The organism is Arthrobacter methylotrophus (assembly GCF_039539965.1).
Classification (GTDB): Bacteria; Actinomycetota; Actinomycetes; order Actinomycetales; family Micrococcaceae; genus Arthrobacter; species Arthrobacter methylotrophus.
Map to the genome: position 1 here is coordinate 1,370,075 of NZ_BAABED010000001.1, position 56,261 is coordinate 1,426,335.

Below are 56,261 nucleotides of genomic sequence, written 5' to 3' on the forward strand. Positions count from 1 at the left end.
TCGACATACGGGCGGGCATCGCTAGTCATCGTCCGATGCTGCCACGGCTGTGTCGATGGCGCCAGCCGGGGCGGTCCGGGCAAGAGCACCCGCTCCAAGCGGTAATGTCAGCAGCAATGGAAGATCTGGGCGGCACCGTACTGACAGCAGCCGGAGCCTTTGCGGCGACAAACCTCGATGACCTCCTGGTCTTGTCCGTTCTTTTCTTGCCAGGCAGGACGCGGACGGTGCCAAGACGCTGGAGAATCCGGGTTGGCCAGTACATCGGGATCGGAATACTGACCGTGTGCTGTTCCAGCGCTGATGCGCGGCATGCAGGCTTCTCCCATTCGGAAGTGATAGGACTACGGATGGGATTCAACCGGCACGCAGGAGGATTGACAGGGTATGTTCCGAAGTTGGTTTGTGGTGGGCGCCCTGGTGCTGCTTTTCGGGGCGGCGGCTGTGCTGGGTGTCGTTGCCATGTTCCGGGCCAAAAGTGTGGCTGCCCGGGCGGACGCTGCCGCCGCCGGTTTATTGGCTGCGGTCATGGCGGCGGTAGGGCTCGGTTGGGCGCCGTACTCAGTGGTCCTGTTTGGGGCAGTGATCGGTGTCGTCTTCCTTTGGTTCGCCGTGAGAATCGTGTACCAAGGGACACGGCTGGGCGAGGCCGGGCGATGGCCGGCGATCTATGGCGCAGCGACGGCGGCCCTTTCGGGATGGGTGCTGCTGTCCGCGGCGAGGGGGACTGGATCGCCGTCGGATCACCCAGCGCACCAACTCGCCGTCATCCTTGCTGACATCTTGGGTGGGCTGCTCATGCTGTTCGCGGCCACGGGGTGGCTGCTGGGCACGTTTGCCATGCCGGCAGAGAGCAAATCGCACGCCGTTCCCCGCTTGAAGGGGGTCCGCGAGGCACTGATGGCTGCCGGACTCGCGATTGCGTTCTATGCGGTCTCCTAGGACGGTCTGAGGATGAAGGCTTGCCTTACTGACCACCGGGAACGGCCCGGCGGGGGCTTTAGAATGGATCCATGATCGATATTTCGGTCGAGAAGGTCGCACTTCTCCTGATCATCGCGGTTTTAGTCCTTGGACCAACGAAGCTTCCCGAGTATGCGCGGAAGCTGGGGCGAATCATCCGCGAATTGCGGCGCATGGCCTCCGGCGCGCAGGAGAAGCTGCGCCAGGAGCTCGGCCCCGAATTCGAAGACATTGATTGGCGCAAGATGGATCCACGCCAATACGATCCGCGCCGGATCATCCGTGAAGCCCTCCTGGACGAGGAGCCCTTCCCGAAGCCTGTCACTCCCGTCCAAACGCCGCCGCCGGCGTCGCCTCCTGCCCGGCCGGCGGTGCGGCTGGCGGCCGGGCAGCAGGCCCCTTTCGACGACGAGTCCACCTGATCAGTCAGTCGAGGCGCGGTGTGCGCGGGGGAGCGGTACGGCGCTCGCCTGTTGCCTCGAACGCCGCGGCCAGGGTCAGGAGCCGGGTGTCGTCATAGGCGCGTCCGGCGAACGTGAGTCCAACGGGCATGCCGATATCGGTCATCGTTCCCATTGGTACCGTGACGGTCGGGATGCCCAAGTGCCGCGGCACGAGGTTGCCGTTGGCCACCCAGACGCCGTTGCGCCAGCCCAGATCGGCCGAGGCTTCGTTGACGTCCATATCGGCCGGTCCGACGTCGGCGACGGCAGGGAAGACGACAGCGTCCAGCCCGAGGCGGTCCATCCATTGTTCGAGGTCCACGCGTCGGGTTTCTTCGAGCCCTCGGATGCCTTCTGCGAGATGCGGAATTTCGGTGACGGACGGGAAACGGTGCGCGCGGATGTGCCCCGGGTAGTCGGCAATATCGTCGTCGAAACCGTCATAGCGATCCCGAAGCGCGCCTTCGGGCTGGGGGAAGATTCTTGAACCGTCGACGTCGGCCAGGCTGCTGAGTGCCGGATCCCCGTTTGCCGCGAGGAAGTCGTCCCATGCCCATGCCGAAAGGTCCACGATTTCCCGTTCGAGATATTCCGGGCTCACCAGTCCGCGGGTGGCTATGTTGGGTGCGCCGGGACGGTCGCCTTCGTAGTTGGCGACGGCGGGGAAGTCCACCAACACCACGACGGCACCTGCCGCTTCGAGGTCCCGCCGCGCGGCCTCCCAGAGTTCGATCACGGAGCCGCGTGTCTGGATTCGCCGACCGGTGGGGCCGCCGATACCCGGGGCCGCGCTGGTCCCCGCATCTGGGTCTGCATTGATGTACATACGCGGCACCCCGAAGCGCTTGTCCTTCAAGGCCAAGCGCGCGCCGTCATTGTCGGTTGGTGCCAGTGCGGAATAAGAAGCCGGACGGACCTCTGAGGCGGGCGGTATTTCAACCCATGGCTGCGTGCGCCAGAAGTCGCCGCGGTTGTCGGCGTCGTCGGCGACGATCACATCCAGCAACTCCAAAAGGTCGGCCATGGACCGGGTATGGGGCACCACGACGTCCATGGTGGGCACGAGCGGCCAGTTGCCCCGCACCGAAATGACCCCACGCGAGGGCGTGTAGGCGCACAAAGCATTGTTCGACGCCGGTGCGCGGCCACTTGACCAGGTTTCCTCGCCGAGCCCGAACGCAGCGAAGCTTGACGCCGTCGCGGTTCCCGAGCCGTTGGAGGAACCGGAACCGAAGGCGGCCGTGAGGAAGTCTTCGTTGTAGGGGCTCTCGGCGCGCCCATAGGCGCCGCGCTGCATGCCGCCGTTGGCCATGGGCGGCATGTTGGTCAAGCCGATGAGCACGGCGCCCGCTGCGCGGAGGCGTTCGATGGTGAAGGCATCGCGTTGCGCGACGAGGTGTTCGAAGGCGGGGGAGCCGGCGGCGGCCGTGAGTCCTTTGGCCAGGTAGCTGTCCTTGGCGGTGTACGGAATGCCGTCAAGGGGTCCGAGGGTGGCGCCGCTTGCCCGGCGTTCGTCCGAGGCCCGGGCATCTGTGAGTGCCTCAGGGTTCATCACTACTACCGAGTTCAGCGTGATGCCGTTGCGGTCGTAGGCTTCGATGCGGTCCAGGTAGGCCTGGGTGAGCTCCTCGCTGCTCGTCTGGCCTGCTTGGAGCGCGACGCGCAGTTGTGCAATCGAGGCCTCGACGACGTCGAAGCGGCTCATCGTGCCACCTGGCCGTTGAGTTTGGGCTGCTGCTGGGTGATGCAGTGGATTCCTCCGCCATGGGCAAGGATCGGCCGGGCGTCCACGGTGACGACGCGCCTGCCCGGGTAGGCCTCCGCCAGGATCTCTGCTGCCAGCGCATCGGCCCGCTCTTCGCCGTAGCCGCAGGCGATCACGCCGCCATTGACCACGAGGTGGTTGACGTAGCTCCAATCGAGGAATCCTTCTTCGTCCCTCAGGGACTCAGGGGCAGGAAGCAGGGTGATTTCGAATGGCTTGCCCGACGCGTCCTCCTGGGTTTCGAAGAATCTTTGCAGGGTGCGGCTGACCTCAAAATCGGGATGCTCCGGGTTGCTCTGCGAGTGCAGCAGGATCCGGCCGGGGGAGGGCAGGGCGGCCACCATGTCGATGTGGCCGCTGGTGCCGAAATCTTCGTAGTCACGGGTGAGCCCGCGCGGTACCCATACGGTGTGGGTGGTGCCCAGAGTGCGGGCCAGTTCCGCTTCGACGCGTGCCTTGTCTGCGAAGGGGTTTCGGCGCGGATCCAGCTGGACGGTTTCGGTGACGAGTACGGTGCCTTCGCCATCGACATGGATGGCTCCGCCTTCGTTGACCAACAGCGAAGCGATCAGTTCGGCACCGGACCTTTCCGCGACAAAGCGGGCCATGACGGCGCTCTTCTCCCATTCGGACCAGGCGGGGGCGCCCCAACCGTTGAAGATCCAGTCCACTGCGCCGAGCACGCCGGGACGTTCGTCGTCGACGACGAAGGTGGGCCCGACGTCGCGCATCCAGAATTCGTCGAGCGGCGCCTCCAGGTGTTCGATTCCGGCGCCGAGCATATGGCGGGCCCGGTCGCGTTCGTTAGGGTCTACCACCATGGTGACGGGTTCGAATTCGGCGACGGCGTGGGCGACGGCGGTCCAGGCTGCGTAGGCTTCTTCCGCCGAGGCGGCGTCGTCCCCAAGGGTCAGGCCCGTGCGGGGGAACGCCATCCAGGTGCGCTCGTGTGGTGCTGTTTCGGCTGGCATTCTCCAAGCCATGGAAGTCTCCTCCGTGTTTTGAGGTGGTAGCCGCAACGGCCCTGGGCGTCCTTGCCCAGGCATGCAGGGAAAGTATCTGTGAGTACTTATTGATCATATGATCAATAAGCTAGAAAGCTACTTTAGACTGGGGTGTGATGTCAAGCACCTTACAGAAGCGCGCTGCGCGGAAGACGCCGTCGGAACGCGCGGCCGAAATCACCGAGGCCGCCAAGGAAATAGCCCTTGAGCAGGGGCTTTCCGCCATCACGCTGCGCAACGTGGCAGCGCGGGTGGGAGTAGCCTCGGGCCTCGTTGCGCATTACCAGCCCAATGTGGAGGCCCTGGTGGCGGGTATCTTCACGAGCATCGTCGCCGCGGAAACCGAGGAGGTCTCGGGCCTGCTGGATCGGCTGCCGACGCCCTTGGAGCGGCTCGGTGCCCTCTTGGAGACCCTCTTGGATGACAGTCGTCTCGACGTCACGGCTATCTGGGTGGAGGCATGGACGCTGGGCCGCCGCAACGAGGCGCTCGCAGCCTGCGTCCGGGAACAGATGGACGCGTGGCAGGCTGTCGTGGAGCGTGTCGTCGAAGCCGGTATCGCGGCAGGCGAGTTTGAGAGCTACGACGCTCCATCCGTCGCGTGGCAGATCCTCGGCATGGTGGATGGACTGAATGCCCACGCCTTGGTGCGCTGGGACGGTGTCAGCGGCCGCGGTACGCACCTGGCCCGCGCAGTGGAAGGCATGGTGGGCGCAGTCCGAGGTTCCCTGGTACCGGGCAGTCGCCCGCAGTCCTGAACCGTGGAGCCGGGAACCAATCGTGCTGGACCGAACGTTATAGGTCTAGAACCCGCCGGCCGTCTACCCCGCTCCGATAACTGAGCGGCCTTCTTGCCGATAAGATTTGGGCACTTCAATAGTGACGAACCCGCAACGGTGGCTGGTCTGGCAGATCCTGGGATGAATGGGGGACCCTATGGACGACGTAGCGCTCTTTGAGGCGTCCGTCAGGCGGGAGCTCGTTCATAAGCGCTCGGTTTCGGAAGTCTTCTTGACCGATTTTGTTCAATCAAGTTCGCGACGATTCGTTGCGGGCGCACAATGGCCCCGGTGGCATGTTTTCTATGGATCGCACGATGGTTCACCGGATTCGGCGCTCATGGCTGAGACGTTGAGGCAGGCGGTCATCTTTCTGTCACATCTGTGCGGAGTGCCTTTGACGCACAAATTCCTCATGCCGCACATGAGCATCTCCCTGGAGGCCGCAACTCTCGATCCCATGGTGCCCACGCATGTTGCGGTCGAGCTTGACGTCAAGGATATGAAACTCAGTGCCGGTCAACTATCTGCCCTGACAGTGGTTGCGCGGTTCCTTGTTGACGGGGGCGCCATAGGAGAGGGGGTCGCGGCCGCCCGCATTGTGAATCCTTCGACATACGAGCGATTTCGTGGCGTGGTCCCCACGGGCGCGACCGCAACCCGCGACGACTTGCTGGCGTGTGCCGACGTCGGACATTCCACCCAGCGGAACGTGATGCTGGGGCAAAGCCGGCGTCCGCTCGTCTGGCCGTTGCGGGTCGATCCAAGCCACCCCATTTTCTTTGACCATCCCCTTGACCACGTCCCGGGAATGCTCCTGGTTGAAGCCGCACGGCAGGCTGTCCGCGCCGCATACTCCCGGCCCGATGCAGATTTTGCCCTGTTTGACGCCGAATTCATGAAGTTGGTCGAGTTCAGCTATCCCGTGGATGTTTCGGTGACCCAGATTGAGCCCAAAATTGCGCCAGGCATGATCAGGGTCCGGTTGGTGCACCAAGAGGAGCCTCTGATGTCCTTGGTGGCCCGGGTCAGGGACCCGCGATAGTTCAGGGAGTTCCTGAATCCTGCGGCCGAACCGGCGCGATGGCCGGCATCATGAAACGCCACATGTCGTCAATCCTTTTGAGGACATCGCGTCGTTCAGTCAGTACGTTGGAAACCATCTGGACTCCCGTGAAGGACGCAACCAGGTACCGTGCGAAGTCCGCGGCCACGACGTCTGGACGCACGTCACCCTCCAGTTGGGCTTGGTGCGTCAGCATCTCCATGGTGGCGACCCAATCGGAGTACGGACCTTTGACGTCCGCATTGAATGCCGAGGCCTCAAACGTCAGCCGGATTCCAGCCCGCACAATCGGTTCATCGAGCAATTGTTGCCCGAAAGTGCGGCACATGGCGATCATGGTCTGCAATGCCGGAAGCCCCGCGGCGGCGATCTTCTCTCCCGCAACGCGCACAATATTGTGCTGTTCGGCGATGACTGCAAGCGCCAGGTTTTCTTTCGACTTGAAATGGAAGTACAGGGCGCCTTTGGTGACCGAGGCGCGCTCTGTGACGTCACTGAGGCTCGCATTCCCGTAGCCGACCTCTTCAAAGATCGAAGCTGCTCCCTCAATCACTGCAGCTCGGGTGGCTTTGGCACGTTGTTGCATGATCAGCCTGGTGACCTCTCCGGTTTCTACGTCCGGGATACTTGGGTACATGAATCTGACGGACTCTGAAGATCGGTGAGGACAATGCCAACGGTTGTTGACCGCCCACCCCGGATTCTCGTCCTGGGTTCGTCAGGCTTTATTGGAAGTCGGGTTGTAGCCTCACTTTCCGGATCCGGAGGGGCGCACGTTGTTGCACTCTCACGAAGCCCGGTGGCAAGGCGACGAAACAATAACGTTATCATTGCGGCCGCCGATATTTCCGTCCCGGGGAGCCTGATCCCCTTCCTGGCCAATATGGATGTTGTTGTCCACGCCGCATCCTATGTAGGTTCCGACCCTGGGCTCGCCCAGGAGGTCAATGAGAGGGGCACCGGAAACCTCATTGAGCAGTGCCAGCAGGCCGGTGTCCGTCGAGTGATCTATGTCAGTACATGCAGTGTTTACGGTACCGGCCCCCACCGTGGTCTCCGCGAATCGGAGGCCGACTATCACCCTGCTTCCGTGACCAGTGCCAGCCGCGCCGTGGCCGAACGCATGATTCTCGGCTACGGCGGTGAAGTTGTTCGTCCAAACCTCGTCTTCGGGGCCGGAGATCGCTGGTTCGTTCCGGGCTTGCTGAGGATCATCAAGGTCGCGGGCGGGTGGCCGGGTGACGGCTCGGCGTTGCTCTCGATCATTAGTGCGGAGGCGTTGGGAAGGCTGGTTTCCGGGCTTGCGCTGGCGCCTCGACAATCCGGACAAGCCTTCCATGCCGCTTATCCGGAGCCCGTTCCGGTGTCCACCCTCCTGCAAAGTGTGGCTGAGGCATCCGGTATGGAATCCCCGAGGCTCCTCGGGGACGACGAACGTGCCAGCGAGGCTTTGCGAACCGCCGGATTCAGCAGGCATCAGCTTGACCTGGTGACGAAGGATCACTGGTATTCCTCTCAAGGTCTTTGGCGGACCGCGGGGGACGAACAAGAGACTTTCGGCGGGGCACTTGCAGATTTTTGTGCTTCCTATCGAGCCTCCCCACGACAGGGTCGATCATAAACCGGTTGAATGGTTTGTTTTAAGGCCGTTAAGCCCCTAGACTCAGTTCAATGGCTCGTTGTGCACTGCAGTTGCTGTGCAGTTGCAGTTGCAGTGCAGTACGAGTTGAAGGGCAGTAATGGGGGGAGGTGCGGCCGAGCAATCGACCGCACCTCAGCTGTCTCCGGAGTCAACGGTGATCGATTTCCTATCTCACATCGTTGTGGTTTAGTATTGACGAGTTGCTCCGACGGGGATGGAAGTTCCCGGCAAGCAAATTTTGGGGCTGTGGCGCAGCTGGTAGCGCACCTGCATGGCATGCAGGGGGTCAGGGGTTCGAGTCCCCTCAGCTCCACTTTGGAGGCCTTGCCTGAAACGTGAATCTGGTTCACGTTTCAGGCAAGGCCTTATTTATTCACCGGGCGGTCGTGTGGCCAGTGGCGGGGTTACGGTCCCTGCGGCCCGAACCAGTCAGGGGCATAAGCCCGCCTCCGGGGTCACTGGCTCCTTGCGCTGATTCGCGCTCTACTAGCTCCATGGAACCGTATGTCGATCCATTCGCGCCCGAAATGTCCTCTTCCCCAGGTGGCACGGGCGAGTTTCGTGGGGCTTCGGACCCGCGGGCAACCGCTCAGAGGTTGCTTCGTGACCTGCGGGCGAGCCGTACGGGGTTGTCGGAGCGGGAAGCGGCACGGCGTCTGGTGGCATACGGGCCGAACGAGCTGACCCGACATGGAGGGCGGCAGTGGCCGCGCCAGATCGTGCGGCAATTGGCACACCCGCTCGCGCTGCTGCTCTGGCTTGCGGCGCTCCTGAGCTATTTCAGCGGATCAGCCGCTTTGGCAGCGGCAATCATCGCCGTCATCCTTCTTAACGCCGGGTTCGCCTTCCTCCAGGAACGCCACGCGGAACGGGTTGTCGAAGCCCTGTCCGCTTACCTTCCCCCGCAGGCCCGTGTCCTGCGGGATGGCGGGGAGAGGCAAATCCCGGCCGGACTGCTTGTCCGCGGCGATGTGCTGGTGGTGCGCGAAGGCGATCGTGTCAGCGCCGATGCCCGGTTCCTCGAGGGTTCGGTGGAAATGGACCTCTCCACCCTGACCGGGGAATCCCTCCCTGTTCCCCGGAGCGCAGAGGACCGGCCGCCGGAGGGTCCGCTGCTTCAGGCCATAGACATGGTTTTCAGCGGCACCAGCTGCACCGGCGGGGAAGCCGTCGCCGTGGTTTTCGCCACTGGAATGCACACCGAACTCGGCCGGATTGCCGCGCTCTCCGAACGCGTCGGCCACGACCAAAGCCCTCTTGAAAAGCAGGTCACCAGGGTGGCGCGGATCATAGCTGTCGTCGCCGTCGGGATGGGCATCGCGTTCATCCCGGTGGGCACCCTTCTCGGCGGTCTTTCGCTGAGCGACACCTTGAACTTCGCGATTGGGCTGCTTGTCGCCAATGTCCCCGAAGGCCTGCTTCCCACCATCACCCTTGCCTTGGCCGTAGGCGTACGCGTCCTGGCGCGTCGGGGAGCCTTGGTGAAACGGATCTCCGCGGTCGAAACCCTGGGCTCTACCAGCGTCATCTGTACGGACAAGACCGGTACCCTGACCATGAACCTGATGCGCGTCACCACCATCTGGACTTCAGGCGGTTACCTCGGCCTGGATACGCCACCACCTCCGATAAAGCCCGGCTCCCCGCCGTGGAAGTTGGCCGCGGCCTCGGCGGCATGCAATAACGCCGGTATCGACGGCGAAGGCAATGAACGCGGCGACCCTACCGAACTGGCCCTGCTGCACGCTGCCAACGCCCTCAGGGTGGGCGCGGACCCGCTCACCGTGGAACGGTTGACCCAGTTCCGTTTCGACCCTGCGCTGCGGCGCATGTCCACTATCGATCGCACCCCTGACGGTATCCGCGTGCATTGCAAGGGCGCCCCCGAGGAGCTGCTGCCCCTGTGCACCGGGATAGCAACAGTCGGGGGCACGCGGCCACTGACCAACGTGGAGCGCGACGCCGCAGCTTCGATCGTGGACAGCTGGGCCGGTCAGGGCCTGAGGATCCTGGCAATCGCAGAACGGGATCTCACCCCTCAAGAGGACGCTGCGCTGCCCCGTGAGAAAGCCGAACAAGGCCTGACTCTCCTGGGACTCGTTGCCATGTTCGACCCGCCGCGCCCCGAAGTCCCTGACGCCGTCGCGCGGTGCCACACCGCAGGAATCCGGCTCATCATCGTCACCGGCGACCACGGACTCACCGCCCGCGGCATCGCCTCCCGGGTCGGTATCGGAGACCGAGGCACACGCATCATCACTGGCGCGGAGCTGGACCTGATGCCCGAAAAGGCCCTCGACGACCTTCTCAACAACGGCGAAGAATTGATCTTCGCCCGCAGTTCGCCCGAAGCCAAACTGCGCATTGCCGATGCCCTGCGCGATCTGGGAAAGGTCGTCGCCATGACCGGTGATGGCGTCAACGACGCCCCTGCCCTCCGACGGGCCGATATAGGCGTGGCCATGGGAAGATCCGGAACCGACGTCGCCCGCGAAGCCGCCACCATGATCCTCACTGACGACAATTTCGCCTCCATAGTCAGCGCCGTCCAGGCCGGACGACAGGTCTACGACAACGTCCGCAAATTCATCGTCTACATCTTCGCCCACGCCACCCCCGAGGTCATCCCATTCTTGATCTATGCGGCTTCCGGCGCCAACATCCCCCTTCCCCTCACCGTCATGCAGATCCTCGCGATCGATCTGGGCACCGAAACCCTCCCGGCCCTTGCGCTCGGACGCGAACCCGAAGAACCCGGAGCCATGACCCGGCCACCCCGTCAACGGGGACAAAACGTCATCGACGGACCCATGCTTGCCCGGGCCTGGGGCCTGCTGGGCGGTGTATCAGCGGTGCTCGTGACGGCGGCGTTCTTCACCACATTGCTCGTGGGCGGCTGGTACTACGGCGCAGACACCCGCACAGGCCCCCTTCACCTGGTCGGGATGCAGGCCACCACCATTAGCTTCCTGGGGATTGTCGCCTGTCAGATAGGCACTGCCATGGCCTCACGGACCCAGACTGCATCGCTGGCTCAAATCGGGCTCTTCAGTAATCGCCTGTTGCTTTGGGGCATCGCCTTCGAAATCGCCTTCACCGCCGCAGTGGTCGCTCTGCCACCACTTCAGGTAATTTTCGGTACCCGTCCACCGGAGCCATGGCAGATCCTCGCCCTGGCCCCCTTCCCCTTCATCGTGTGGGGGACGGACGAACTGTGGCGATATAGGCGGCGATGGAAGACACAACAGCAACGATCGGACCCGGGCTGACCCGTGTCTCCGATAGCCGGGATGCCGGGTCGCACCATCGCGACATCCGGTCGCCTTCTATCCTTGGCCTGCTGCTGCCGGCGACGAGTTCAGGCGGCCGTGGTGCCTGGTTCGCCCAGCACGAATTTCCGCACGTTCCCCGCGCCCAAAAGGACCTCGTCGGAACCGACCCGTATGCAGACCGCAGCTGCGTCTCCGGATGCTGCTGAAACAGTCAAGGCGGCGTGGTTCAGGCTGACCTCGAGCAATTGGTCCCGGTACCGGACGCGAAAGGACACTGCTCGTATCCCTTTGGGCATCTTCGGGGAGAAAAGGAGTGCATCCTTGGTGATTCTCAGTCCGGCGAAGCTGCGCTGGATCACATCGATCGTCCCTGCCATGGCGCCAAGGTGAATACCCGTGTGCGTGGTGCCTCCCTGCGTGTCGTCAAGGTCGGCAGTGAGCGCTTCTCTGAAGGTGTTCCAGGCCCGGTCCGGGTCCATTGCCGCCAGCACCGAGGCATGGGCCACACGGCTGAGGGTGGAGCCATGCGCCGTGCGCGCGAGGTAGTACTCAACTGTCGCAGCGAGTTGCTCTGTGTTCACTGTGTAACCCAGCCGGGCCAGGAAAAGCACCAACTCCTGCTCGCCCAGCACGTACAGGAGCATCAGCACGTCAGCCTGTTTGGCCAGCCGGTACCGGTTAGTGCTGTCGCCCTCGGCTTCCAGGATCAGGTCGAGGCGTTCAATGTTCTTGTATTTGCCCCGGTAGTGTTCCCAGTCGAGTTCCTCCAAGTCTTCATAACCATCGAACTGGCTAATGATGATGTCTCCGCTAAAGAACGGTACGAACATCCGTTTGCTGACGTGCAGCCAGCCTGCCATCTCGGCCGGATCTATCGACAGGCGTCCGCGAAGATCTTCCAGGTCGTAGCCGTGAAGCATCGTCATGATCTCGTGGGCCTGTTCGCAGACCCATGCGGCCATGACGTTCGTGTACGCATTGTCGTTTAATCCCCCGCCGGGATTGTCCGGGTCGCCTGTGTGGTATTCGTCCGGGCCCATGACTCCGCGAAGATGGAAGCGGTCCTCTACGTCGTCGTATTCGGACATGGAGGCGACGAGCCGCGCCACCTCCACCACGAGTTCGGCGCCATGATGCAGGAGCCACCCCCGGTCTTGCGTGGCCAGAAAATACTGCCATGCGTTGAAGGCCACGGCCATGCCGGCATGCCGTTGAAGGTGGGAATAGTCTGGTACCCATCTGCCGGATCGCCGGTTGAAAAGCCAACGGGGAGTCTCGTCCCTGCCGTCGCTGCCGCTCTGCCAGGGGAACAGCGCCCCCTGGAACCCCGCTGCAGCGGCTGCATCCCTTGCCGCGGGCAGCCGGCGCCAGCGGTAGTCGATGAGGGAGCGGGCAACAGAGGGCATTCGGGAAGTGAGAAGGGGCAGGACGAAGAGCTCATCCCAGAAGATGTGGCCCCGGTAACCTTCTCCATGCAGCCCGCGGGCCGGCACACCGGCGTCCAGTTGAGTCGTGTGCGGGCTAAGGGTCTGCAAAACGTGGAAGACATGAAGATTCAGGATCAGCTGGACCTGAGGGCTCCCGTCAATGCTTATAACGAACAAATGCAGCAATCTTCCCCAAGCAGCCTCATGCTCGGCGAGCATGAGGTCAAAGCGGTGCCCGGCGGTACTGAGCACCAACCTCGCCCCGGATGCGGGTGAGGAGATAGCGCGGTCGCGGGAGGTCACGATTGCTGCCGTCTTGGACACCACGAGGGGCGTGGCATCGCTCAGCGGGACCTCGAAGGAGCGGTAATACAATCCGGATTCCTCCCCGGGTGCGCCGTTGCTTTCCAATCCTGAAACCCGGGTCTGTAGCGCTGTCGCGATCCTGATATGACTTTGGCTGGTCTCAACTTCTATCACCGGGATCGGTTCTGCTGGTCCGGACACGTTGAGGACCGCTAGATGACGGTGGGAAAGGAGAGCGTCCTCCGGGACATTTTCGTTGGTCACGCCGGTGTCCACTCCGCTGCGGATACTGACGGACGCGCTCCAGCCCCTGGCCGTAAGAGTTGTCTCCAGTGCCATCAGATGAGGGTGGGCCATCGATACGAACCGGCGCTGAACCAGTTCCAACCGCCGCCCGTCATCCGCCTCCAGCACGACTTCCCGCTGCAAGGTAGCCCGACGCAGGTCGAGCACACGCCTCTCACGACGGATCTTCAAGCCGTCTCCGGACCACCAGTCCGTCCCATCCAGCCGGACGTCCAGGATCAGCCAGTTGGGAACATTGACCATATGTTCGTCTTCAATCGACTGGCCTTGCACGGTACTGACCAATCTGTTGTAGACACCGGCAAGGTAAGTGCCTGGATACCGGACCTCGCTCATCCTGCTCTCCGGAGCCGCGCCGCGCACGGCCAAGTACCCGTTACCGAGCGTGGTCAGTGCTTCCCGGTGGCCCTCGTGGGCTGGATCGTACCCCTCATAGACAAGGCGCCATGGGTCGGTGAGAACGCGGCCCAGATCCAGCTGGCCCACGTCGGTCAGCACGACGTCGGCACCGGCCGCTTCGAGCTCGGACCTCCTGACATCCGCCCTGTCGATCCCGACGACAAGCCCAAAGCCCCCACTGTGGGCCGCTTCAACCCCGGCCACGGCATCTTCAATCACGACGGCGCGGGCGGGCGGGACTCCCAAACGATGCGCGACCTCAAGGAACAAGGCCGGGTCAGGTTTGCCTGCCAGCCCCAACTCGCCGGCCACGGCACCATCAATGACCAGGTCGAAAGCATTCGAGAGCCCGGCGGCGGCCAGGACAGCGGATGCGTTCCGGCTTGACGTTGCCAGGACCACGGGAATCCGCCCTGACCGCAGCCGTTCAAGAAGCGCCACTGTCCCGGGGAAGGGTGCCGCCCCTTCGCGTCCAAGGCGCTCCTTGAACAGCTGGTTCTTCCGTTCGGCCAGGCCGTGGACCGACCATTCGCCGGCAGGATCCAAGGCATCACTCGCAGGCAGTTCGATGCCACGGGAACTGAGGAAAGCCCTTACACCGTCCTCCCGTGGCCTGCCGTCTACGTACTTCAGGTAGTCACTGCTGCTGAAGGGGTCCCTCCGCGCCGTCGGCGGCACACGGCGGTCCTTCAACACCTCGTTGAAGAGGTCCCTCCACGCTGCCTCATGCACCGAAGCCGTGTCCGTGACCACGCCATCCAGGTCAAAGATCACAACGTCAAAAGGTGACAAAGCGGCCGCGGCCGTAAGTGACTCCGTCATGACACATCCCTACCAGCTATCAGTCCGGGCGGCCAGTGACGATGGTCCCGGTGACCGATTTCCGGCACGTCAGGATGACCTGCAGGTTCTGTGTTCAGGGATTAGGTTCAGCGGTGCGGCGCCCGAAGAGGGCGCAGACCGCTACTCGGTCTTGACGCCATATTCCGCTGCGCTGACGAACTCGATGGCCGAGTAGGTCTCCTCGCCCACCACCCAAGCATTGTGACCCGGTGGAATGGTGTATGAATCTCCTGCGGAGATGCTGATCTTCTTGCCATGGGTGGTCTCGACTTCCAGTGCACCGGCAACGCAGTACCCTACGTGGTTGAGCTGGCAGGAATCGGTGTGTACCACGGGCTTGATGCAATCCGCCCACGTCCAGCCCGGCTCGAAGCTGAAGCGGCCAATGGTGTAGTCACCGACAGTGACGACTTCCACCAAGGTTTTGTCCGGACGGCGGGTTTCATCGGGGGAATTGTGTGACTTTACTTCAAGCTGCGTGACGACGTTTACGGTCATGATCTGCTCACAAGGGGGAGTGGGAGCCTGGTCTTCGAGGTCCGCAACGCGGCTCGCCCTTCGCGGCGGACCCTGGGGTGTCTGGGCTGCTCGCGGCGCGTGCCGTGGCCTTGAGCAGCGGGCAGACGGTCGGTTACTTGCAATCTCTACCATCCTCCGCAGACCTCGTGTTGTCGAGGGTTCCTGGGGAGGATAGATTGGTGCACCGTGACCTTGACCGAGCTGGATGCACACCTTGAGACGCTGTTCGGCGCCCTGCGCCGGTTCCCCGACGTCGAAGCGGAGAACTTGCAGGCGCACGACGCCACCGACAGGCTCCTCCTCGAGACCGCCGCAAGCTACATCCGCAACCCGGACGCTCGCGTCGCGGTGATAGGCGACCGCTACGGCGCCCTGACCCTGGGCACTTTGGCCGCCCTCGGCGTCGGGCACGTTCGCGTGAACCAGGATTTGTACGTCAGCCGGCTCGCCCTCCAATCGAACGCCGGGGCGTCAGGGTTGTCCGGCCGCTTTGAGCAGTTCGAGCTCGGAGCCGACTTGCTCGACGGCGCCGAGCTAGTGATCATGCAACTCCCCAAGGCGCTCGCCGAGCTGGAGGAGATCGCCGACGCCGTCGCCCGCTTTGCGGCTCCGGGCGCAGTCCTGCTGGCGGGAGGGCGCGTCAAGCACATGTCCCTGGGCATGAATGCTGTCCTGGAACGCAATTTTGAGTCGGTGCAGCCGCAACTCGCACAGCGGAAGTCGCGGGCCCTGCTTGCCACTGGTCCCAAGCGTCCGGCCGGTCCGGAGACCTTTCCCGTCGCGGAGCAGAACACCGAGCTAGGTATCACCGTCTGTGCTCACGGGGCTGCGTTTTCGGGCACGAAGCTGGACATCGGCACACGCTTCCTTTTGGGTTTCCTGGGCCGGATCCCTCATGCGCGCCACGCGATTGACCTCGGCTGCGGAACCGGGATCCTCGCCACGATATATGCCCGGAACCGGCCCGATGCCCGCGTGACCGCGACCGACCAATCGGCCGCCGCGGTTGCGTCCGCGAAGGCAACCGCGGCGGCCAATGGGCTGGGAGGCCGGGTCATGGTGGTGCAGGACGACGCCATGTCCACTTTCGAGCCTGGCAGCGCCGACCTCATCCTGCTGAACCCGCCGTTTCACCTCGGCGCCAGCATCCACGCCGGTGCGGCCACGAAGATGTTCGAGGCCGCTGCACGGGTCCTGGCTTCCGGCGGGGAACTCTGGACTGTCTACAACAGCCACTTGCAGTACCGCCCCGGGCTGGAGCGGCTGATCGGGCCCACTACCGAGATCGGCCGGAACCCGAAGTTCACGGTGACCCGCAGCATCAAACGTTAAGCAGCATCAAACGTTAAAGGGGCAGCTCTGTTCCAGTGGCCCGTTCCCAGCAATTGTTCAACCCCGACGTGCCCGATCTTCGACATCTGCGGGTTGTCATCCGGGAGACTGACCATCGCCGTCGCCAGGACCACAGCCCAACCCCGGGCTCGGGTCGGCGTATCGGCATTCGAGCCATTTCCCGGGCCTCGCGTTCGCAATGTCGGCATGCATTACCTCCGGGCAGCGTGTGGGCATACCGAGACATGCACAGGTGCCGTACGATGCAAATGCAACAGCATTATCCGAATGATTTTAGGGGATTCCGTGACTGAGATCCGCCAGCCGACTCCGAGGCGCGGAACTAATCTGCCACGCATGGGGGACTTCAACCTGACCGTCATTCTCGACGCAATTAGGCGATCATCGGGCGGCCTGAGCCGCGTGGAACTGGCCCAGATCGTGGGCCTCTCGCCGCAGACCATCTCGAATATCTCCAGGCGGCTGCTGGACCAGCAGCTCATTGTGGAGGCAGGCAAGGAAGGCAGCGGTCCGGGCAAGCCCCGTACCATCCTGCGCCTGAACCCGTCCGGAATGTACGCGTTGGGCGTCCACGTTGATCCCGCAGTCATCACTTCCGTGGTCCTGGATCTGGTGGGCGCCGTCGTGAAACACTCGCGGATCCCCACTCCGGCCGGCGGCAATCCACAGCACGTCATCGCCGCCATAGCGGAGGAAATCAAGTCACTGATCCAAGAGTCCGGTGTAGTTCCGGGGAAGATCGCCGGACTCGGCGTCGCGGCGCCGGGCCCGATAGACCTCGATGAGGGTGCCGTGGTGGATCCGCCCCTCATGATGGGTTGGGACCGGGTTCACCTGAGGGACGCCCTCGCGGAGGCCACCGGACTGGAGACCCTCGTGGACAAGGACGTCACGAGTGCAGCCGTCGCCGAAACCTGGGCAGGTGGGGTCAGTGGCACCGGCAGCTTTATCTTCATGTACATGGGTACCGGTATTGGCTGCGGGATCGTCCTGAACGACGAGGTGGTCCGGGGAACCTCCGGCAACGCCGGAGAAATCGGCCACATCATTGTCGATCCGGACGGCCCCGAATGCGATTGCGGCCTGCGGGGGTGCGTCAAGTCTTCCTGCATTCCACAGGTCCTCGTGGCCGAGGCTGAAAAGCAAGGCGTGCTGAACGGTTCCCGTAGAAGCACGGAAGGCCCGGAAGTGCAGGAAGGCTTTGCACGGCTTTGCGATGCCGCGGACTCGGGCGACGAACGTGCCATTGCCATCATCGATAAGTCGGCGGTGCTGGTTGCCCGTGCGGTTGCTGTGGTGACCAACACCCTCGACGTCGAACGCGTTGTCTTCGGCGGCCCCTTCTGGGGCCGGATGGCAGAGCGCTACCTGGAACGCATCCCCGCCCTGCTCGCCGCAAACAGCGCTGCCAACAGCATCCACGGCATTGAGGTGGTCGGAACCGGAGTGGGCGAAGACGTGGGCGCCATCGGGGCAGCTTGTCTGGTACTGGAGCACACCCTTGCACCACGCGCCCAGCGGCTTTTGTTGGACGGTTAAGGCTTTCTCTTCGCCCTGTTCAGCAGGGCTGTGTTTTTAATGTTCATTTATATATCGGCAAAAAGGCTGGGCCAGCTGAAGTGTGGGGGGCTGCAGCCGCGTGAAGATCGGAGCGTCATGCGTCGCCCAGTCCGGTTCGGAGTAGCATTGCTCGGCGTCGTGGCGCTTTTGGCCTCGGCTGCATGTTCCGCCAACCAACCCCAAGCCAACGACAAGAAGACGATCAAGATCGTCTATCAGAAGACCGACTCCTTCACTGCCCTGGACAAGGTCTTCCAGGACGCTAAACAGGAATTCGAAGCGGCCAACGCGGGCGTGAGTGTGGACCTTGAGCCCATCCAAGCCAACGACGACGACTATGGCACCAAGCTCGCATTGGCCCAGCGGTCTCCCGACACAGCTCCGGACGTCTTCTACGAGGACACCTTCAAGGTCCGCTCGGATGTCGACGCCGGGTACCTCCTGAAACTCGACGCCTTGCTGGCCACATGGGACGGATGGTCCGCCTTCAACGAGAGCGCCAAGGCCGCGGGACGCGGAGACGACGGCGGTATCTACGCTGTTCCGCTTGGCACCGATACCAGGGGCATCTGGTACAACAAGCAAGTCCTCCAGAAGGCCGGCATCCCTGTGCCGTGGCAGCCGAAAACCTGGGATGACATCCTGACGGCCGCCCGCAAAATGAAGGCCGCGGATCCCAGCGTGGTGCCTTTCAACATGTATGCCGGACAAGCCACCGGTGAAGGAACTGTCATGCAGGGCTTCTACGAGCTCCTTTATGGAACGGCGAGCTCCTTGTATTCAGACAGCGAAAAGAAGTGGGTGGTGGGATCCCAGGGATTCACCGACTCGCTTCAGTTCCTGAAGACCCTCTACGACGAGAAACTTGCCGTAGCGCCGGCGGACGCCCTCGATCCCAATGTGTGGAAGAAGGTCTTTGGCGAGTGGCTGCCACAAGGCAAGATGGGCGCCACCGTGGAAGGTTCGTACGCGCCGTCGTTCTGGCAGAAAGGCGGCGCCTACGAATGGGCCGGGTATGCGCAGGATATGGGGGTAGCCCGGTTCCCCACTCAGTTCGGGCAGGATCCGGGGGGAGTGAGCATGTCCGGCGGGTGGACGCTCGCCGTCGATGCCAAGACCAAGAATCCGGACCTGGCCTTCAAGTTCCTGACCACTGCCCTGAGCAAGAAGAACGCGCTGGCCTTCGACGTCAATGATTCCCAAATCGCGGTCCGCACCGATGTGGCTTCCGATCCCGGTTACCAGGCAGCCAACCCGTTCGTGAAGGACGTCTCCTCGCTGGTGGGGGTCACGCACTACCGCCCGGCCACCGCGGACTACCCAAAGATCTCGCTTGCCGTCCAGGCCGCTACCGAGGCCGTCATTACCGGCAAGGAGAGCCCGGTAGAGGCCGCAGCGGAGTACGACGCGTCGGTCAAGAAACTTGTCGGTGATGCCAAGGTCGTTCAGAAATGACGCATGGCAGCCCCTGAATCCCTGCGCCGCAGATCCCGCTTGCTGCCGGTAGTGCCCTCGGTTCTGCTACTGGCCCTCTTCCTGCTGGGGCCCGTGCTGTGGTCCTTCTATGCCTCCTTCACCAACGCCGCGTTATCCGGCAAGGCTGCCCTTAATCCTCAATGGATCGGCCTGGACAACTACGCCCGCATGCTGACGGATTCCGTCTTCCCGCTCTCGGCGTGGCTGACGGTGGTCTTCGTGGCCGTTTCGGCGATCCTCGGACAGAACGCCCTGGGTCTGGTCATTGCCTTGTTGATGACCAGATCCGGGGGAGCAACTGCGTCGTTGGTGGGTACGGCGGTGGTCTCTTCGTGGGTGCTGCCGGAAATCGTGGCGGCCTTCGCGGCATACGCGTACTTCAGCCAGGACGGCACGCTCAACCAACTCTTGGGGATGCTCGGTGTTCGTGGCGCCAACTGGTTGTACGCCTTCCCGATGGGTGCTGTCATCCTGGCCAACGTCTGGAGGGGGACCGCGTTCTCCATGCTGGTCTACAGGGCGGCGCTCTCCCAAGTCCCGCGGGACATTTCCGAAGCCGCCCTGATGGACGGCGCCCGGGGTTGGCAGCGCCTCGCCTTCATCACCCTGCCGATCATCCGCGGAAGCATCGCCACCAATCTCATGCTGATCACCCTTCAAACCCTCGCGGTGTTCACCCTCATCTGGGTGATGACGGCAGGCGGCCCCTCCAACGCCAGTACCACGTTGCCGGTCCTGGCCTACCAGGAAGCCTTCAAGCTGGGGGACATCGGATATGGCACGGCGATCGCTTCGGTATTGATCCTGCTCGGCATGGTCTTCGGAGCGGTGTATGTCAGGCTCCTCCGCGGGGCAAAATCGTGACATCCCAGCGCCGCGGGCTGTTGTTGGTCACCGGGAGGCGTCCGACGGCGGTGGCCGGGGGACTGCCCCGTGGCCGGTGGGCTGCCAATGCAGCTTTGGCCGTGATTGGCATGTGCTTCGTGCTACCCCTGGCGTGGCTCCTGCTTGCCTCGGTAGACCCGCACGCCGGATACCAAACGCGGTGGCCGCAATCGCCGTCGTTCGCCAATTTCACGGCCGTGCTGACGCCCGAGCTGCTGTTCCGGCCGTTGGCAAACAGCTTGCTGCTCTCTGCTGGAACCGCCATCGTGAACCTGGCAGCCGCCGTACTCGCGGCCTATCCGCTGTCCCGGTATCAGTCGCGATTCAACAAGCCGTTCCTTTATGCGATCCTGTTCGGCACTTCGCTTCCGGTCACGGCAATCATGGTCCCGGTCTACGGCTTGTTCGTGCAATTGCAATTGCTGGACTCGATGCCCGCGACGATCTTCTTCATGGCAACCACCACGTTGCCCATGGCCATTTGGATGACCAAGAACTTCATGGACTCCGTGCCGCTCGAGTTGGAGGAAGCCGCCTGGATGGACGGTGCCTCGGGACTGGCCACACTGCGCAGGATCGTCCTGCCCCTGATGCGTCAGGGCCTGGGCGTGGTGTTCATCTTCGTCTTCATCCAGGCTTGGGGGAACTTCTTCGTTCCCTTCATCCTGTTGCTGTCCGCCGCCAAGCAGCCGGCCGCGGTGTCGGTCTTCAGCTTCTTCGGCCAACACGGCGCCATCGCTTACGGGGAGCTCGCCGCGTTTTCCATCGTGTATTCGGTCCCGGTGCTTATCCTCTACGCGGCGGTGGCCCGGGGATCGGGCGACGCGTTTGCCCTCTCGGGGGCCATGAAAGGCTGAGAGGAGGCCTCGAGTCTCTCAGTCGATGTCCTCCACGATGGTGCCGTAGGGGATCGAATCGTCCAAATGCGCTTGGTGGCCGCTGTGGTTGTAAACCACGCGGACACCGTGAAGCTGGTCCGCGGCCGATTGCATCAGGATGGGGCGGACTGTCTGGACGAACCTTTCGTCTTTGTCGGCGAGGTACTCCTGGTAACTGACTGGAAGCTGGATCATGCCAAAAGAATAGTCCTGGCTGACCTTCATAGGGAGGGCTACGCTGACAGGCTTCTCCAAGGGGACTTCCTGCCAGCCAGGCCCCGCTCGAGGACCAAGCGAAGAATGTTCAGAAATCGGGTGAAACGTGGCGTAAAACTGCGTCTTAATTCGGTGGACGATTTGTGGCGCCCGAAGCCTCGATCTAGAGTCGTAATCAAGTTACCGCGGTAACGTGTCAGCGATCCTCCGCCGGATCTGTCTCTTGAAGGCAGGCAGGAGGGTGTGGGTGCCCCCATGTGGGCCTGACATTTGCACACGGACAACTTCATTCCAGGCGTAACAGTCGCGGCTGCGCCCTGCTGGAGTTCGTTGCGTGTATCCCCAACTCAATTCACCGATTCTGCAGCGCAGGGACTTGGTTTCACGTCCCTCGGCAGGCCCGCTGACACACAGCCAAGGACGCAAATGTCACCACCAAGCCTCATTGATACCCATCCCAACTTGACCGGCACTGCTCCCGTTGCCTTGTCCTACGAGCTCTTCCCACCCCGCTCTCCAGCGGCTGCTGAGTCTCTCTGGACCACCATCGGAGAGCTTGAGGCCACGGACCCGGACTTCGTTTCCGTCACCTACGGTGCGAGCGGCTCCAACCGGGACACCGCCGTCGAGCTCATCAACAGGCTCCTGCTTGAAACCACCCTGCGGCCCCTGGCCCACCTCACTTGCGTGGGAAATACTCCTCAGGAACTGGCCGAGATCATCGGTGAACTCCTGGACAACGGCGTTCGCGGCATCCTTGCCCTGCGCGGCGACCTGCCTAAGGATGGCGGACAGCCAGTCAACGGGTCGTTGCGGTATGCCCAGGACCTGATCGAACTGATTCGCCGCGTGGAACAGCGGCGATCGGCCCTGCTGTGTGCAGGCAAGATCGCCGTTGGCGTGGCCGCGTATCCCACCCGTCACCCGGAGTCACCGAGCATCGAGCACGACGTCGAGGTGCTGCTCGCGAAGCAGCGCTCGGGCGCCGACTTCGCCATCACGCAGGTCTTCTTCCACACCGAGCAATATGCTGACCTGATCTCCCGGGCGCGGCGCGCAGGCGTCACCATCCCGATCATTCCGGGCGTCATGCCGCTGACGAGCCTTCGCCGGCTCAAGCGACTCGGCGAGCTCACCGGCGTCGAGCCGGCACCGGAGCTCATCGAACAACTTGCCGCGGCGGACAACGACGCCGAACGGCGCAAGATCGGCGTCCGCGCCACGGTGGACCTCGCAAACGCTGCCCTCCAGGCCGGTGCTCCGGGGATCCACCTGTATACGTTCAACGAGCACGCCTGCGCCCTGGACGTGCTGGACAAGCTTGCTCTTCCCCGCCCGGCGCGCCCGGCAAGCAGGCTCAACGCCATCGCCCGCCGCCAAGAACTCGTCAGCTGAACAGCCAACGCTGGTCCGCAACCAAGACACTCCGATTTGTACCTACTGCCCAAGGAAACTCCCATGACTGAACAGAACACCCAGTTCCCCGCAGCCTCGCTGCTCGGCTACCCGCGCATCGGCCGCCGTCGCGAACTCAAGAAGGCCGTTGAAGCCTACTGGGCCGGAAAGATCGACGCCGCGGCCCTGGACGCCGCTGCCAAGGACATCCAGCTGACCATCGCCAAGCGCCTGCAGGAACTCGGCCTCAACGAAGCCGCCGCCGTTCCGGGCACCTTCTCCTTCTACGACCAGGTGCTTGACGCCACAGCACACCTCGGCGCTGTCCCGGCCCGTTTCGGCCAGCTGCTCAACGCCGAAGGTCAGCTCGACATCGATGGCTACTTCACCCTGGCCCGCGGCAACAAGGAACAGCAGCCGCTGGAAATGACCAAGTGGTTCGACACCAATTACCACTACCTCGTTCCGGAAATCGGCCCGGAAACCGACTTCAAGCTCGCCTCCAACCGCATCGTCGAGGAATTCGAGTTCGCCCTGGCCAACGGCATCGAGACCCGTCCGTACATCGTCGGCCCGGTCACCTACCTGCTGCTTTCCAAAGCCTCGGACGACGCTCCCGCGGGCTTCGCCCCGTTGTCCCGCCTCGAGGATGTCCTCCCGGTCTACGTTGAACTGCTCGGCAAGCTGGCCGCCGCAGGCGCCAGCTGGATCCAGCTGGACGAGCCTGCCCTGGTTGTTGACCAGGACACCCCGGCCGCCCAAATCCAGGCTGCGGTCGCCCGCGCTTACGAGGTCCTGTCCGGTGCCGCGGCGCGCCCGCAGCTCTTCGTCTCCACCCCCTACGGTTCCCTCGATGGCCAGCTCGGCACCCTTGCCGCAACCAACATCGATGCCCTGCACATCGACGTCTTCAAGGGCGCTGTCCCGTCCGCAGCTGCCCTGGCTGGCTTGGGCAACAAGACCTTGGTTGCCGGCGTCGTGGACGGCCACAACATCTGGCGCAACGACCTCGCCGTTTCGGCCGCGAAGCTGGACGAATTGAAGGCCGCCGCCGGCAAGCTCGCCGTCAGCACCTCCACCTCCACCCAGCACGTCCCGCATGACACTGCCGAGGAGACCCAGCTCTCGGAGCAGTTGCGCAGCTGGCTCGCGTTCGCTGACCAGAAGGCAGTGGAGGTCAAGACCTTGGCGGACTACCTGGCCAACCCGGCTTCCGCGAAGGCCGCCATCGACGAAGCCTCTGCCGTGATCGCTTCCCGCGCTACGGCTGAAGGCGTCCAGCGTGCCGACGTCCGTGCGCGCACTGCGGCCCTTACCGAAGCCGACTTCAACCGTTCCGAGTACTCGGTCCGTGAAGCCGCACAGGAAGCGGCGCTGCAGCTGCCGCCGCTGCCCACCACCACCATCGGATCCTTCCCGCAGACCTCGGAAATCCGTTCGGCCCGTGCCCGCAACAACAAGGGCGACCTCACCAACGAGCAGTACGAGCAGCTCATGAAGGACGAGATCAAGCGGGTCGTCGAGCTGCAGGAAGAGCTCGGCTACGACGTCCTGGTGCACGGCGAGCCCGAGCGTAACGACATGGTGCAGTACTTCGCCGAGAACCTCGAAGGCTTCGACGTCACGGTTCACGGCTGGGTCCAGTCCTACGGCTCCCGCTGTACCCGTCCGTCCATCCTCTGGGGCGATGTCACCCGTTCGGCTCCCATCACGGTTGCCTGGGCTGAATACGCACAGTCCCTGACCAGCAAGCCGATGAAGGGCATGCTCACTGGTCCGGTCACCATCCTCGCCTGGTCCTTCGTCCGCGACGACCAGCCGCTGGGCGAGACCGCCAACCAGGTGGGCCTGGCGCTGCGTGACGAGATTGCCGACCTCGAAGCCGCAGGCATCAAGGTGATCCAGGTAGACGAGCCCGCCCTGCGCGAACTCCTTCCGTTGCGCAAGGCAGACCACGCCGCCTACCTGAAGTGGTCGGTGGACTCCTTCCGCCTGGCCACTGCCGGTGCCGCCGACGCAACCCAGATCCACACCCACCTCTGCTACTCGGAGTTCGGCGTGATCATCGATGCAATCGACGGCCTCGACGCCGACGTCACCTCGATCGAGGCAGCACGTTCACGCATGGAGGTTGTCCACGACCTCGAAGCACACCACTTCGGCCGTGGCGTTGGTCCGGGCGTCTACGACATCCACTCGCCGCGCGTTCCGGGCGAAGCGGAGGTCACCGAGCTGCTGGCTACCGCAGTGAAGCACGTCCCGTCCCGCCAGCTCTGGGTCAACCCGGACTGCGGCCTGAAGACCCGCGGCTACGCCGAGACCGAAGAGTCCCTGCGCAACCTGGTCAAGGCCACCAAGACGGTCCGCGCCAGCCTGCTGGAAGCATCCAAGTAAACCGCTGATGCAATAAGAGAGCTCGCAGAGGCTCAAAGGTTGGTGCGGCCTGCCGCGCCAACCTTTGAGAAGCGAGCGAACGGGCCGGTCACCTCGAAAGGTGACCGGCCGCCGTCGCACTTTCAGCTCTGACTCTTCCCCCGGAAACTATTCCCAGAGGATTTCGTCGTCCACCACGCCGTCCTCGTCCGCCGCAACCACCAGGAGCTCGTCGGTGAAGTGCGATCCCAGGGTGAAATCCAGGACGAAGTAACGCTCCGGTTGGCCGGGGTAGATCGCCACATGACCCAGTTTGAGGGCCCTGAGAAACACGTCTTTGGTGAGCTGCGTCTTGTCGCGGACGCCGAACACCGCCTCCAGTTGCTCTTCCTTGAGCTGGTTGGAGTGGAAGTGGAGGAACTGCTGGGAGTTGGTGCCGTCCTGGTCCAGTTCTTCGGCGATCATGTCGCGGACCTGGTCCACCAGCTCGGGGAGGTAGCCCAGGCGGTAGTCCACCTTGTGGAGCGCCTTCTCGTCGAAATGGTCATGTGCCGTGACGTTCAAGTCCAGTTCGAGGGGATTTCCGGCGAACTCGTGGGAAGCCACGTAACAGCGCTCCCGCCCGTGGTTGAGCTCGATTTCCCCGAAATGCTTGCTCGCTACCTTGCTCATGTCTTCAAGATAGTCCCAAACAAGCGGCGTGTTCCAGCATCCTGGAAGATTTCAGCCGGGTGGCTTGGGCGTTGACTTTTGGGCTGATGTGGGCGTCGTCGCGGCACGTCTGGCCCGGACCGTTGCCGCGCTACCGTGAAGCGTGTCTGCCAGCAATTCGGTGAAGAGCTGCACTTGCGCTGTGCGCTTTTCGTTGATGAGCAGCGCGAAGACGTTGCGCGCGAGCCGGATGTCCGGGACATCGAGAACCACCACACCGGGCGGCCGGTGCCGCAGCGCCAGCTCCGGTACCAGTGCGGCACCGAGCCCTGCGGCAGCCATCTCGAGGCTGGCGTGGAAGTCGTCACTGTAAGCCACCACGCGGGGGTGCAGATTGCAGCTGGCAAACAGCCGTTCGATCACCACGGCGTCGCTGGTGCCGGGGTGGTGCATGATCCATGGCATGTCCGAGAGCTGGGAGGCCTGCATTTCTGCCTCCTCCCGGATACCCCACGAGGCGGGCAGCACCACCCGGAAGTCGTCGTCACCGATCCACTGCCGCTCCAAAGTATGCGGCCACGCCAGCCCCGACTGGCCCACTTGGTACACCAGCGCGAGGTCCAGTTCACCGCCGCTGCGCAGACCTTGGATGGTCTGGGATGGCTCTGCTACCCACACACGGAGTTCGATGCCGAGCTTCTTCCAGCGCGGGTTCCGGAGGATGTCCGGCAGCACGTAGGTGGCCAGGCTGGGGAAGATGCCCAGCCGGAGCTCTTGAACGGGGGAGTCCGTGCTTCTTGATGCAGCCGCCAGCAGGGTGTCGACGTCAGTGAGCACCTTGGATGCATGGCGCACCATGGTCAGGGCTGCTTCGGTGGGGACCACGCTGCGTGCGGAACGGTGGAAGAGTTCGACGCCGGTGTCCCGTTCCAGCGCTGCCATCTGTTGGGATACGGCTGAGGCGGTGTAGCCGAGCCGCCCGGCGGCTGCCGCGAAGGAACCGAGCCGCGTGACTTCAAGCAGCGTCCGCAGGTGGAGAAGGTTGACCATCAGTGATCCTTAGGCTCGGTGTCGGCCGAAAGACCGTGGAAGCCAGCATAGCCGTGTGAATTCGGTCTCCGCTTCTGCTGTGGTGACCGGCCCGCGCTACAGGATGTGGCGGGCGACTCATTGAACGTCGTTGGCAGAGATGGTGCGACACGCCAGGAGCGGCGCGACACGCTGACGGTTAATTGTGGCTAAGTAGTCCACAGGGTGTGGATTTCGTCTTTGGATTTGGCGGATTCCCGGACATTTTTACCCTCTTGGCCTGTGGACTACCGGTGCGTAAAATGACATACTTGTAATACATCATCTTGGGGTTCCGCTGAGGCGCTTGCACTACATGTAGTATCGATTTACGGATTGAGCGGGAAACCAGCACAAGACATGAATGCAAGACGTAATAGATAGTTTGGCCGCTTCGCCGGCCAGCGGGCCAGTATCGGAGTGATCAGTTCCGGTCGGGGCCTGCCAATACGAAGAGCTAAAGACTTCAACAAAGAGGACAGGGACCATGACTGTGACGGTTTACACGAAGCCGGCCTGTGTTCAGTGCAACGCAACCTACCGAGCACTCGACAAGAAGGGCATCGCCTACCAGAGTGTCGACATCTCCCAGGATGCCGAGGCCCTTGAGCGCCTCAAGGCCCTTGGATACATGCAGGCTCCCGTCGTGGTGACCGAGCAGGATCATTGGTCGGGATTCCGTCCGGACAAGATCGAAGAGCTGGCACTGGCTGCGGCTTCCGTGGCCTAGTTTTCAAGACTCCGCCGCCACAACAAAGTATTCCAATGTAGTCGAGGTGACTCCCATGGCAGCGCTGGCAACAGCACCTGCACAAGCGGCGACTGAAGCTGTCCGCACGCGGAGTCACCTCATCTACTTTTCCTCCACCTCCGAGAACACGAAGCGCTTCGTCCAGAAGCTCGGCGTCGACGCGGCACGCATCCCGCTCCATGCCAAGGACGCGCCGTTGCTCGCACTGGAACCCTTCGTCCTTGCGCTGCCCACCTATGGTGGTACGAATGGCGAAGGCTCGGTGCCCAAGCAGGTCATCAGGTTCTTGAACAACCCGCAGAACAGGGAACTGATCCGCGGCGTGATCGGGGCAGGGAACACCAACTTCGCGGAAAACTACTGCATGGCGGGAGACATCATCGCCACTAAATGCCGGGTTCCGCATCTCTACAAATTTGAACTCATGGGGACGCCTGAAGACGTCCAAAGGGTCAACGAAGGGCTGGAAAAGTTTTGGACACGACTGTCGCAGATACAGAAGTAACCAAGGGCGCTATGGATACCGCCAACGTCAAGAAGCCGTTGCCAGAGGCCTATAAGGGCCTCGGCTACCATGAGCTCAACGCCATGCTGAACCTCTACGGTCCGAACGGAGAGATCCAGTTCGAAGCCGATCGTGAGGCCGCGCACCAGTACTTCCTGCAGCACGTGAACAACAACACCGTTTTCTTCCATGACCTGGAAGAGAAGCTGGACTACCTGGTCAAGAACCAGTACTACGAGCGCGAGACCCTCGATCAGTACACGATGAACTTCATCCGTGAGCTGTTCAACCGCGCCTACAAGAAGAAGTTCCGCTTCGAGACCTTCCTCGGTGCCTTCAAGTTCTACACCTCCTACACGCTGAAGACCTTCGACGGCAAGCGCTTCCTGGAGCGCTACGAGGACCGCGTCTGCATGGTTGCCTTGCACCTTGCCCGCGGCAACGAAGAGCTGGCCAGCCGCCTCGTGGACGAGATCATCGATGGCCGCTTCCAGCCCGCCACGCCCACGTTCCTCAACGCCGGCAAGGCCCAGCGCGGCGAGCTGGTCTCCTGCTTCCTGCTGCGCATCGAAGACAACATGGAGTCGATTGCCCGCGGCATCAACTCGGCGCTGCAGTTGTCCAAGCGCGGCGGCGGCGTGGCCCTTTCGCTGTCCAACATCCGTGAGCACGGCGCGCCGATCAAGCAGATCGAGAACCAGTCCTCCGGTGTCATCCCGGTCATGAAGCTCCTCGAAGACAGCTTCTCCTACGCCAACCAGCTCGGTGCCCGCCAGGGTGCGGGTGCCGTGTACCTGCACGCCCACCACCCGGACATCTACCGCTTCCTGGACACCAAGCGTGAAAACGCCGACGAGAAGATCCGTATCAAGACGCTGTCCCTCGGCGTCGTGGTCCCGGACATCACGTTCGAGCTGGCCAAGAAGAACGAGGACATGTACCTCTTCTCCCCGTACGACGTCGAACGCGTCTACGGCGTGCCGTTCTCCGATATTTCGGTCACCGAGAAGTACTACGAGATGGTTGACGACTCGCGGATCAAGAAGACCAAGATCAGCGCCCGCGAGTTCTTCCAGACCCTTGCAGAGATCCAGTTCGAGTCCGGCTACCCGTACATCATGTTCGAGGACACCGTGAACCGGGCCAACCCGATTGCCGGCAAGATCACCATGAGCAACCTGTGCTCGGAGATCCTGCAGGTTTCCACGCCGTCCATCTACGCCGAGGATCTCAGCTACGAGACGGTCGGCAAGGACATCTCCTGCAACCTTGGTTCGATGAACATCGCCAAGACCATGGATTCCCCGGACTTCGGCCTGTCGATCGAGACGTCCATCCGTGCCCTCAGCGCGGTCTCGGACATGTCCTACATCAACTCGGTACCGTCCATCGCGCAGGGCAACGCCCAGAGCCACGCTATCGGCCTCGGCCAGATGAACCTGCACGGTTACCTTGCCCGTGAGCACGTCCACTACGGTTCCGAAGAAGGCCTGGACTTCACCAACATCTACTTCTACACGGTGCTGTTCCACGCTCTCCGTGCCTCGAACAAGCTGGCCATCGAGACAGGTCAGCCCTTTGCAGGCTTCGAGAACTCCACCTATGCGAGTGGCGCGTTCTTCGACAAGTACACCGAGCAGGAATGGACCCCGGAGACCGAGCGCGTCCGCGAGCTCTTCGCCGGCATCCATATTCCGACGCAGGAAGACTGGCGCGAGCTGAAGGCTTCCGTCATGGAGCACGGCATCTACAACCAGAACCTGCAGGCCGTCCCGCCCACGGGTTCCATCAGCTACATCAACAACTCGACGTCGTCGATCCACCCGGTGGCCGCCAAGATCGAAATCCGCAAGGAAGGCAAGATCGGCCGCGTCTACTACCCGGCTCCGTACCTCGACAACGACAACCTGGAGTACTACCAGGACGCGTACGAGATCGGTTACGAGAAGATCATCGACACCTACGCCGCCGCCACGCAGCACGTGGACCAGGGCCTGTCCCTGACCCTGTTCTTCAAGGACACCGCCACCACGCGCGACATCAACAAGGCGCAGATCTACGCATGGCGCAAGGGCATCAAGACGCTCTACTACATCCGCCTCCGCCAGCTCGCGCTGGAAGGGACCGAGGTTGAGGGCTGCGTCAGCTGCATGTTGTAACCGATAACGGTTGACTAATTGCGGCAACCGCCGCGCCATACAACTGAAGAGTACGACGCCGGGTGAGCGCCCGGCGTCGTACGCTTACCTTAAGAACACATACGTTAAGGGGACGAAATGACCGAGAAGGTCAAGCTGCTTAGCCACGTCGAAGCGATCAATTGGAACCGCATCCAGGACGACAAGGACGTGGAGGTCTGGAACCGCCTGGTCAACAACTTCTGGCTGCCCGAGAAGGTGCCGTTGTCCAACGATGTCCAGTCGTGGCACACCCTGACTCCGGACGAACAGCAGCTCACCATGCGCGTCTTCACGGGCCTGACCCTGCTGGACACCATCCAGGGCACGGTTGGCGCTGTTTCCTTGATTCCGGACGCGATCACCCCGCATGAAGAGGCGGTGTACACGAACATCGCCTTTATGGAGTCGGTGCACGCGAAATCGTACTCGTCGATTTTCTCCACCCTGTGCTCCACCAAGGAGATCGACGATGCCTTCCGCTGGTCCCTCGAGAACGAGAACCTGCAGAAGAAGGCGCAGATCGTCATGGACTACTACCGAGGCGACGATCCCCTCAAGCGCAAGGTCGCTTCCACACTGCTGGAATCGTTCCTGTTCTACTCCGGGTTCTACCTGCCCATGTACTGGTCCTCGCGGGCGAAGCTCACGAACACGGCAGACCTCATCCGTCTGATCATCCGCGACGAAGCCGTACACGGCTACTACATCGGCTACAAGTTCCAGAAGGGCCTTGAAAAGGTCTCCGAGGAACGGCGCCAGGAAATCAAGGACTACACGTTCGAGCTGCTCTTCGAGCTGTACGAAAACGAAGTCCAGTACACGCACGACCTCTACGACGGAGTGGGCCTGGCCGAGGACGTGAAGAAGTTCCTGCACTACAACGCCAACAAGGCCCTCATGAACCTCGGCTACGAGGCCATGTTCCCGGCCTCCGTCACCGACGTGAACCCAGCCATTTTGTCGGCCCTGTCACCCAATGCTGACGAGAACCACGACTTCTTCTCGGGGTCGGGCTCGTCTTATGTGATTGGGAAAGCGGTTAATACTGAGGATGAGGACTGGGAGTTTTAGGGGTCCTGTTGAGCTAGTTGGAAGACTTCCAACTAGCTGCCACTAAAGCGGGCCCTGCACGGTAAATCATGCAGGGCCCGATTTAGTGAGCTCTCAGCAGCCCATGGCTTGATCCCGACCGCGCAGGGAGTTGTGTCAGCGGACCGGACTTTTCGGAGTGCCGGCAGCGGGCACGCTGTTCGAGAGGTTTGATGCCGACGACGGCTAATGTCATTCAGAAGGTTGGGCATTAGTAGTTCACGTTCTTCGCACTCCGTCGTCCGATCTGGCCAGCGACGTCGAGGCGGCCGCGGAAGATCTGCAGCGAATCGTTCATGTTTTCCTACCCTTGCAAAAGCGCTTGCCTTGCCTCACGTCCGGGAGCGCCCTCGGCGGGCGACCGCGTCGATCGTCACGGCCGAGACGAGAACCAGCGCGGTGACCACATACTTCGCCGGCGCGCTGTAGCCCTGCAGGCCCATGCCGTTGTCGATCGCTGCGATCACCAGGCCGCCGAGGACCCCGTGCAGCACCTTGCCTCGGCCGCCGAATAGGCTGGTGCCGCCGATCACCGCCGCGGCGACGGCGTAGAGCACCAGCGTGCCGCCGTCGTACGAGGTTGAGACCGAGCGGAGCCGGGACGCGTAAACGATTCCGGCGATTCCGGCAGTGAAGGAAGCGAGCATGAAGGCGATCGTTCGGATGCGCGCGAGATTCACGCCGCCCCGTCGTGCGGCCTCGGCATTGCCGCCAATAGCGTAGACGTAGCGGCCGAACCGGGTGCGGCCGAGCAGCAGCGTCCAGGCCGCGAGGACTCCGAGTACAACCAGCAGTACCCAGGGCACACCGCTGATTTCAACCAGAGTGCCTCGGTTGGTGTTGCAAAGCCAGACGACGGCCACACCTGTGGCGAGCACGGCCGCAATCTTCAGGGCGCTCACGCTGACCGGCGGCGCGACGAGTCCGCTATCGCGCCGGCGGGCGTCCCTCAGCCACGTCCAGGTGCTGAACACTCCGGCGACGACGAACATTACGGTCCAGCTGGTCAACGGGCTGAGGTTGCCGCTGGCGATGTCGTTGATGACGTTGTCGTTGATGGGCACCACGCCGCCGCTGCCGAGGATCATCAGCATCACGCCGAGCCAGCCGAGCTGGCCACCGAGCGTCACGACGAATGACGGCAGCCCGAGGCGGGTGATGATCGTGCCATGCAGCACCCCGATCCCGGCGCAGGCAGCCAGCCCGACGGCGATCGCCGCCCACCACGGCCAGCCGGTCGACTCCTGTACAAGTTCGGCCATGATGACACCGCCCACGCCGCCGACGTACCCGATTGACAGGTCGATCTCGCCGAGCAGGAGCACGAAGACCTGGCCCATCGCCAGCAGCATGAACACCGAACCCTGAATGAGCAGGTTCACCATGTTGCCGGGGGTCAGGAAGTTCGGGTTCAGCGATTGGAACAGCGCCGAGATCAGGAGCAGGCCCGCGAGCACCGGCAGCACTCCGCTCTCACCGGCCCGAACCCGCGCCAGCGCCGCGCGGAAGTACTCGGGCAGCGACGTGGCGGTGATGTCGGGGTTCAGCGCCAGCGCGGCCTTTCGCGCGGCAGCCGCGGTCGTCGGCTCCTCATGGAGGGCACCTGCGACGGACGGGAGCGGCCCCTTGGCGGCGGGAATCCTGCGTTGCGACGGCATTGAGGGCGCGGGTTCCGGCCTTACCCGGTCGGAGACACCGGTGGTCATCAGGTCGACCACGATCTGCCGGTCCACTTCCGTGATGGGCCGAACCTCCACGAGCCGCCCGAGCCTGAGTACGGCGATGCGGTCGGCGACCTGGAAGACGTCGTTCATGTTGTGCGAGATGACGATGACGGCGACGCCGCGGTCGGCGAGCTGGCGAATGAGGTTGAGGACGACCTCAGTCTGGGCGACGCCGAGAGCCGCCGTCGGCTCGTCCATGATGACGAGTTTCGAGTTCCACAGCACAGACTTCGCGATCGACACGGACTGGCGTTGGCCGCCGGACAGCGACGCGACCGGCTGCCGGATCGAACGCACGCTCGTCACGGCCAGGCTCGCCAGCGTCTCCCGGGCCGCGATCTCCATGCTCTCTTCATCGAGGAGGAGATGGCGCAGGCGCTCGCGGCCGAGGAACATGTTCTGCACGATGTCGAGGTTGTCGCACAGGGCCAGATCCTGGTAGACGGTCTCGATGCCGCGTTCGGCGGCCTCGTGGGGTGAGTTCAACCTGACGGGCTTGTTTTCCCAAAACAGCTGGCCGTCGTCGGGGGCGTAAATGCCGGCTACGCACTTGATCAGCACTGACTTGCCCGCGCCGTTGTCGCCGGCCAGCGCGGTCACCTTCCCGGTCGGCACTTCGAGGGTGACGTCGGCCAGCGCCTGCACCGGCCCGAAGTTCTTGTCGATCCCCACGAGGCGAAGCAACGGCCCGGCGTCAGGTCGGGCCGTTGTCGCCGGCTGCGATGGCGTTTCAGGAATCACGCTAGTTCCTTCGGTGAGCGCTGGGGGCCAGGCCGATCCGGTCCTTCCCTGTCCCCTGCAGGAAACGACCGGTTCGAGGGTTGCGAACTACTTGATGTTTTACCTACTTCGCTGTTCCGACTACTGGATGCCGGCCGCGGTGCATGCGTCCTTCACCTGTGAGATGCACAGCGCGGGGACCGTCACAGCGCCGTCCTTGACGACCGTCTCGGCCATGTTCTTCGTGGTAACCCACAACGGGGTCAGCAGGACCGACGCGACATCGGTTTTCGCCGTGTCGTCCGTCGTCTTGCCGTTCACCAGTGTAGAAGGAACGTCCACGCCCGCCCGAAGGTAGAGCGCAGCCGCGGCAGCGGCCTGGGCCTCAAAGTAGATCGGCTTGTACACTGTTCCGCACTGGTAGCCCTTCAGGATGTTCTGCAGGCCGGACAGGGACGCGTCCTGCCCCGTGGTCGGGAAGGTCTTGGCGGGGATCTGCTTGCTCTGCAGGTACGCGATCACCGCGTTGGCGTTGTCATCGTTGGGCGTGACGACCGCGTTGATGTTCGGATGGGCGGTGTACTGCTGGGCGAAGGTTGTCTGTGCTACCGAGGGTGTCCAGGTGCCGGCGGGCTCGCCGGCGTTCACGTACTCGCCGCTGTCGAAGTGCGGCTTGAGCACGCCGTTGTAGCCTTCGGCGAACAGCTTCGCGTTGTTGTCGGTCGGGTCGCCATCCATGATCAGGATGTTCGGCTTGCTGACCTTCCAGTCGCCGATGCAACTGACTTCGCCGTCGCCAATCAGCTGACCGACCTTGACGTTGTCGAAGCTCACGTAGACGCGATCTTTCGCGCCGCCCTTGACGAGCCGGTCATAGTCGATCACCTTGACGCCGCGCGCGGTAGCGGCCGCCTCGATGGCCGCGCCCGAACCCGAGTCGAGAGCGTCGACCAGCAGCACGGATGCCCCGGCCGTGATGTCGGCCTCGGCCTGCGTCTGCATCGTACTCGCGCTGCCCTGCGCGTTGTCGATCTTGAACTTGGTGGAGTCCAGCCCTGCCGCCTCGAACGCCTTCTTCAGGTACGGGGCGTCGAACGTAACGTACCGCGCGGAGGTCGTGGTGTCGGGCAGTAGAACGCCGACCATGCCCTTGCCCTGCGAGCCGAGCGACGTGAGTTGTTTCATCGCTGAGAAATCGGCGGTGAACGCAGCCGCGGAGATCTGCGGTACGGCGCCTCCGGAGCCCGTAGCGCTCGGCGTGGAGGATGGGCTCGGGGAGCTGCAAGCGGCGATCGCCGTGATGGTGAGGGCTGCAACGAAGGTGGTTCTGACGCCTCGTGCTGAATCCTTCAAGTGTTTCAACTTCATCTTTCCTTCCATTGGTTGCGGCTGCAGGCGACTTGGCCTGGCCGGGCCGGGATCTGGGCGTTGTTGCCGGGCGCAGGTCGATGCTCGAGATCGCGGCCATTCTCACCAACGGACGTCGACATGTCAGCACCTCGCTGACTGGCGACTCAAGGTCCAGAGGCTCGACATCCCAAGGTCCTTTCGGGAGAAAACATGCCCGGTATTTCGGCATGCTCGTCGTTGTTGTTCTATGGCTTCGTTGTAGACCTGAAGTCTGTTCTTCGCAAGGCTTCGTCCCCGAGCGTAGCGACGCCGTGGCGACCGTGGGGGGATCGCGAACATCAGGCTCACCTGCAGCGCTTTGAGTTGGGCGTGTGTGAGTTCTTGTTGGGCTTTCGGCCGCTCCGCGATCGCGCGCAGTTTGCCGAGGTTCACACTGTGATCGTCGCCGTGCTTTTCATTCACTTCGCGGGCTCTCGAATCCTCAACCGCTGCCAGCTTGGCCAGGAGCTCATCCACCGTTGTCCCGGCCCTCTCAGCCCCCTATTCCTCGTTCCCTGTATGAGGATCGAATTGATCAGGCGCTCTGGAAAACCACACCTTCTGATAGAGGTTCGTCGAGGGGCGTGGGCCAGCCAAGATTGTCCGTGTCGTCCATGTCGCATGCTGGCCATGGGTGTGTGTCCGTGAAGGAGTGCCAGTCCGGGAATGGATCCGGGGGCATTTCCGGCCGTTCTTCGTCCGGGCGTGGTTGTGGGCCTGGTTGTGTGTCGGTAATCGGGATGTGTTCTGGCCAGTAGGGTGGTTCCCAGTCTTGGTGTTCGCTGGGGTAGTGGCGTTTGGAGGGTGATGTCCATCCCGGTGGACTATTTTTGCTGGCTGTGGTGGGGGTCCAGCCGGTCCGGTGTTTGAGGCGGTGGTGTTTGGGGCAGGGCTGGGCCAGGTTGGAGATGCCGGTGGTGCCTCCGTGGGCCCAGGCCAGGAGGTGGTCTGCTTCGTTGTCCAGGGAGTGGTTGTTGCAGCCGGGGAAGGGGCATTTGCCGTCGCGGAGCCGGAGCCATTGGCGTTGGGCTTTGGTGACGCGGTAGCTGGTGCGTCCGATTTCCAGCGGGGCACCGTCGCGGGGGTCGGTCAGGACGCGGTGGAAGGAGTCTGCGCCGTCGGTGATCAGGCGCCGCGCCATGGACGGCGGGATCGGCCCGTACCCGTCCAGCATGGCCGGTTCGTCCGTGGCGCCCAGCAGTGACAGGACGGGGACGGTGATCAGGACCTGTGCTTTGGGGGAGGGGACGCGCCCGGCCTGTCCTGGTTCCGCCCCGCTGACTTCCGTGCCGCCGTCGGGCATTTCATCGTTGGTGTTGTTGGTGCCGTTGGTGAGGAGCCAGGTGGCGGTGATGTCGGCGCGGAGCTGGGCGAGGGTCCGGGGTTCGTGGGGGCTTTGGAGGGCGCGGGCCGCGGTGGTGGTGCGGTTCCAGATCGCCGCGGCGGTGGCTGCGGGGAGGTGGGCTGAGAGCCATGCCATGCCGTCCTTGTCCGGGGTGTATTCGACGCGCCGGTCCTGGGCTCGTTTGGCGTGGCGTTTTTCGATGCTGATCGGGTGGTGGCGTTCGCGCCAGGTGAGGGCTTTGGCGCGGAACCGGGAGGGGACGAGGTCTCCGGCGGGGCAGCCGCGGGCGGGGGTGGGCGTGTCGGGGTCCAGGAAGTGTGTTTCGAGGGCGGCGGGGTCCAGGGTGTCGGTTTCGTCGATGATGATGCGGGCGTGCTGCCAGGAGATCGTCCCGGATCCAAGGGCGGTCAGGGTCCGTGGCAGGGCCGTGGTCAATGCGTGGCTTTCGGAGAGGAGGGCTGCGGCGGTTCGTTCGCTGACGGTCAGGGCGCAGGCGAGCTCGGCGATCAGGGCGAGTTCGTGGGCGGTGCGTTCCTGCGGGGAGGGGGCCGGTGATGCCAGGGCCCTGGCTGCCTGGACGTAGTTGGCGGCGAGCTTGGCTTTCAGGGCGGCGGTCCGGGCTTCCAGGCGGGCGACCTCGGCGAGGCCGTCCAGGCAATCATCCGCCAGGCTGCGCAGGGGATCGGGGCGGTCCGTACCGGCTTCGGCCAGGGCAGCAAGCACGGCAACGGACGCGGCAACGGCCTCCACGGCCGCCCCGGCATCCGCGCTGCTGTCCACACTCAAAGCTGTCCTTCCCTCCATCCCCACAGCATCGCAGGAGGCGCCGACAATTTAACGCGATCGGGAAAGTTCGGCCTCCAACTCGCTGATACTTGGTAGCGTCGAGGCGAACTCGGGCAGCGAGCCCGCGATTTCCGCCTCCCATTCCGCGATGCCCACAGGCTTGTTGAACCCGCGCAGCGCGTATTCGGCCACCACATTGTTCTTGGTTTTGCACAGCAACAGCCCAATGGTCGGCTGGTCGTCGGCGTGCGGGAGCAGATCGTCCACGGCGGACATGTACATATTGATCTGGCCAAGGTATTCCGGCTTGAAGGCGGTGGCTTTCAGTTCAATCACCACGAAGCAACGCAGTTTGAAGTTGTAGAACAGCAGATCGGTGAAGAACTCGTCGCTGCTGATGGTGAGCCGCACCTGCCGACCCACGAACGCGAAGCCCTGCCCAAGTTCCAGGAGGAACTTTTCAACGTGCCGGATCAACTGATTTTCAAGGTCGCGCTCGTCCCGTTTGCCGGCCATGGCAACAAAATCAAAGACGTAGGGGTCCTTGAATGACTGTTGGGCAAGATCAGAGCCCGACGGCGGCATGGTCGCCTTGAAGTTGGTGATCGCCTTGCCGGAGCGCTCGTGAAGTCGGGTTTCGATCTGAACCGCCAAGACGCTCCGCGACCAGCCCTCGGCCAGCGCCTGGTCAGCGTACCAGACCCTGTCAGCATGGTCCTCCAGTTTGTCCAGCAAGAGGACGTTGTGCCCCCACGGCAATGTTGCAACAGACTGTTGCAACATTGGGAATTCCGGCCAAGCCTCCGCAAAGGACTTCATGTACCGCAGGTTCCGTGGCGAGAAACCCCTTGCCTCCGGAAAGGCGGAGCGGACGTCGGCCGAGAGCCTTGTGACCACCTTGCTGCCCCAACCTTCCGCGGACTCCCGCTCCGCCAGTTGCCTGCCGATTCTCCAATAGGCAACGAGCATCTCGCGGTTAGCTGCCGAGATTGCCCTTGACCGGCCGGAAAAGACCTGGCGAGAAACTGCGGCCAGCAATTCCGGGTACCAATCAGGCATGCCGGAAGTCGTGGGTGTTGATTCAAACGAAGCTGGTACGGACATACGTCTCGGATCCTCTCGGGCGGCAATCTCAACGTGAAACTATCTGCAGGCCCAGACATTAATCGCCGGACATGAGTTGGGAGCCACTATCCCGTTGCCCAGGGGACGTGCTTGTCTTGGAAGACATGTTTCCCAAGTCCCAACCAGGAGGAGACAAAGTGCCTATCTGCCAAACAGCTACCTACCAGGTTCAGTCCTACGCCGTCGGGCGGGTCAAAGCGGCCATCGAAGTATTCGTGGACTACGTCAGGGCGAACGAACCGGGAACTCGGCTCTACTCCGCTTGGCAGGACGCCGAAGATCCCACGAAGTTCGTCCATCTGTTCATTTTCGAAGACGAGGCAGCTCGCGAAGCCCACGGGAAATCCGCAGAGGTGGCGGCATTCGAAGCCGTCTACCGGCCTGTTCTCACTGCCGGTCCAGTGGTGTTCAAAGACTATTCAATGATTGCAAGCAACATCTGAACCGCACCACGGGGGACTGCTCAAGGGTGAACAAGTTTGGGGGGCCGGCGGCGTCTGGGGTAGAGAGCCCCGAGCCCCGGGCTCAAGGGGCCTCCCGCCGTCGGCCCCGTCCCATACCGGTCCCGGAGGGCCGGTAGCTCATCGAGGTGCCGAATGTGCTCCTCTACATATTCAACCGTCTTTTCCTACGATGTGAAACGAGTGACGTGTACTCGTTTTATGTCAGAAGACTCCGGAATCCCCAGCGTGCTTACGCAGGCCGGAGACCTTAGGCTATGACCAGCGCTTCCGTTTCGGGAAGGGAATCCTGTCCAAGTCGTTCGCTGCCACGACCGGAATCCCGCCGGAACGCGCCCGGGCTTGCTCGGCGAGCTGCCCGACGTCGGGATAGCGCGACGAAAAGTGGGTCAACAGGAGCATGCCCGCTCCGGCGGTGGCAGCCAGTGCGCCGGCTTGCCCGGCCGTGAGGTGCCGGTATTGGGCGGCGAGGACGCCGTCGTCGTCGCTGAACGTGGATTCCGCCACGAGAAGATCGACCCCCTCGGCAAGTTCCTCCGCACCGGCGCAGGGCGCCGTGTCCATCACGAAAGCAAAGCTTTGCCCGGGCCTTGGCACGCTCACCTCCTCAAGGCGCACGCCACCCATGCTCCCGTCCCGTTGCAGGAGGCTGACGTCCGGCCCGGTAATCCCGGCCGCCGCCAACCGCTCGGGCAGCAGGCTGCGGCCGTCAGGCTCCGTAACCCTATAGCCGTACGTCTCGAGGCGATGCAATAGCGGGCGCACGTCCAGTCCCGAAGCGACAGGTCCCGCGCTTCCGTGCGGATGGAGACGGAGGTCGACGCCGGGGGACGCGACGGCCACGAGCGCACGGATCATGTCCTCCCCGGAAGCGGGATAGTGCACGTGAATCGGATGCGCCACACGGTCCAGTGCCATGCGCGAAAGCACGCCGGGAAGCCCCAGGCAGTGGTCGCCGTGGACATGGGTGATGCAGATGCGCGTGATTTGGCTGCTCGAGACACCAGCCTGGATCATCTGACGCTGAGTGCCTTCCCCAGGGTCGAAGAGCAGGCCCTCGCCGTCCCAGCGGAGCACATAACCGTTATGGTTGCGGGTTCGCGTCGGGACCTGGGAGGCGGTGCCGAGGACGACGAATTCACGCATGGACCGAGTGTCTCATTGCGGGGCGGCTTTACCCACTGATCTTGCCTAGCGATGGTCTTGGGAGGAGGATATGCGGCAAACTCAGGAGGCCCTCCATGATCCAGCTCGGAAAATTTGAAACGTACCTGGTCGAAGAGTTCTTCGACGACTACCGCGCGGGAGACATATCCCAGCGGACGTTCATTCGTCGGGTGGCTTTCATCACCGGGAGCATGGCTGCCGCTTCCTCGACGATGCTGCAACTCGGATGTACTCCGGATGAGATCCCGCGAGGCACCGATCCCATGCCACGCCCCGAAACCACAGGAGTGCTTGCGTCCGCGCAGGCGGTCCCAGGGGCGAGGAGCCCGCTATCCGTCCCCGAGGATGCGCCCGGCCTGGTGACGGCCACCATCCAGTTCCCCGCTGGCGAAACCGAGATCAGCGCCTACCTCGCCAGGCCTGAAGCGCCCGACGCCGGTCCGGCGGTCCTTGTGTGCCACGAGAACCGCGGTCTCACCCCGCATATCCAGGACGTCGCGCGACGCTTCGCGAAAGCCGGATACGTTGCCTTGGCCCCGGATCTTCTGAGCAGGGAGGGAGGAACCTCGAGCCTTGATCCCGACGCCGTACCAGGAGCGTTGACGCGTGCCGGAGCCCAGCGCCATGTCTCCGACTTTGCTGCTGGTTTCGACTATCTCCGATCACTGGACTTTGTTGACGGGAACCGGATCGCGATGAATGGCTATTGTTTTGGCGGTGGAATCACGTGGCAGGCCGCAACCGAAATACCCGGGCTGAAGGCCACGGCAGCCTTCTACGGACCCGCACCCGATCTGGACAAGGTCCCGGCCATAAAACCGGCGGTCTTCGGCGTCTATGCCGAACTTGACCAGCGCATCACTGGTGCAATGCCGGCCCTGCGGGATGCGCTCGCTGCCACCGACGTCCATCACAGACTCACGGTCTATCCCGGCGTCGACCACGCCTTCCACAACGACACCAGCGATCGGTACAAGGAAACGCAGGCCACGGCTGCCTGGCAGGACATGCTGGCCTGGTTTGGCGAGTACGTCTGACAGGCGCTATTGCGAAAGAATGTTCGTATGAGTGACGCCGCCGAGTTCATCGATGAGGCTTTACGCCGTGAAAGCTCTTGGATCCGAGCGGAAGAGGCGCAGGCACGGTTGGGAGACGGACTCCGCCACTACGGATCTTCGATGGGTGCCATCAGGGGAACAGTTCGCGACGCCCTCCGCCGTTACCAGGGCCTCGCGCATGACGAGATCACCGCCTTGAGCTCCGAGTTGTGGGACCCTCCGGTCTTCGAACGTCGACTCGCGGCGATCGTGCTGTTGCAGAGCACCGTCCACCTGCTGACCAACACCGATCTGACGCGCCTGGAGGGTTTTGTGCGCGAGGGAAGGCTGCGCGAACTGGGCGATCCGCTCGCAGTGGACGTCATCGGACCCTTGATTGCCGGATTGGAGGGGCAGGGCAGGGCCCGGGCTGACGGCGTGCTGGATCGCTGGGTTCGGGATTCCGACGAGTGGCTTTGCCGCGCGGCCCTGCTGTCTCCACTGAGGGCGCTCCGTGCCGGTGGCGGGAACTGGGATGCGTTCGTGCGGCAGGCCACCGTAGCGCTCGAGGCGGTTCGGGAGACGGACCAGCAATCGGAGGTGGTCAGTGAAGCCGTTTCCACCGTGCTGAACGAGGTTGCCAAGCGCAGGCCCGAGCTGCAGTTCCCCTCGTCGGTGGCGTGAATCCTAGTGCCCCAAGGCCTGGGCAACGGTTTGGACGGATGTGGTGCCGTTGGCGGTCCGCGCAGCCAGCCAGGTGACAAAGGTAGCAAAGAGGCTCGGGCTGATGGTGAGCGTTGGATCAGTTCCGACGGCGATGTGGTGGAATGTCAGTTGGAGCCAACCGCCCGTCGACTCGGCATTGGTGACCAGATCCTCCAGGTTCTGCAGGGTCCACGTGCTGTCGACTTCATCCGGCGCCTTGGTCACCAAAGGGTTTTCAGGTGGGAGGGTCTCAGCGAACGGGCAGCCCGCACAGCTTGCGGGCGAGGTGATGTCGCCCAGGCCCCGTCCGCTGGCAAAGCCACAGTTGGCCACATCAGCCTGAACGGCAGCGTTTTCAGCGGCAAAAGGATAGGCGAAGTCGCTGACTTGGAATCCCCAACTCGAGAGCGTTGATTTTCCGTCGCAGATTTCCGCGGTAGCGGCTGCCGTGCTGAGAGTGGTCAGGTCCGGGTGGGTGACGGTGTGGCCGCCGATCTCATTGCCATCGGCGGCGATGTTGTGCAGATCCGTCTGGGTGAGGTAGCCCGGGCCGCCGATCCAGCTGGTGGTGATGAAGAAGGTTCCTTTCAGCCCATGAGCCTTCAGGACCTGCTCGGCGGCGAGCTGATTGTCGTTGCCATCGTCGAAAGTGAGGCTCACGACTGTCCGCGCTGCGGCATGCGCGGGAACTACCACCCCGACGAAGGCCCCAGCGGTAAGTAGCAGGGCGCCAAGGGCGGCCATTATCTGCTTGTGCTTGATTGTGCGCATGGCTCCTCCAAGAGACGAGGACCCCAGTGCTCAATATGAAAAAAAGGCTACGCCCTAAAGCGTGCAAGGTGAACACCAAAAAATGCCAATGGCCATATTCTTGGCTGCCTTGAGGTTTCAGTTGAAACGGGAGGCTCGCCGCCAGCTGTTCCCCTCATTGGCTAAGGCTCGTAATCTGATTCTGGGAGGTGGTTCCTGTGGAAGCAGCCCAGGGAGATCGAATCATCATTCATAGCAGGACTGTCGGAGCGTCCGATCGGCACGGCGAAATCCTCGAAGTTCGCGGTGCCAACGGCGCGCCGCCCTATTTCGTGCGCTTTGACGACGGACACGAGACCGTCCTGTATCCAGGTGGCGACTTCACTGTCGATCACGCGAGAGGGACGAAATAAGCCCAGCCCTTCTTCTCTGCCGAGGTAAGGTGAGACTTACCTGTTGGGAAGACCGGGGGAGGGCAACGCGTGGAACAGATCCTCGACCTGCCCTTCGAAATGGCGCTGATGGTGCTCTTCGCGGTGGTGATGCTGCGGGTCAACGCCATGTACTGGATCGGCCGTGGCACGGCGGCGGGCATGCGACGCACCCGGGTCGCCGGTGCGTTGCGTCGCCCCAAAGCAGCCAAAGCACAGGCACTCATACAGCGCTTCGGTCCCTACGCCGTCGTACTGACTTTCCTTGCTGTCGGACTCCAAACTGCTGTCAACTTGGCCGCGGGAGCCGCGAAAATGCCACTCAGCCGGTATCTCCCGGCAGCAGCGGCGGGCTCGGCGATCTGGGCTTTCGTCTACGCGACCGTTGGACTGGCCGCCATGGAGGCGTGGCTCGCCATCATGGCCGGGTCCCCCGTGGCGGCGGTACTCCTGGTCCTCTGCATTGCCGGACTTGCCGGACTTGCCGGACTTGCCGGAGTTGCTGCCCGCCTGGTCATGCGGCGTCGACGTCGGACGGCCGTGGCGCCAGAAGATACAGTGGTCTGAGTTCCACTACCGGACCGGCGAAAGGGCAGGCTTTGAGTATTGAGCTTCCGGACCTCGCGGAAGGAAACTTCTACTACGAATCACTCGGAAACGGGCGGTTCCGCTCCACCATCCACGCCCAGGGCGCGTGGAATCCGCATGAGCAGCACATGGCTCCTGCATCGGGCATCATGGCTGATGCGCTGCTCCGCCATGATCCGCGCGACGACGTCCGCATAGCCCGCATCAGCTACGAAATCCTGGGATTGATCCCGGGAGGCGAATTCACTGTCAGTACCAGCACGCTCCGCCCCGGCAAGACAATTGAATTGATCCAGGCGGAACTCTCGGCGGTAGGCCGCGTGGCTATCCGGGCCACCGCGTGGCGCATGGCCACGAGCGACACGAGCACAGTGGCTGCCATTGAAGACCTGCCAATGCCGGCCCCGGACGAATGCAAGCCGTGGGACGGTGCGAGCGTGTGGCCCGGTGGCTACATCCGGTCCCTGGAAATGCGGATAGCAGAAGGACACCGGGCAGGCTCGGGCAAAGTCTGGATCCGTACCGAACACCCGCTGACCGCCGCGGCGGACAGCCGTGACATCGCACGGCTCGTGGGACTCGTGGACACCGCCAACGGCATCGCCGCCCGCGTTTCGCCCGGCAAGAACAGCTACATTTTCCCCAACCTCGACCTCCAGATCCACATGTACCGTGAACCCGCAGGGGAATGGCTGGGCTTGGACAACATGGTCTCCTTTGGCAGTGACGGCATCGGCCTGACGTCCACGGTGCTGCACGACGTCAGCGGCCCCTTCGGCCGCGCAGAGCAGATCCTCACGCTGAGGAAGAGCTGATGGCCGGGGAACTCCCCGGAACACAGCGCACGCTGACGGTGGTGCGCCAGGAAGAATCGCTCGGGGCCGCTGATGACCTGGACTTCGGGATCGAGCTCCTGAACCGTGCCCGTAGGGGACTGCTGGCACCCACGCTGCGGTTATACCGCCCGCGCCCCACCGTGGCTTTCGGGCAACGAGATGCCAAGCTGCCGGGATTCGAAGCCGCGTCCGAGGCTTGCCGTGACCTGGGTTTCGAACCGTTGATCCGCAAGGCAGGTGGGCGTGCCGCGGCTTACCATCGGGGCACGCTCGTGATCGACCATGTTGAGCCGCACCCCGATGCGATTGCCGGAGCCAAGGCCCGTTTTTCCTTCTTTGGCGAGCTCCTGGCAGGTGCGCTCCGTCGCGTCGGCCTGCACGCCGCCGTCGGGGAGATCCCCGGCGAGTATTGCCCCGGCGAGTTCAGTGTCCACGGCCTGGATCCGGATTTTCCGGCACATCAGATCAAACTGATCGGCACGGCGCAGAGGGTGGTCTCCGGAGGCTGGCTGTTCAGCTCGGTAATCGTCGTGGAGAACTCGGCCCCGATCCGCGAGGTCCTCACCGCGAGCTATGAAGCCCTCGGGCTGGAGTGGGATCCTGCCACCGCCGGGGCCGCCAACGACCTCCTACCGCAGCTGGACGTACCCGCGGTCGAAGAAGCCGTGGTCCAGGCTTACGCCGAATACGCGGAACTGCTCGACGGCGATTTCCAGAGCCTGCTCCCTGCGAAGGACACCAGCACGCCGTTGTAGACGGATTCCGCCAGGACTACGCTTGAGGCCACGACCACGTGGTTCCGGGCGGAGGCATCCTCCCGGGAACGGAATGTGCCGCCCTCCTGAAGCGAGGTAGAGCATGGACAAAAAACCAGCCGTTGTTCACGATTCCGACGCGGACCTCACTGTCGGTCCGCCGAAGCGATCCGCCGCGGGTTTGCCCAGCGTGGTGGAATCCCTGCCGCATTCGCTGAGCCAAATGGGTTTGTCCCGCACGTGGAAGTCGCTGCGGGCGGTGAACCAGAAGGACGGCTTCGACTGCATGGGCTGCGCCTGGCCGGACCCTCCGGAGCGGAAGCTGGCCGAGTTTTGCGAGAACGGTGCGAAAGCAGTCGGGTGGGAGGCGGATCCGCTCAAGGTTCCGTCCAATTTCTGGGACGAGAACGACGTCGATTCCCTCGCCCAGCGCTCCGAATACTGGCTGGGACAGCAGGGCAGGCTCGTGGAACCCGTCTACAAACCAGCAGGTTCGAGCCACTACCGTCCCATCAGTTGGGACAATGCGTTCCGGATTGTGGCCCGGGAACTGAACGCGCTGGAATCGCCGGACGAAGCCACCTTCTATACGAGTGGACGGACCAGCAATGAAGCCGCGTTTGTCTACCAACTCTTCGTCCGCGCCTTCGGAACCAACAACCTTCCCGATTGCTCCAACATGTGCCATGAGTCCACCGGGCTCGCGCTCGGCGAGACCTTGGGCGTGGGAAAGTCCGCCGTCAGCTACACGGACTTTGCCAAGGCGGATTTGATCATCATCATGGGCCAGAACCCCGGGACCTGCCATCCCCGGATGCTCACCGCCCTGGAAGAGGCGAAGTTGGCCGGAGCCAGCATTGTGGCGGTGAACCCGCTCCCGGAGGCCGGACTCATCAACTTCAAGAACCCGCAACGGCCCCGTGGATTGCTGGGCAAGGGAACAGACTTGGCGGACCAGTTCCTGCAGATCCGCCTCGCCGGCGACATGGCGTTGCTTCAAGCCGTGTCCAAACGGGTCTTGGAAGCAGAGACGGCGGCACCGGGGGCGGTGCTGGATCACGCGTTCATCGAGGAGCACTGCCAAGGGCTCGCAGAATTCCGGGCCCACATCGAAAACCTGGACGAGCAGGACGTCTTGGCCGCAACGGGCTTGAACACCGAAGAGATCGACGAGCTTGCCTCCCGCTACCTGCGCTCGGAGAAGGTCATCATTACCTGGGCCATGGGCCTCACGCAGCACAAGAAAGCCGTCGCGACCATCAAGGAGATCGTCAATCTGCTCCTGCTCCGCGGGAACATCGGCAAACCCGGTGCGGGCCCGTCGCCCATCCGCGGCCACAGCAACGTCCAAGGCGACCGCACCATGGGCATTTGGGAAAAGATGCCCGAACCGTTCCTCAACGCCTTGCAGCAGGAGTTCGGCTTTGACCTACCCCGGCGGCCCGGCGTCGATTCCGTGGACAGCATCCGCGGCATGCGGGACGGGAAGATCAAAGTCCTGGTGGCACTCGGTGGAAATCTCGTCCACGCGATGTCGGACACGACGGCGGTCGAGGCCGCCGTCCGTAAAACCCGCTTGTCCGTGCAGATTTCCACCAAGCTCAACCGTTCCCACGCAGTGGTGGGTGAACAAGCGATGATCTTGCCGACAATGGGCCGGACGGAAATCGACCGGCAGGCCGGCGGCGAGCAGTTTGTCACCGTGGAAGACACGGTCTGCGCGGTACACCGCTCGGCGGGACGGTTGGAGCCGATCTCCGACAAGGTCTTGTCCGAAGTGGCGATCGTGTGCCGCATGGCCGGCACGGTACTCGGCGACAAAGTCCCGGTTGACTGGCAAGGTTTTGAGGCGAACTACGATTCCGTGCGCGAGCACATTTCCCATGTGGTGCCCGGCTTCGAGAACTTCAACCAAAAGGCCCGGAGCCGCGACGGTTTCGTCCTGCCGCACGGTCCCCGGGACGAGCGGAGGTTCCCCACAACCACCGGGAAAGCGATGTTCACGGTCAACGACCTCGAGACCATCCAGGTCCCCCAGGGGCGACTCCTGCTCCAGACCGTGCGCTCCCACGACCAATTCAATACGACCACCTACAGCATGAATGACCGCTACCGGGGCGTGAAGAAGGGCCGCATGGTGCTCTTTGCGCATCACGACGACCTGGCTGAACTGGGCCTTGCCGACGGCGGCTACGTGGACGTACACAGCGAAGCCGACGACGGCGTAGACAGAGTCCTGCGTCGGCTGCGGTTGATCGCGTACCCCACGGCCCGAGGATGTGTGACCGCGTATTACCCCGAAGCGAATGTCCTTGTCCCCTTGGATTCGACAGCCGAGGGCAGTAACACTCCTGCGTCCAAGTCAGTGGTGGTGCGGCTGGAACCAGCCGCACCACCGGAGCTTGGCGCGGGCTAGTGGCCGCGGGCGATCCACTCTTCGAGGTGGGGTGCTTCGGCTCCAACCGTGGTGGAGTCGCCGTGGCCGGTCAAGACGATGGTCTCTTCCGGCAATGTGAGGATCTTGGCGCGGATGGATTCGATGATGGTCGGGAAATCGCTGTAGGAACGCCCGGTTGCACCCGGTCCGCCCTGAAACAGCGTGTCACCACTGAACAGTATTCCGGAATGATCGGTTCCTTGGCTCTCCAGGTGGAAAGACACGGAACCGGGCGAGTGGCCCGGGGTGTGAATGGCCTTCAGCCGGGTATCCGCGATCTCGAAGTTCTCGCCCTCGGTGATCTCGGCGTCGGGTTCTGCCTCCGGGTAGACTGCCTTCCACAGCATCCAGTCGTCGCGGTGCAAGTGGATGGGCGCATGGACCAGGTCCCGGAAGGCGCCCGCGGAACGGATGTGGTCGTCGTGTCCATGCGTGAGCAGAATGGCCTTGACCTTGCGGTCGCCGATCACCTCGACAATGGCCGCCGGCTGGTGCGCGGGATCGATCACGATGCACTCGGAATCGTCCCCGACGATCCACACGTTGTTGTCCACATCCCATGTGCCGCCGTCCAGTGAGAACGTCCCGGAGGTGACCACGCGTTCAACGCGCACACTTGTGGTCCCGTGGGACACAGCCTCGCCCGTCACAGTTCCACCACCGATCGGAGGACAGAACCGGAGTGCATCTTGTCGAAAGCCTCTTCGATGTCTTCGATACCGATTCGCTCCGTGACGAAGGCATCAAGATCGAGCTTGCCCTGCCGGTAGAGGCTGACGAGCATGGGGAAATCGCGGGAAGGCAGGCAATCGCCGTACCACGAGGACTTCAGGGAGCCGCCCCGGCCGAAGACGTCCAGCAACGGGAGTTCGAGCGTCATGTCCGGCGTCGGGACCCCCACCAGCACCACAGTGCCGGCGAGGTCGCGGGCGTAGAAGGCCTGCTTGTAGGTTTCGGGGCGGCCGACGGCGTCGATTACCACATCCGCGCCAAAACCGCCGGTGAGTTCGCGGATCTGTTCCACGGGGTCGCCCTGGGAGGAGTCCACCACGTGGGTGGCCCCGAGTTCGCGCGCACGCTCCAGTTTCTTGACATCAATATCGACCGCGATGACGGTGGTGGCCCCAGCCAAGGCAGCGCCGGCGATGGCGGCCACACCCACTCCGCCGCAACCGATAACGGCCACCGAATCGCCGCGCTTCACGCCTCCCGTGTTGATCGCGGCACCGAGCCCGGCCATCACGCCGCAGCCGAGCAGGCCGACGGCGGCAGCATCGGCGTCGGGATCAACCTTGGTGCATTGCCCCGCGGCGACGAGTGTCTTCTCCGCGAAAGCGCCGATTCCCAGGGCGGGGGAGAGGACGGTGCCATCCTCAAGGGTCATCTTTTGCGTGGCATTGTGGGTGTTGAAACAGTACTGTGCCTGTCCGCGCTTGCAGGCACGGCACGTGCCACAGACTGCGCGCCAATTCAAGATGACGCGGTCTCCGGGAACGATGTCCGTGACGTCCGGGCCGACGGCGCTCACAACGCCGGTTGCTTCATGGCCGAGAAGGAAAGGAAAATCGTCGCTGATGCCGCCCAACTTGTAATGCAGGTCGGTGTGGCACACCCCGCTGGTCAGGATGTCAACCAAGGCTTCGCCGGGGCCAGGATCTGGAACAAGAATTGTTTCCAGCGTTACGGGTGCGCCCTTCGAACGGACAATTGCGCCCCTGACTGCATGGACCATGGATAATTCCCCTTTGAGGTTTGTGGGCGGGGGACGCGGTGCCGCGTCCTATCTCCCATCTGTCTATCACACGACGCGCTCTGAAATCGCGGGGATCTCAGGCAGCGAGACGGGCCTCGACTTCGGCCGCCGAGGGGTTGGTGGCCGCAGTGCCGTCCGGAAAAAGGACCGTGGGAACCGTCTGGTTACCGCCGTTCAGTTTCTCCACGAGTTCGGCAGTACCTTCGACCTCTTCGATGTTGACCTCGGTGTAACCGATGCCCTTGGCGTCCAGCTGCTTCTTGAGTCGGTTGCAGTAACCGCACCAAGTGGTCGAGAACATGGTGATGGTGCCGGATTCGGGGGTGAAGTCCACGGATTTCTCCTGTCGTCTTTGTTATGAGCTACTCGCATCAACGGTAACCCGCGGGGCGCTATTCCTTCGCGCGTACGTGTCACATGACACCCACCGTCGATAGCACTTCCGATGTGAAGTGACTTTAGGCCCTGCAAGACAGTCCGGAATGCCGTCAGGCTAGAACCAGCAGTTCCTCTTCCCGGCAGGAGTAAGTCATGGACCAAGGAGTATCCACAGGCAAGATCGTGGTTGGAGTCGACGGATCTCCCGCTTCAATTGAGGCCCTTAAGCACGCTCGGAGTATTGCCGTGCCGTTAGGGGCCCAGGTGGTCGCCGTGGCGTGCTGGATGTTCCCGCAGGTCTACGGCGGATACGTAGCCCCCGACGTCGAGGACTACGAGAAGGAGGCCCAAGGAATACTTGAGGAATCCTTGGCACGGGCGTTCGGCCCGGCTCTCCCCGGAAACGTCACCTCGCGCCTCGTCTGCGGTCCAGCCCGGGATCTGCTCATCGACGCCAGCAAGGATGCCGACATGCTCGTTGTCGGCCGACGGGGCCATGGTGGATTTGCCGGTCTGTTGCTCGGCTCGGTCAGTTCTGCCTGCGTGGCCCACGCCCTTTGCCCCGTCCTGGTAGTTCATGCCCCCGAGAACGGTTGATTGGGCGCGGGTATGAACCTTCCTGGGCACCCAGAGCTGGTCACGTGGTTGCTCGAAGGAGATCCGGCACTGAGGTGGCAGGTATTGGAAGACCTCACCGATGCTTCAGATGCCGAGGTTTCGACTGAACGGCAGCGCGTCGCATGGGAGGGCTGGGGCGCGCGTCTCCTCGCCGAGCACGACGAGGCCGGCACGTGGGCGCAGGGACTCTACCTCCCTAAATGGACGTCCACGACGTACACGCTTCTACTTCTTCAACGGCTCGGGCTCGCACCTGGAAACATCCAAGCCTTGGCTGGCTGCAAGCGACTCTGGGATGGCGCCAGGTACACCGACGGAGGCCTCAACCTGGTTTACCGTTCCCCGGAAACTTGCGTGACCGGGATGCTGGTCCTGCTGGGCTCATACTTCGGTTACCAGGACCAGCGGATCGATGCAGCCGTGTCTTGGCTGCTCCGGGATCAGCTGTCCGACGGCGGATGGAACTGCCAAGCCAGACGGAAAGGCTCCCGTCACGGCTCCTTCCACTCGACTATCACCGTCCTTGAAGCCCTCCTTGCCTATCGGCGTTCGGGAGGTGCGGTACTTGTGGAGGCCGCGGCCGACTGCGCAGAGGAGTTCTTCCTCCGCCATCACCTGTACCGGTCCCATAGAACCGGGGAGGTCGCGAATGAGGAGTTCCTCCGCTTCCCGTTCCCTCCCCAATGGCATTTCGATATTCTCCGTGGACTCGAATACTTCAGAGCCTGCGGCAATACACTGGACCCGCGCCTTGCGGACGCAGTGGAACAGGTCCGCCTGGCGCGCCGTCCGGACGGCACCTGGAAGCGTTATCGCCCGTACCCAGGATTCCGCTGGTTCCCCCTTGAAGAACCCGGGGCAAGTCGCATCACGAGTTTGCGGTGTCTCCGGGTGCTGCGCTGGTGGGATGCGCGCTAAGACACGGCGGCGAGTTCTTCCTCCAAACGTTCGACGTCTTTCCGGTGGCACAGTTCTGTTGCCGGGGTCATCGCGGCTGCGCTTCCCGCGGCGAGGGCAGACCTGAAAGCGGCCTCAACCGGGCACCCCTGCGCCAAGCGCAGAACGAGGGCTCCGAGAAAACTATCACCGGCTCCGACGGTGCTGAGCACTCGCACTGACGGCACGGGCAAGCGGATGACCCCTTCCTTGGACGCGAGAATCGCTCCGGCGTCGCCCAGTGTCAGAGCGACATACTCCGCCGATCCGCTGGCCACCAGTGCCGAGGCCGCCTCGATCTGGTTCCGTTCGCCCTCGAGCGGTGCGCCGAAATGTTCGCCCAACTCACGCTTGCTGGGTTTGACGAGAAAGACGCCCTCGGCAAGCACTTCGGCGAGCGGTTGTCCCGAGGTATCCACAACGAATCGCGCACCGCCCTTGCGGACGAGACGGGCGAGCTGCGCATAGAAATCCTCCGGCACTCCCGGCGGAAGGCTACCGCTGGCCACCACGTATCCGCCCGGCGAGATCGACCGGCCCACAAGCTGCAGGCAGGTGCGCCATTCGTCTTCGCTGAGCTCTGCGCCCTCAAGCACGAAACGGAATTGGTTCCCGGTCGAATTCTCATCAACGGTGAAGTTTTGCCGGGTGCTCCCCTTGATCGGGATGACCAGGGAAGGGACTTGCTCACCTTCCATCAGCCGTCGGTAGGCTTCCCCCGGAGGACCGCCTGCGGTGTACACGGCCAAGACCTGCCCCCCGAGCCGCTGGATTACGCGGGCAACGTTTACGCCACCGCCGCCCGGATCGAGGCGGCTAGTGCCGCACCGCAGCTTATGACCGCTGTAGACCCGATCCGTTGACGTGCTGACGTCCAGAGCAGGATTCATGGTGACAGTGAGGATCGGTTTCGCGCCCGATGGCTGGGAGGCTTCCATAAGACCCAGCATAGGAGACTGCGATCTTGTTCGATCCCCTCGTAGCGTCAGGGTCGAAAGGCCCTTGACCGCTATACCCATCGCCACGGGCGCCATCAAGCCAAAGATCGCCGTGGCCCTGGCCGCACTTCTCAACCTCGTCGGTGCTTTCCATTCGACGGAAGTCGCTAAGACCATCTCCGGCAGCTTGATTCGTGAGAGGTCCGGCGGCATCAGGATCACCCGGAAATCATCTTCGCATGCATTGTTCGGCGGCCTTATCGGCGCAGCAGTCGTAGGCATGGGTCTTGGAGCGGTGGACTTCGATGCCCTGACCGCCAAGGTCATTCTCCCCGCGGTGTTTCCCCCGGTGATTGCAGCAAAAGTCGTCAAGTTGCCCAAGAATGGCAAGCCCCGGGTGGTCAGGACCCGGGAGTGATCGCCTGGACAGTGATCGCCTCAGCCGCTGCAATGCGCGGGAGCGTGCGAAGGAAGCTATCCGGGTTGAGCGATATGGAATCAATTCCTTCGGCAACCAAGAACTCAGCAAACTCCGGATAGTTGCTGGGACCTTGCCCGCATATTCCTATCCTGATGCCGGACGCGTGCGCCTTGCGGATAACCTCCCGAATCATGGCCATCACGGCCTCATTCCGTTCGTCAAACAGGGCAGCCAATTGGGCAGAGTCGCGGTCAACGCCCAGGACCAGCTGTGTGAGGTCGTTGGATCCTATGGAGAATCCGTCGAACCGGGTGGCAAACTGCTCAGCCAGGATGACGTTTGAGGGGATTTCGCACATCATGTAGATCTGAAGCCCGTTTTCTCCCCGGACCAAACCGTTCTCTGCCATCACAGCCAAGACGCGGTCTGCTTCATCCACCGTCCGGCAGAACGGCACCATCACCATGGCATTTTTGAAACCGCAGTGTTCGCGGAGCCTCTTGATTGCCCCGCACTCAAGATCGAAGCCGGCTCGGTATTTTGGATGATAGTAGCGGGACGCGCCGCGGAAGCCGATCATGGGATTCGCTTCCGCTTGCTCGAATGCGGAGCCTCCGATCAGGTGTGCGTATTCATTGGTCTTGAAGTCGCTCAACCTCACGATCACTGGTGCGGGGTAGAACGGTGCAGCAAGCTTGGCAAGCCCGCGCGCGAGGGTGTCCACGAAGTATTCCGCCGGGTCGTTGTAACCCTTCGCCAATTCAGCAACGGCCCGGCGTTCCTCGACGCTGGTGATTCGCCCAGGAAACGCTGCTGCCATCGGGTGAATCCGGACCATGTCATTGATGACAAATTCCATGCGTGCCAGGCCGATACCCCGTGCGGGCAGGCGCCACCATTTGAATGCCGCCGAAGGGCTCGCGATGGTCAGCATGACGTCGGTTCGTGTGGGTGGAAGAGAGCCGAGGTCCACTTCCTCCGTGGTGCTTGCCAAAATCCCGTCGTAGACATGCCCGGTGTCGCCGTCAGCGCACGACACGGTGACCGATTGTCCGTCCTCGATGACGGACGTCGCGCTGGAAGTCCCCACGACAGCCGTGATACCGAGTTCGCGGCTCACAATGGCCGCGTGGCTGGTCGCTCCACCCCGGTCCGTAATAATGGCGCGGGCGCGTTTCATGACGGGCACCCAGTCTGGATCGGTTTGTTCCGTAACCAGCACGGCGCCGTCGATGAAACGGTCGATGTCCGAGGCTTGCCTGATGACGCAGGCTGGTCCTGAGGAGATGGAGTCGCCGATGGCTGCGCCTTCGACCAGAAGACGTCCCTGCCCCGTTAGATGGTGTGTCACCAGCAGTGTGCTGCTCTTGCGGGCCTGAACCGTCTCCGGCCTGGCTTGGACTATGAAAAGTTCGCCGGATTCTCCGTCCTTGGCCCATTCCATGTCCATGGGACATCCATAATGGTTCTCAATCCGGACTGCCCACCGCGCAAGTTGGACGATGTCCTGGTCTTGCAGGACAAATGCTTGTTGCTCGGATTCGGTGTTGTCCACCATTACTGTCCCGCCATCGTCGCCGGTCCGGTAGACCAGCTTCTGCAGCTTGGTGCCTTTGGTCTTTTCGATGACAGGCGAGAGCGTAGGGGAGGCAAGCAGGGGCTTGAATACGCCGTACTTGTCAGGGTTGACCGTACCTTGGACCACGGTCTCGCCCAGTCCCCAGTTGGCACTGATCACGGCTGCGCGCGGAAAACCGGTTTCGGTGTCGAGCGAGAACATGACGCCCGACGCTCCGATATCGGACCGGACCATCAGTTGGACGCCGACGGAAAGTGCCACGCCGGATTCGCCAAAATTCATCAGTTCGCGGTAGGTGATTGCACGGTCTGTAAACAATGACGCAAAGCAGCGCAAACACGCATCCAGCAATTGTTGTTCGCCCCTCACATTGAGGAAAGTTTCCTGCTGACCGGCGAAACTGGCATCCGGAAGGTCTTCCGCCGTCGCGCTGCTTCGGACCGCGACGGCGGGATCGTGACGACCCGCGCGCGCAGCCAGTTCGCGGTATTTTGCTCGAATGCCCTCCTCAAGATCAGGGGGAATCTTCCCGTCGAGAACCATGGAGCGCATGGCCGCGCCGGTGCTTCTTAGGCTCAGCGTCCCTTCCTGATAGTCCGAGGCAACCTTTGATAGCCGCGGCCCCAGTTGGTTCCATGACAGGAAATTCCGAAATGCGGCAGCGGTGGTCGCGAACCCGTCCGGGACCCTGATTCCCTCGCTGGCCAGGGCATGGATCATTTCTCCCGACGAGGCATTCTTTCCACCGACTTCCGGGACATCCGTGGCTCTCACGTCCTCCAGCCAGACCACGCTGCGTGCATCCATCATGATTTCTCCTTGATACATTTCGGAAATTCGTCTCAGGAAGCCGTGATCTATGAGTGACGCGGAGGTCAGCATCGAGACTGGCTTCGGCAAGGACCGCTGGCCGGGAGGGGGTGTTCCCGGACATTTCGAGTCAACACCCGGGGATGGTTGTCGGCTAGGGGACAAAGACACCATCGTGGAGCCGTGGGGGACCTTGGGCCCTACCCGCCGCGGAGCCCCTGGGAACAAACTGACGGAAAAGAGGAGGCATCAATGCGCGCGTGGTGGGTGGGCCAACCGGGCCCGATTGATTCAATGCCACTTGTATGGGGTGAGCGTCCGGATCCAGTACCGGCACCGGGAGAGTTGCTGGTCCGAGTCCATATGTGCGGGGTATGCCGGACTGATCTTCACCTGGCCGAGGGCGACCTCATGCCACGGCGCCCCAACGTGATCCCCGGCCACGAAGCGGTCGGCACCGTCCTCGAAGCGGGGGAAGGCTGTAAAAGGTTCGGGCCCGGCGACAGGGTTGGCGTAGCCTGGCTCGGGAAGAGTTGCGGATCCTGCCGGTATTGCCTTCGTGGAGACGAGAATCTGTGCATCTCGCCCACGTTTACCGGATGGGACCGAGATGGCGGATACGCGGAGCGGCTGACCGTGGCGGAAGACTTCGCATACGCCATCCCGCCGGTCTTTACCGACGAGCAAGCAGCCCCTTTGTTGTGTTCAGGGATCATCGGGTATTGCGCTCTCAAGCGGGCAGCCGTTCCACAAGGCGGACGCTTGGGCATTTATGGTTTCGGCGGATCGGCCCACCTCACCGCGCAGATCGCACGTCACCAGGGTGCGTCGGTGTATGTGATGACCAGATCGGCGTCGGCCCGTTCATTGGCGCGCGAACTGGGAGCCGTGTTTGTCGGCGGCCCCTACGACAGCCCACCCGATCCGCTGGATTCCGCGATCCTGTTCGCCCCGGTCGGGGAGCTCGTGCCGGCGGCCTTGCAGGCTTTGGATCGGGGAGGAACCTTGGCCGTGGCAGGAATCCATCTCAGCGACATTCCTGCGCTCAACTACCAACGGGACCTCTTCAACGAGAGGCAGCTGCTCAGCGTCACAGCGAACACCCGGGAAGACGGCGATGAATTCCTGGCTTTGGCTGCAGAGATTCCGCTGGCCCCGACCACAACCATCTATCCGATGGCCGCGGCCGACAAGGCCTTGAAGGACTTGTCCATCGACCGCATCACCGGATCAGCTGTGCTCGACATGTTGCGCTGACTACTGTTGCGCTGACTACATGGGTTTATTCCATACCAGCGCGGGTTGCCTCGTCGAGCGGAGAGGTCCATCTCATGGGCTGGGTCAGCGTGAATCGCCGTCCCGTCACCGATTCCGGGACGATTCTGATCAAATAGTCCTTCCCGATCCCTTGCCACGGGAACAAAGAGCGGCTGATTGAATCAAGGGCTGGTCCCGGCG

General features: G+C 62.9%; 53 protein-coding genes, 1 tRNA gene and 1 pseudogene (2 of these 55 running past the window's edge). 30 read left to right on the plus strand and 25 right to left on the minus strand.

The features are described 5' to 3' along the window. Positions 1 to 29, minus strand: the start of a protein-coding gene (locus tag ABD884_RS06700; RefSeq protein ID WP_345040829.1) for a phosphotransferase. The gene continues 817 nt to the left of window position 1, outside the view; 29 of the gene's 846 nt are visible here — the first part of the coding sequence; it begins with the start codon at positions 27 to 29; its stop codon lies beyond the left edge, outside the window. A gap of 78 nt (positions 30 to 107) precedes the next feature. Next, positions 108 to 314, minus strand: coding sequence for a hypothetical protein (locus tag ABD884_RS06705; RefSeq protein ID WP_345040833.1), 207 nt, complete (start codon positions 312 to 314; stop codon positions 108 to 110). A gap of 73 nt (positions 315 to 387) precedes the next feature. Between ABD884_RS06705 and ABD884_RS06710 the strand changes: the two genes are divergently transcribed. Further along, positions 388 to 942 carry a hypothetical protein gene (locus tag ABD884_RS06710; RefSeq protein WP_345040838.1) on the plus strand — a complete coding sequence of 185 codons (555 nt, stop codon included), beginning with the start codon at positions 388 to 390 and terminating at the stop codon, positions 940 to 942. Between the two features lie 71 nt (positions 943 to 1,013). Then, the gene (locus ABD884_RS06715) at positions 1,014 to 1,385 is read left to right on the plus strand and encodes a sec-independent translocase (RefSeq protein WP_028267436.1); all 372 of its coding nucleotides are present in this window, start codon (positions 1,014 to 1,016) and stop codon (positions 1,383 to 1,385) included. A gap of 4 nt (positions 1,386 to 1,389) precedes the next feature. On the opposite strand, the gene ABD884_RS06720 is transcribed toward ABD884_RS06715, so the two are convergent. Both ABD884_RS06720 and ABD884_RS06725 read right to left on the minus strand, forming a co-directional pair. Beyond that, the gene (locus ABD884_RS06720) at positions 1,390 to 3,111 is read right to left on the minus strand and encodes an amidase (protein WP_345040846.1); all 1,722 of its coding nucleotides are present in this window, start codon (positions 3,109 to 3,111) and stop codon (positions 1,390 to 1,392) included. Continuing rightward, entirely contained in the window at positions 3,108 to 4,154 is a 1,047-nt protein-coding gene (locus ABD884_RS06725; protein WP_345040851.1) for an agmatine deiminase family protein, read from the minus strand. Before ABD884_RS06725 ends, ABD884_RS06720 begins: the two co-directional genes overlap by 4 nt. A gap of 137 nt (positions 4,155 to 4,291) precedes the next feature. Between ABD884_RS06725 and ABD884_RS06730 the strand changes: the two genes are divergently transcribed. Continuing rightward, positions 4,292 to 4,933, plus strand: coding sequence for a TetR/AcrR family transcriptional regulator (locus ABD884_RS06730; RefSeq protein ID WP_345040858.1), 642 nt, complete (start codon positions 4,292 to 4,294; stop codon positions 4,931 to 4,933). 178 nt (positions 4,934 to 5,111) lie between these two features. Next, positions 5,112 to 5,999, plus strand: a complete 888-nt coding sequence (locus tag ABD884_RS06735) for a ScbA/BarX family gamma-butyrolactone biosynthesis protein (protein WP_345040865.1) — start codon at positions 5,112 to 5,114, stop codon at positions 5,997 to 5,999. 1 nt (position 6,000) lies between these two features. Here the strand turns inward: ABD884_RS06735 and ABD884_RS06740 are convergent, their stop codons facing one another. Next, entirely contained in the window at positions 6,001 to 6,657 is a 657-nt protein-coding gene (locus ABD884_RS06740) for a ScbR family autoregulator-binding transcription factor (protein ID WP_345040876.1), read from the minus strand. Positions 6,658 to 6,690: 33 nt separating this feature from the next. Between ABD884_RS06740 and ABD884_RS06745 the strand changes: the two genes are divergently transcribed. The 3 genes from ABD884_RS06745 to ABD884_RS06755 all read left to right on the plus strand — a co-directional run bounded on the left by ABD884_RS06745 (position 6,691) and on the right by ABD884_RS06755 (position 10,931). Continuing rightward, positions 6,691 to 7,641: an NAD-dependent epimerase/dehydratase family protein gene (locus tag ABD884_RS06745; protein ID WP_345040888.1), complete on the plus strand. Its 951-nt coding sequence runs from the start codon at positions 6,691 to 6,693 to the stop codon at positions 7,639 to 7,641. 261 nt (positions 7,642 to 7,902) lie between these two features. After that, positions 7,903 to 7,975: transfer RNA gene (locus ABD884_RS06750), tRNA-Ala, on the plus strand. Between the two features lie 181 nt (positions 7,976 to 8,156). Beyond that, on the plus strand, positions 8,157 to 10,931 hold the full coding sequence (locus ABD884_RS06755; RefSeq protein ID WP_345040895.1) for a cation-translocating P-type ATPase: 2,775 nt from the start codon (positions 8,157 to 8,159) through the stop codon (positions 10,929 to 10,931). A gap of 89 nt (positions 10,932 to 11,020) precedes the next feature. Here ABD884_RS06755 and ABD884_RS06760 read toward each other — a convergent pair whose 3' ends face one another. Both ABD884_RS06760 and ABD884_RS06765 read right to left on the minus strand, forming a co-directional pair. Continuing rightward, a complete protein-coding gene (locus tag ABD884_RS06760; protein WP_345040902.1) occupies positions 11,021 to 14,194 on the minus strand; it encodes a beta-phosphoglucomutase family hydrolase in 3,174 nt (1,057 codons plus the stop codon). A 141-nt stretch (positions 14,195 to 14,335) separates the two neighbouring features. Then, on the minus strand, positions 14,336 to 14,866 hold the full coding sequence (locus tag ABD884_RS06765; RefSeq protein WP_425548261.1) for a cupin domain-containing protein: 531 nt from the start codon (positions 14,864 to 14,866) through the stop codon (positions 14,336 to 14,338). Between the two features lie 60 nt (positions 14,867 to 14,926). Here ABD884_RS06765 and ABD884_RS06770 point away from each other — a divergent pair, with 60 nt between their 5' ends. Then, complete coding sequence (locus tag ABD884_RS06770; protein ID WP_376955249.1) at positions 14,927 to 16,066, plus strand: class I SAM-dependent methyltransferase; 1,140 nt, start codon at positions 14,927 to 14,929, stop codon at positions 16,064 to 16,066. Here the strand turns inward: ABD884_RS06770 and ABD884_RS06775 are convergent. Further along, the gene (locus ABD884_RS06775) at positions 16,063 to 16,275 is read right to left on the minus strand and encodes a hypothetical protein (RefSeq protein WP_345040911.1); all 213 of its coding nucleotides are present in this window, start codon (positions 16,273 to 16,275) and stop codon (positions 16,063 to 16,065) included. The genes ABD884_RS06770 and ABD884_RS06775 overlap by 4 nt on opposite strands. A gap of 97 nt (positions 16,276 to 16,372) precedes the next feature. Here ABD884_RS06775 and ABD884_RS06780 point away from each other — a divergent pair, with 97 nt between their 5' ends. The 4 genes from ABD884_RS06780 (at position 16,373) to ABD884_RS06795 (ending at position 20,865) form a co-directional block, all read left to right on the plus strand. Beyond that, positions 16,373 to 17,626, plus strand: a complete 1,254-nt coding sequence (locus ABD884_RS06780; protein ID WP_345040919.1) for an ROK family protein — start codon at positions 16,373 to 16,375, stop codon at positions 17,624 to 17,626. A gap of 117 nt (positions 17,627 to 17,743) precedes the next feature. After that, entirely contained in the window at positions 17,744 to 19,102 is a 1,359-nt protein-coding gene (locus tag ABD884_RS06785; protein ID WP_345040930.1) for an extracellular solute-binding protein, read from the plus strand. Between the two features lie 3 nt (positions 19,103 to 19,105). After that, positions 19,106 to 19,987, plus strand: coding sequence for a carbohydrate ABC transporter permease (locus ABD884_RS06790; protein WP_345040938.1), 882 nt, complete (start codon positions 19,106 to 19,108; stop codon positions 19,985 to 19,987). After that, positions 19,981 to 20,865, plus strand: a complete 885-nt coding sequence (locus tag ABD884_RS06795) for a carbohydrate ABC transporter permease (protein WP_376955251.1) — start codon at positions 19,981 to 19,983, stop codon at positions 20,863 to 20,865. Before ABD884_RS06790 ends, ABD884_RS06795 begins: the two co-directional genes overlap by 7 nt. An 18-nt stretch (positions 20,866 to 20,883) precedes the next feature. Here the strand turns inward: ABD884_RS06795 and ABD884_RS06800 are convergent, their stop codons facing one another. Further along, on the minus strand, positions 20,884 to 21,141 hold the full coding sequence (locus ABD884_RS06800) for a hypothetical protein (RefSeq protein WP_345040945.1): 258 nt from the start codon (positions 21,139 to 21,141) through the stop codon (positions 20,884 to 20,886). Between the two features lie 387 nt (positions 21,142 to 21,528). Here ABD884_RS06800 and ABD884_RS06805 point away from each other — a divergent pair, with 387 nt between their 5' ends. Beyond that, positions 21,529 to 22,497, plus strand: coding sequence for a methylenetetrahydrofolate reductase (locus ABD884_RS06805; RefSeq protein ID WP_345040950.1), 969 nt, complete (start codon positions 21,529 to 21,531; stop codon positions 22,495 to 22,497). A 63-nt stretch (positions 22,498 to 22,560) separates the two neighbouring features. Next, on the plus strand, positions 22,561 to 24,891 hold the full coding sequence (gene metE, locus ABD884_RS06810; protein WP_345040958.1) for a 5-methyltetrahydropteroyltriglutamate--homocysteine S-methyltransferase: 2,331 nt from the start codon (positions 22,561 to 22,563) through the stop codon (positions 24,889 to 24,891). A 147-nt stretch (positions 24,892 to 25,038) separates the two neighbouring features. Here the strand turns inward: metE and ABD884_RS06815 are convergent, their stop codons facing one another. Together ABD884_RS06815 and ABD884_RS06820 are read right to left on the minus strand one after the other, a co-directional pair. Continuing rightward, positions 25,039 to 25,542 (minus strand): DUF2004 domain-containing protein, encoded by a 504-nt coding sequence (locus tag ABD884_RS06815; protein ID WP_345040962.1) that lies wholly within the window; start codon positions 25,540 to 25,542, stop codon positions 25,039 to 25,041. 51 nt (positions 25,543 to 25,593) lie between these two features. Beyond that, complete coding sequence (locus ABD884_RS06820) at positions 25,594 to 26,571, minus strand: LysR family transcriptional regulator (protein WP_345040970.1); 978 nt, start codon at positions 26,569 to 26,571, stop codon at positions 25,594 to 25,596. 505 nt (positions 26,572 to 27,076) lie between these two features. Between ABD884_RS06820 and nrdH the strand changes: the two genes are divergently transcribed. The 4 genes from nrdH to nrdF all read left to right on the plus strand — a co-directional run bounded on the left by nrdH (position 27,077) and on the right by nrdF (position 31,096). Continuing rightward, positions 27,077 to 27,319, plus strand: coding sequence for a glutaredoxin-like protein NrdH (nrdH, locus tag ABD884_RS06825; RefSeq protein ID WP_028267421.1), 243 nt, complete (start codon positions 27,077 to 27,079; stop codon positions 27,317 to 27,319). A gap of 55 nt (positions 27,320 to 27,374) precedes the next feature. After that, complete coding sequence (nrdI, locus tag ABD884_RS06830; RefSeq protein WP_345040987.1) at positions 27,375 to 27,845, plus strand: class Ib ribonucleoside-diphosphate reductase assembly flavoprotein NrdI; 471 nt, start codon at positions 27,375 to 27,377, stop codon at positions 27,843 to 27,845. Positions 27,846 to 27,856: 11 nt separating this feature from the next. Then, positions 27,857 to 30,004, plus strand: coding sequence for a class 1b ribonucleoside-diphosphate reductase subunit alpha (nrdE, locus tag ABD884_RS06835; protein WP_345054656.1), 2,148 nt, complete (start codon positions 27,857 to 27,859; stop codon positions 30,002 to 30,004). Between the two features lie 117 nt (positions 30,005 to 30,121). Further along, the gene (gene nrdF / locus ABD884_RS06840) at positions 30,122 to 31,096 is read left to right on the plus strand and encodes a class 1b ribonucleoside-diphosphate reductase subunit beta (protein WP_345040995.1); all 975 of its coding nucleotides are present in this window, start codon (positions 30,122 to 30,124) and stop codon (positions 31,094 to 31,096) included. Between the two features lie 350 nt (positions 31,097 to 31,446). On the opposite strand, the gene ABD884_RS06845 is transcribed toward nrdF, so the two are convergent. From ABD884_RS06845 to ABD884_RS06870, 6 genes are all read right to left on the minus strand, one after another. Beyond that, entirely contained in the window at positions 31,447 to 33,579 is a 2,133-nt protein-coding gene (locus ABD884_RS06845) for an ABC transporter permease subunit (RefSeq protein ID WP_345041007.1), read from the minus strand. A 120-nt stretch (positions 33,580 to 33,699) separates the two neighbouring features. Continuing rightward, entirely contained in the window at positions 33,700 to 34,926 is a 1,227-nt protein-coding gene (locus tag ABD884_RS06850) for a sugar ABC transporter substrate-binding protein (protein WP_345041014.1), read from the minus strand. Beyond that, entirely contained in the window at positions 34,923 to 35,048 is a 126-nt protein-coding gene (locus ABD884_RS06855; protein ID WP_345041020.1) for a hypothetical protein, read from the minus strand. Before ABD884_RS06855 ends, ABD884_RS06850 begins: the two co-directional genes overlap by 4 nt. Position 35,049: 1 nt before the next feature. Continuing rightward, on the minus strand, positions 35,050 to 35,370 hold the full coding sequence (locus ABD884_RS26165) for a hypothetical protein (RefSeq protein WP_425548263.1): 321 nt from the start codon (positions 35,368 to 35,370) through the stop codon (positions 35,050 to 35,052). A gap of 112 nt (positions 35,371 to 35,482) precedes the next feature. Beyond that, positions 35,483 to 37,096, minus strand: a complete 1,614-nt coding sequence (locus ABD884_RS06865) for an HNH endonuclease signature motif containing protein (RefSeq protein ID WP_345041028.1) — start codon at positions 37,094 to 37,096, stop codon at positions 35,483 to 35,485. A gap of 30 nt (positions 37,097 to 37,126) precedes the next feature. Next, a complete protein-coding gene (locus tag ABD884_RS06870) occupies positions 37,127 to 38,182 on the minus strand; it encodes a PDDEXK nuclease domain-containing protein (RefSeq protein ID WP_345041035.1) in 1,056 nt (351 codons plus the stop codon). Positions 38,183 to 38,340: 158 nt separating this feature from the next. Between ABD884_RS06870 and ABD884_RS06875 the strand changes: the two genes are divergently transcribed. Continuing rightward, complete coding sequence (locus ABD884_RS06875) at positions 38,341 to 38,646, plus strand: putative quinol monooxygenase (protein WP_345041040.1); 306 nt, start codon at positions 38,341 to 38,343, stop codon at positions 38,644 to 38,646. 273 nt (positions 38,647 to 38,919) lie between these two features. Here the strand turns inward: ABD884_RS06875 and ABD884_RS06880 are convergent, their stop codons facing one another. Continuing rightward, positions 38,920 to 39,810, minus strand: coding sequence for a ribonuclease Z (locus ABD884_RS06880; RefSeq protein WP_345041047.1), 891 nt, complete (start codon positions 39,808 to 39,810; stop codon positions 38,920 to 38,922). A gap of 95 nt (positions 39,811 to 39,905) precedes the next feature. On the opposite strand from ABD884_RS06880, the gene ABD884_RS06885 reads away from it, so the two are divergent. Both ABD884_RS06885 and ABD884_RS06890 read left to right on the plus strand, forming a co-directional pair. Further along, positions 39,906 to 40,868: a dienelactone hydrolase family protein gene (locus tag ABD884_RS06885; RefSeq protein ID WP_345041052.1), complete on the plus strand. Its 963-nt coding sequence runs from the start codon at positions 39,906 to 39,908 to the stop codon at positions 40,866 to 40,868. A 27-nt stretch (positions 40,869 to 40,895) separates the two neighbouring features. Continuing rightward, positions 40,896 to 41,552, plus strand: a complete 657-nt coding sequence (locus tag ABD884_RS06890) for a DNA alkylation repair protein (protein WP_345041057.1) — start codon at positions 40,896 to 40,898, stop codon at positions 41,550 to 41,552. Between the two features lie 3 nt (positions 41,553 to 41,555). On the opposite strand, the gene ABD884_RS06895 is transcribed toward ABD884_RS06890, so the two are convergent. Beyond that, on the minus strand, positions 41,556 to 42,344 hold the full coding sequence (locus tag ABD884_RS06895) for a polysaccharide deacetylase family protein (protein ID WP_345041063.1): 789 nt from the start codon (positions 42,342 to 42,344) through the stop codon (positions 41,556 to 41,558). Positions 42,345 to 42,541: 197 nt separating this feature from the next. Between ABD884_RS06895 and ABD884_RS06900 the strand changes: the two genes are divergently transcribed. From ABD884_RS06900 to ABD884_RS06920, 5 genes are all read left to right on the plus strand, one after another. Next, positions 42,542 to 42,736: a DUF1918 domain-containing protein gene (locus ABD884_RS06900; RefSeq protein ID WP_081736928.1), complete on the plus strand. Its 195-nt coding sequence runs from the start codon at positions 42,542 to 42,544 to the stop codon at positions 42,734 to 42,736. 69 nt (positions 42,737 to 42,805) lie between these two features. Further along, positions 42,806 to 43,321 carry a VTT domain-containing protein gene (locus ABD884_RS06905; protein WP_345041078.1) on the plus strand — a complete coding sequence of 172 codons (516 nt, stop codon included), beginning with the start codon at positions 42,806 to 42,808 and terminating at the stop codon, positions 43,319 to 43,321. Positions 43,322 to 43,353: 32 nt separating this feature from the next. Further along, positions 43,354 to 44,157 (plus strand): thioesterase family protein, encoded by an 804-nt coding sequence (locus tag ABD884_RS06910; protein ID WP_345041083.1) that lies wholly within the window; start codon positions 43,354 to 43,356, stop codon positions 44,155 to 44,157. Continuing rightward, positions 44,157 to 44,933, plus strand: coding sequence for a lipoate--protein ligase family protein (locus ABD884_RS06915; protein WP_345041088.1), 777 nt, complete (start codon positions 44,157 to 44,159; stop codon positions 44,931 to 44,933). The genes ABD884_RS06910 and ABD884_RS06915 overlap by 1 nt, the downstream gene beginning before the upstream one ends. Positions 44,934 to 45,036: 103 nt before the next feature. Continuing rightward, positions 45,037 to 47,349, plus strand: a complete 2,313-nt coding sequence (locus tag ABD884_RS06920) for an FdhF/YdeP family oxidoreductase (protein ID WP_345041099.1) — start codon at positions 45,037 to 45,039, stop codon at positions 47,347 to 47,349. On the opposite strand, the gene ABD884_RS06925 is transcribed toward ABD884_RS06920, so the two are convergent. The 3 genes from ABD884_RS06925 to ABD884_RS06935 form a co-directional block, all read right to left on the minus strand. Beyond that, positions 47,346 to 47,984 carry an MBL fold metallo-hydrolase gene (locus ABD884_RS06925; RefSeq protein WP_345041107.1) on the minus strand — a complete coding sequence of 213 codons (639 nt, stop codon included), beginning with the start codon at positions 47,982 to 47,984 and terminating at the stop codon, positions 47,346 to 47,348. The genes ABD884_RS06920 and ABD884_RS06925 overlap by 4 nt on opposite strands. Before the next feature lie 32 nt (positions 47,985 to 48,016). Continuing rightward, a complete protein-coding gene (locus ABD884_RS06930) occupies positions 48,017 to 49,102 on the minus strand; it encodes an S-(hydroxymethyl)mycothiol dehydrogenase (RefSeq protein WP_345041113.1) in 1,086 nt (361 codons plus the stop codon). Positions 49,103 to 49,199: 97 nt separating this feature from the next. Beyond that, entirely contained in the window at positions 49,200 to 49,457 is a 258-nt protein-coding gene (locus tag ABD884_RS06935) for a mycoredoxin (protein ID WP_028267403.1), read from the minus strand. Between the two features lie 197 nt (positions 49,458 to 49,654). Here ABD884_RS06935 and ABD884_RS06940 point away from each other — a divergent pair, with 197 nt between their 5' ends. Beyond that, positions 49,655 to 50,098, plus strand: coding sequence for a universal stress protein (locus ABD884_RS06940; protein ID WP_345041120.1), 444 nt, complete (start codon positions 49,655 to 49,657; stop codon positions 50,096 to 50,098). Between the two features lie 12 nt (positions 50,099 to 50,110). Then, positions 50,111 to 51,037, plus strand: coding sequence for a prenyltransferase/squalene oxidase repeat-containing protein (locus ABD884_RS06945; RefSeq protein WP_345041123.1), 927 nt, complete (start codon positions 50,111 to 50,113; stop codon positions 51,035 to 51,037). Here ABD884_RS06945 and ABD884_RS06950 read toward each other — a convergent pair. Further along, entirely contained in the window at positions 51,034 to 51,993 is a 960-nt protein-coding gene (locus tag ABD884_RS06950; protein ID WP_345041127.1) for a 1-phosphofructokinase family hexose kinase, read from the minus strand. The two genes, ABD884_RS06945 and ABD884_RS06950, sit on opposite strands and share 4 nt — an antisense overlap. 70 nt (positions 51,994 to 52,063) lie before the next feature. Between ABD884_RS06950 and ABD884_RS06955 the strand changes: the two are divergent. Further along, positions 52,064 to 52,360 (plus strand): annotated as a pseudogene (locus ABD884_RS06955) (inorganic phosphate transporter); the annotation flags it as partial. Between the two features lie 34 nt (positions 52,361 to 52,394). On the opposite strand, the gene ppsA reads toward ABD884_RS06955, so the two are convergent. Further along, the gene (gene ppsA / locus ABD884_RS06960; RefSeq protein WP_376955425.1) at positions 52,395 to 54,800 is read right to left on the minus strand and encodes a phosphoenolpyruvate synthase; all 2,406 of its coding nucleotides are present in this window, start codon (positions 54,798 to 54,800) and stop codon (positions 52,395 to 52,397) included. Positions 54,801 to 55,055: 255 nt separating this feature from the next. Between ppsA and ABD884_RS06965 the strand changes: the two genes are divergently transcribed. Further along, positions 55,056 to 56,060: a zinc-dependent alcohol dehydrogenase family protein gene (locus ABD884_RS06965; RefSeq protein WP_345041139.1), complete on the plus strand. Its 1,005-nt coding sequence runs from the start codon at positions 55,056 to 55,058 to the stop codon at positions 56,058 to 56,060. A gap of 25 nt (positions 56,061 to 56,085) precedes the next feature. On the opposite strand, the gene ABD884_RS06970 is transcribed toward ABD884_RS06965, so the two are convergent. Then, on the minus strand, positions 56,086 to 56,261 hold the final stretch of the coding sequence (locus ABD884_RS06970; protein WP_345041142.1) for a pyridoxamine 5'-phosphate oxidase family protein. Its footprint extends 295 nt past the window's final position; 176 of the gene's 471 nt are visible here — the last part of the coding sequence; the start codon falls outside the window, past its right edge — the gene reads right to left on this strand; its stop codon occupies positions 56,086 to 56,088.

What these genes read in the sequence shown, in the direction of transcription:
- ABD884_RS06740 (WP_345040876.1), bottom strand. Translation starts at nt 6,657, where the DNA reads ATGTACCCAAGTATCCCGGACGTAGAAACCGGAGAGGTCACCAGGCTG.
- ABD884_RS06790 (WP_345040938.1), top strand. Translation starts at nt 19,106, where the DNA reads ATGGCAGCCCCTGAATCCCTGCGCCGCAGATCCCGCTTGCTGCCGGTA.
- ABD884_RS06885 (WP_345041052.1), top strand. Translation starts at nt 39,906, where the DNA reads ATGATCCAGCTCGGAAAATTTGAAACGTACCTGGTCGAAGAGTTCTTC.
- ABD884_RS06745 (WP_345040888.1), top strand. Translation starts at nt 6,691, where the DNA reads ATGCCAACGGTTGTTGACCGCCCACCCCGGATTCTCGTCCTGGGTTCG.
- ppsA (WP_376955425.1), bottom strand. Translation starts at nt 54,800, where the DNA reads ATGGATGCACGCAGCGTGGTCTGGCTGGAGGACGTGAGAGCCACGGAT.
- ABD884_RS06930 (WP_345041113.1), bottom strand. Translation starts at nt 49,102, where the DNA reads ATGGTCCATGCAGTCAGGGGCGCAATTGTCCGTTCGAAGGGCGCACCC.
- ABD884_RS06730 (WP_345040858.1), top strand. Translation starts at nt 4,292, where the DNA reads ATGTCAAGCACCTTACAGAAGCGCGCTGCGCGGAAGACGCCGTCGGAA.
- ABD884_RS06710 (WP_345040838.1), top strand. Translation starts at nt 388, where the DNA reads ATGTTCCGAAGTTGGTTTGTGGTGGGCGCCCTGGTGCTGCTTTTCGGG.
- ABD884_RS06765 (WP_425548261.1), bottom strand. Translation starts at nt 14,866, where the DNA reads ATGGTAGAGATTGCAAGTAACCGACCGTCTGCCCGCTGCTCAAGGCCA.
- ABD884_RS06755 (WP_345040895.1), top strand. Translation starts at nt 8,157, where the DNA reads ATGGAACCGTATGTCGATCCATTCGCGCCCGAAATGTCCTCTTCCCCA.
- ABD884_RS06950 (WP_345041127.1), bottom strand. Translation starts at nt 51,993, where the DNA reads ATGGAAGCCTCCCAGCCATCGGGCGCGAAACCGATCCTCACTGTCACC.
- ABD884_RS06945 (WP_345041123.1), top strand. Translation starts at nt 50,111, where the DNA reads ATGAACCTTCCTGGGCACCCAGAGCTGGTCACGTGGTTGCTCGAAGGA.
- ABD884_RS06850 (WP_345041014.1), bottom strand. Translation starts at nt 34,926, where the DNA reads ATGAAGTTGAAACACTTGAAGGATTCAGCACGAGGCGTCAGAACCACC.
- nrdI (WP_345040987.1), top strand. Translation starts at nt 27,375, where the DNA reads ATGGCAGCGCTGGCAACAGCACCTGCACAAGCGGCGACTGAAGCTGTC.
- nrdH (WP_028267421.1), top strand. Translation starts at nt 27,077, where the DNA reads ATGACTGTGACGGTTTACACGAAGCCGGCCTGTGTTCAGTGCAACGCA.
- ABD884_RS06890 (WP_345041057.1), top strand. Translation starts at nt 40,896, where the DNA reads ATGAGTGACGCCGCCGAGTTCATCGATGAGGCTTTACGCCGTGAAAGC.
- ABD884_RS06705 (WP_345040833.1), bottom strand. Translation starts at nt 314, where the DNA reads ATGCCGCGCATCAGCGCTGGAACAGCACACGGTCAGTATTCCGATCCC.
- ABD884_RS06785 (WP_345040930.1), top strand. Translation starts at nt 17,744, where the DNA reads ATGCGTCGCCCAGTCCGGTTCGGAGTAGCATTGCTCGGCGTCGTGGCG.
- ABD884_RS06725 (WP_345040851.1), bottom strand. Translation starts at nt 4,154, where the DNA reads ATGGCTTGGAGAATGCCAGCCGAAACAGCACCACACGAGCGCACCTGG.
- ABD884_RS06920 (WP_345041099.1), top strand. Translation starts at nt 45,037, where the DNA reads ATGGACAAAAAACCAGCCGTTGTTCACGATTCCGACGCGGACCTCACT.
- ABD884_RS06760 (WP_345040902.1), bottom strand. Translation starts at nt 14,194, where the DNA reads ATGACGGAGTCACTTACGGCCGCGGCCGCTTTGTCACCTTTTGACGTT.
- nrdF (WP_345040995.1), top strand. Translation starts at nt 30,122, where the DNA reads ATGACCGAGAAGGTCAAGCTGCTTAGCCACGTCGAAGCGATCAATTGG.
- ABD884_RS06805 (WP_345040950.1), top strand. Translation starts at nt 21,529, where the DNA reads ATGTCACCACCAAGCCTCATTGATACCCATCCCAACTTGACCGGCACT.
- ABD884_RS06815 (WP_345040962.1), bottom strand. Translation starts at nt 25,542, where the DNA reads ATGAGCAAGGTAGCGAGCAAGCATTTCGGGGAAATCGAGCTCAACCAC.
- ABD884_RS06870 (WP_345041035.1), bottom strand. Translation starts at nt 38,182, where the DNA reads ATGTCCGTACCAGCTTCGTTTGAATCAACACCCACGACTTCCGGCATG.
- metE (WP_345040958.1), top strand. Translation starts at nt 22,561, where the DNA reads ATGACTGAACAGAACACCCAGTTCCCCGCAGCCTCGCTGCTCGGCTAC.
- ABD884_RS06735 (WP_345040865.1), top strand. Translation starts at nt 5,112, where the DNA reads ATGGACGACGTAGCGCTCTTTGAGGCGTCCGTCAGGCGGGAGCTCGTT.
- ABD884_RS06775 (WP_345040911.1), bottom strand. Translation starts at nt 16,275, where the DNA reads ATGCCGACATTGCGAACGCGAGGCCCGGGAAATGGCTCGAATGCCGAT.
- ABD884_RS06940 (WP_345041120.1), top strand. Translation starts at nt 49,655, where the DNA reads ATGGACCAAGGAGTATCCACAGGCAAGATCGTGGTTGGAGTCGACGGA.
- ABD884_RS06880 (WP_345041047.1), bottom strand. Translation starts at nt 39,810, where the DNA reads ATGCGTGAATTCGTCGTCCTCGGCACCGCCTCCCAGGTCCCGACGCGA.
- nrdE (WP_345054656.1), top strand. Translation starts at nt 27,857, where the DNA reads ATGGATACCGCCAACGTCAAGAAGCCGTTGCCAGAGGCCTATAAGGGC.
- ABD884_RS06915 (WP_345041088.1), top strand. Translation starts at nt 44,157, where the DNA reads ATGGCCGGGGAACTCCCCGGAACACAGCGCACGCTGACGGTGGTGCGC.
- ABD884_RS06895 (WP_345041063.1), bottom strand. Translation starts at nt 42,344, where the DNA reads ATGCGCACAATCAAGCACAAGCAGATAATGGCCGCCCTTGGCGCCCTG.
- ABD884_RS06965 (WP_345041139.1), top strand. Translation starts at nt 55,056, where the DNA reads ATGCGCGCGTGGTGGGTGGGCCAACCGGGCCCGATTGATTCAATGCCA.
- ABD884_RS06865 (WP_345041028.1), bottom strand. Translation starts at nt 37,096, where the DNA reads ATGGAGGGAAGGACAGCTTTGAGTGTGGACAGCAGCGCGGATGCCGGG.
- ABD884_RS06720 (WP_345040846.1), bottom strand. Translation starts at nt 3,111, where the DNA reads ATGAGCCGCTTCGACGTCGTCGAGGCCTCGATTGCACAACTGCGCGTC.
- ABD884_RS06820 (WP_345040970.1), bottom strand. Translation starts at nt 26,571, where the DNA reads ATGGTCAACCTTCTCCACCTGCGGACGCTGCTTGAAGTCACGCGGCTC.
- ABD884_RS06855 (WP_345041020.1), bottom strand. Translation starts at nt 35,048, where the DNA reads ATGTCGACGTCCGTTGGTGAGAATGGCCGCGATCTCGAGCATCGACCT.
- ABD884_RS06715 (WP_028267436.1), top strand. Translation starts at nt 1,014, where the DNA reads ATGATCGATATTTCGGTCGAGAAGGTCGCACTTCTCCTGATCATCGCG.